Source organism: Rubrivivax gelatinosus (assembly GCF_004340905.1).
GTDB lineage: Bacteria > Pseudomonadota > Gammaproteobacteria > Burkholderiales > Burkholderiaceae_C > Rubrivivax > Rubrivivax gelatinosus.
In genome coordinates this window covers 1-54,553 of sequence record NZ_SLXD01000003.1, presented here as the reverse complement: position 1 = coordinate 54,553, position 54,553 = coordinate 1, and the positions used below count along the sequence as shown (strand labels likewise).

Sequence of the window (54,553 nt, the reverse complement as noted above, 5' to 3'; positions counted from 1 at the left end):
CAGGGTCACCAGCGGGATCGCGAGCAGGTTGGCGACGAAGCCGACCCCCGAGACCTGCTGGAAGAACAGCATCGACAGCGGCGCCAGGCCGACGCTGGCCACCGCCTGGGTGCGCAGCCCGCCACGCGCGGCCTCGCGCAGCGCGGTCCAGCGGCGCCTCCACGGACGCGGTTCGTCGGCCAGCGCCGGCCGCGCGGCCGGCGCTGGCCCGGACATCGCCAGCAGCGCCACGGCGACGAAAGACAGCCAGAAACCCGGCTGCAGCAGCGCCCAGGGGTCGATCAGCACGACGGCCAGCGCCGCAGCCAGCAGCACCGCCGGCAGCGGCCAGCGCCGGCCGACGCTGCGCAGCACGACGACGGTGGCCAGCATGCCGACCGTGCGCTGCGCCGGCACGCCCCAGCCGGCGGCCAGCGCGTAGGCCGTCGCGCAGGCCAGCCCGCCCCAGCGCGCGGCCTGCGGCGCCGGCAGCCACAGCAGCCCGCGCCCGCTGCGCCGCCACAGCCGGCCGATCGCGGCGCCGGCCAGCCAGGCGAACATCGTCACGTGCAGGCCGGAAATGCTCATCAGGTGGGCGACGCCGGTGAGGCGGAAGACCTCCCAGTCCTCGCGGTCGATCGCCGCCTGGTCGCCGATGGCCAGCGCCGCCAGCACGCCGGCGGCAGCCGGGTCGCCGACCTGCCGGAAGACCGCATCACGCACCCGCTGGCGCCAGCGCTCCAGCGGCGCTGCGGTGTCGACCGCCAGACGCAGCGGCGCAGGGGCGCTGCGCACGCTGCCCGTGGCGCCGATGCCCTGGACGAACCAGGCCAGCTCGGCATCCCAACCATGAGGGTTGAACGCGCCGTGCGGCGGCTTCAGCCTGACGCCCCAGCGCCAGCGTTCACCGACCGCCGGCACCGGCGGGCGCGCGTCGCCGTCGGCATACCAGCCGAGCACGATGCGCGGGGGCAGCGTCACCGGGCGGCCGTCGGGGGTCGTCGCACGCTCGGTCTCGACGACGAAACGCACGCCGCCGGCGTGCACCGCCGGCAGGCGCACGACGACTGCGGTGAGCACCAGCTCGGCGCCGGCCAGCTCGGGAGCAAGCCCTTGGTCGAGCCGCCGTGCGGCACGCCAGTCGCTCGCGGCGAAGGCCAGCGCCGCGGCGGCGACCGCCAGGCCGGCGTGGCGCCAGGCCGGCGGCCGGCAGCACCAGGCCAGCGCCAGGATGGCCAGCGCCGCGGCGGCCAAGAGCGCCTGCTCGGCCGGGGAACGCAGCGCCGGCTGCTGCAACTGCAGCAGCGTGCCGGCCAGCCAGCCGGCCGCCGGCGCCCACCACCCTCGTGTCGCAGGCTCGTTCCGGCCCCTCATCGGCCCAGTGTAGGATGCCCCGTTCCCCTGAACGGCACCCCCGAAGGCGTGCCCTCCCGAGCCGACCATGAGCATTCAAGACCGCCTGAACCAGCTGGGCATCACGCTGCCCGCCGTCGCCGTGCCCGCCGCTGCCTACGTGCCGTTCGTGCAGACCGGCAAGCTCGTCTTCATCTCCGGGCACATCGCCAAGCGCGACGGCAAGCCCTGGGTCGGCCAGCTCGGCCTGACGATGACGACCGCCGAAGGCCAGGCCGCGGCACGGGCGATCGCCGTCGACCTGCTGGGCACGCTGGCCGCTGCCGCCGGCGGCCTGGAGAACGTGGCCCGCATCGTCAAGGTGATGAGCCTGGTGAACAGCACGCCGACCTTCACCGAGCAGCACCTCGTGACCAACGGCGCCAGCGAGCTCTTCGCCGAGGTCTTCGGCGCCGAGATCGGCGCCCATGCACGCAGCGCCTTCGGCGTGGCGCAGATCCCGCTGGGCGCCTGCGTCGAGATCGAGCTCATCGCCGAGCTGAAGTGAAGCGCGCCGACCTGGTGCTGGGTGCGATCGCGCTCGGCGGCCCCGCGGCCGTCGGTGCGGCCTACTACACCCAGCACGCCTGGAACATGCAGCCCTGCCCCTGGTGCGTGCTGCAGCGCCTGATCTTCCTGGCGCTGGCGGCCGCGGCCGCGCTGGCGCTGGTCTGGCGTTCGCCGCTGGGCCGGCGCATCGGGGCGCTGCTGGCGCTGGGATTCGCCGGCTGCGGCATCGGCGCTGCGCTGTGGCAGCACTTCGTCGCTGCCAGCGAGGCCTCGTGCGACCTGTCCTGGGCCGAACGTTTCATCGGCGCGCTCGGGCTGGACGCGCGCTACCCCGACCTCTTCATGGCGATGACCAGCTGCGCCGACGCCGCGGCCCACCTCTTCGGCCTGCCTTACGAGTTCTGGAGCCTGGCGTTGTTCGTGCTGTCGGCGCTGGGCGCCATCACGGTGATGGCGCAGCCGCGGCGCTAGAGCCGCGGCCCGCCGCCGTCAGGCCTTGCGGCGGCGCAGCCCGGCGCCGGCGGCACCCAGGGCCAGCAGCGCCAGCGCGGCCGTGCCGGGTTCGGGCACGCTGCCACCGCCGCCACCGGAGTCCTTCAGCGAGACCAGCAGCAGGTCCTGCACTCCGGACTTTTTCAGCGCGTAGACGTCGTAGTCGGAGTCGGTGAGCGCGGCCGCGGCGGCCAGCAGCTGGTCGGCGCCGACGCTCAGCCAGTAGTTGGCGGACTCGAAGTCGCCCGAGAACAGCGTCAGGTCGGTGTCGTAGACCACGTTCCAGATCGCCAGTTGCAGGGCGCCGACCTTCTTCCAGCTCTCGTCGGTGTAGTCCAGCGAGGAGGCGACGGTCATCAGCTTGCCCAGCAGGCTGGCCTTGTCGGAGCCGAAGTAGTCGACACCATCGGCGATCTGGTAGCCGGAGATCGTCTGGCCGAAGGAGACGCCTTCGCCCAGCTCGATGCAATAGGTGACGAAGTCCTCGCTCGAGAACGCCCCGGCATCGCTCAGCGTGCCGCCGAACGCGCCGGCCTTGCCGCTGTAACCCGTCACCGAGACGTTGGAGAAACGGTCGTAGGCCCAGCCGTCGAGCGTCACGGTGGCCGCCTGGGCGCCTGCGCAGGCGGCGGTGAGTGCGATGGCGCCGATGACGGCACGCAGCGGACGTTGGAGCATCGTCGTTCCTTGGGTTTCCTGGGGGTTGACGATACTTTTGCTTACGGACGGCTGCATCCCCGCGGTCCGGGGACGCAGCGTCCCGATCGCTGTCGCGGCGTGACGCAGATCACGCCGGACGAGGCCCCCGCCCCCTCAGGTCGCGGGGGTGCGCAGCGCCGCGACCTTCTGGAAGCCTTCCAGCTTGCGCCCCTTGCGCGCGCGTTTGCCGATGCAGCTGGTGAAGGCGCTGTTGCGGATCTCCTCCTCGCGCGCCTTGCCGCCGCGGCCGCTGCCGACCACCTGCACCGACTGCGCGCAGGCGGCCACCGCGACCAGCGGTGTTGCCGCGTCGACGTCCATCAGCGTCAGGCCGCGGCCGCCGTTGGGCTGGTGCTTGAGTTCGTCGAGCGGATAGACCAGCAGCCGGCCGTCGGCCGCCAGGCAGGCGGCGTTGCTCTGGCCGGCGGCCACCGCCCAGGGCTCCAGCGGCCGTTCGCCCGCTTCCAGCGTCAGGAAGCTCTTGCCGGCACGCTGGCGGCCGTGCAGGTCGGCGGCCTTGGCCAGCAGGCCGAAGCCGCCGCTGTTGGCCAGCAGCAGCGTCGTGTCGGCGGCGCCGGCCCAGTAGTGGGCGATCGTGGTGCCGGCCTCCAGCTCGATCAGCGTCGTGATCGGCACGCCGTCGCCGCGGCCGCCGGGCAGCGACGAGACGGCGACGCTGTAGACCCGGCCGCGCTCGCCGAAGACCAGCAGCGTGTCCACGCTGCGGCTGGCGAAGGTGGCGTAGAGCGCGTCGCCGGCCTTGAAGCCCAGCGTCGAACGCTCGACCTCGTGGCCCTTCAACGCCCGCACCCAGCCCTTCTGGCTGACGACCACCGTCACCGGCTCGTCGACGACACGGATCTCGGCGACCGCGCGGCGCTCCTCCTGGATCAGCGTGCGGCGCTCGTCGCCGAAGGCCTTGGCGTCGGCCTCGATCTCGCGGATCAGCGTGCGCTTGAGCACCGCCGGGCTGCCCAGGATCTCTTCCAGCCTGGCCTGCTGCTCGCGCAGCTCCTTCAGCTCCTGCTCGATCTTGATCGCCTCCAGCCGCGCCAGCTGGCGCAGCCGCAGGTCGAGGATGTCGTCGGCCTGGCGCTCGCTCAAGTTGAAGCGCGCGATCAGCGCGGCGCGCGGCTCGTCGCTCTCGCGGATGATGCGGATCACCTCGTCGATGTTCAGCAGCACCAGCTGCCGGCCTTCGAGCACGTGGATGCGCTCCAGCACCTTGTCCAGGCGGTGCCGGGTGCGCCGCTGCACCGTGTCCTGGCGAAAGCCGATCCACTCCTCGAGCATGCGGCGCAGGCTCTTCTGCGTCGGCCGGCCGTCGGCGCCGACCACCGTCAGGTTGACCGGCGCGTTGCACTCCAGGCTGGTGTTGGCCAGCAGCGTCGTGATCAGGTCGGGCTGCGAGACGGTGCGGCTCTTGGGCTCGAAGACCAGGCGCACCGGCGCGTCCTTGCTGGACTCGTCGCGCACCGCGTCGAGCACCGCCAGCACGGTCTGCCTGAGCTGCTGCTGCTCCTGCGTCAGCGCCTTCTTGCCGGGGCGCAGCTTGGGGTTGGTCAGCTCCTCGATCTCCTCGAGCACACGCTGGGCGCTGGTGCCCGGCGGCAGCTCGTTGACGACCAGCTGCCACTGGCCGCGCGCCAGGTCCTCGATCGTCCAGCGCGCGCGCAGCTTCAGGCTGCCGCGGCCGCTGGCGTAGGCGGCGCGGATCTCGGCGGCGCTGCTGATGATCTGTCCGCCGCCGGGGAAGTCGGGGCCGGGCAGGAGCGTGAACAGCGCGTCGTCGGCCAGCTCGGGCTCGCGGATCAGCGCCACCGCGGCGGCCGCGACCTCGCGCAGGTTGTGGCTGGGGATCTCGGTGGCCAGGCCGACGGCGATGCCCGAGGCGCCGTTGAGCAGCACGAAGGGCAGGCGCGCCGGCAGCTGGCGCGGCTCCTGGGTCGAGCCGTCGTAGTTGGGCTGGAACTCGACCGTGCCTTCGTCGATCTCGTCGAGCAGCAGGCGCGCGATCGGCGCCAGCCGGGCTTCGGTGTAGCGCATCGCCGCCGCGCCGTCGCCGTCGCGGCTGCCGAAGTTGCCCTGGCCGTCGACCAGCGGATAGCGCTGGCTGAAGTCCTGCGCCATGCGCACCATCGCGTCGTAGGCCGCGGTGTCGCCGTGCGGGTGGTAGCGGCCGAGCACGTCGCCGACGACCCGCGCGCTCTTCACCGGCTTGGCGCCGACGTTGCCGCTGAAGCCCAGCCCCATGCGGTGCATCGCGTAGAGGATGCGGCGCTGCACCGGCTTCTGGCCGTCGCAGACGTCGGGCAGCGCGCGGCCCTTGACGACCGACAGCGCGTACTCGAGGTAGGCGCGTTCGGCGTAGTCGGCCAGCGTGAGGGCGTCGGCGGGTTCGGCCGCCGCGAAGTCGAAGAGGTCTCGCATGCAGGGCGGGCGGCCGGGGCCGCTCGGCTTGGAAAGGCGGCGATTCTCGCAAACGCCGCCGGGCGGCGCCGGCGCGGCGCCGATCAGCCCAGCGCCAGCCGCGTCGCGCGCGCCGCCTGGCTGCGCTGCAGCAGCGCCCAGTACAGCTCCAGCACGAGGTGCACGTGGGCGCGGGTCTCGGCCAGCCGTGGCAGGCCGCCATGGCGGCGCACCGTGCCTTCGCCGGCGTTCCAGGCCGCCAGCGCGAGCTCGATGTGGCCGTAGCGGCGCGTCAGGTCGGCGAGCATGCGCGCGCCGGTGTGGATGTTGGTGCGTGCGTCGAACAGGCGTTCGGCCGCGGGCTGGCGGCGTTCGGCCGGGGTGGCGTAGCGGTCGCCGGTGACGGCGGTGATCTGCATCAGCCCGATGGCGCCACGCGGCGACACCGCGTCGCGCCGGAAACCGGATTCGACGGCGATGACGGCGGTCAGCAGTTCGGCGTCGACGCCGTGCGCACGCGCGGCCTCGCGCACCCAGGGCACGAGGGCCTTGGCCTCGGGCGCGATCTCCATCCAGGTCAGCAGCGCGTCGGCGCCGTCGCGTTTGCCGGGCACGCGCGGGCCGGTGCTGGCGGTGTCGGCGTGCACCAGGCGGTAGCGGGAGTCGACCGCGCGCGAGGCGAAGTGCGCCACGCCCTGGGCGTCGACATAACCCCAGAGTTCGGCGTGCGCGCCGGAGCCGGCGGCCAGCAGCAGCGACAGCGCGACCGGGCGCAGGCGGGAGAGACGGGAGCGGGACACGATCGCCGCATCGTAGGCGGCGCACCGCGCGGCGATCGTTCGAACACCGCCGTGCACGCGGTGCAGTTCGGCGCGGCCCAAAAGAAAACCGCCGGGCGCAGCCGGCGGTTTCGGGAGATCGTGCACGGCCTTGCGGCCATGCGGATCAGGCTTTAGTTGCCGCAGCCCATCGTGTTGATGCGGTCGATCGCGGCCTTGGCCTGCACCAGGCCGGCGCCGGTCTTGTCGTCGCGGCCGGTGTCGCCGATGTCCAGCGCGCTGTTGATCAGCGACGCGCGGATCTGCGACGCCGTGCAGCTCGGGAAGTAGCTCCACACCAGCGCGGCGACGGCCGAGGTGTGCGGCGTGGCCATCGAGGTGCCGTTGAACGCGGAGTACTTGGCCGGATCCGGCTCGATCGCGACGTAGGTCGAGGTGCCGAGCTTGCCCATCAGCGTCGCGCCGTCGGCCTGGGTGATGCCGACCGACGGGATCGTGGTCACGACCTCGCCCATCGTGCCGGCGAGCTCGCCCGCGGTGTTGTTGTAGATGACCGCGCCGATGCCGCCGCTGGTCTGGCAGTTCACGACCTTGTCGGCGAAGGAGATGTTGCCGCGCGAGATCAGGCAGACCTTGCCGGTCATCGAGCCGGCCGCCGCGGTGTCGCCGAAGCCGAAGTCAGCCAGCGGGCCGGTGGCGCCGGTGACCGGCGAGCCTTCCATCGACAGCGAAGGCACGGTGACGCCGCCGACCTTCAGCACACCCATCGTCAGCACATTGGGCGGCACGGTCGAGACGACGGCCACGCCCGGAGCGGCGATGTCGACGGTCGAGTTGTATTGCGAGAACGTGGCCCAGGCCTTGTTCTCGTCGACGGCAGCCACCGACATCACGTTGTCGAAGCCGGCCGGATAGGACACGGCGGTCGTGCCGTCGTTGCCCGCGGCGGCGATGAACAGGATGCCCTTCTTCGCCAGGCGGTCGATGACGCGCTTCTCGGTCTTGCTGGCGCCGTTGCTGCCCAGGGACATCGAGACGATGTTCGCCTTGGCGCGGCCGCAGGCGTTGATGGCCTTGGTGATCGTCGAGGCGCTGGCGCTGCCGCTGGCGTCGAACACCTTGGCGATGTACAGCGAGACCTGCTTCTTGCCGTTGACGCCGACAACGCCCAGGTCGTTGTCCAGCGCCGCGATGGTGCCGGCGACGTGCGTGCCGTGCGCGCTCTCGTCGGTGTTCCAGCTGCCCGAGCCGGAGAAGTTCTGGCCCGCCAGCTTGTTGCCGACCAGGTCTTCATGGGTGCCGTCGATGCCGGAGTCGACGATGCAGACCTTGGGCGTCCAGGCCGGCGTGCCGCTGACCTGGTCGGCCTGAACCAGCGTGATGCCGTAAGGCACGGTCTGGGTCGAGGCGGCGGCGGCGGCGACCTTGCGGCTCTTCACCGAGGTGCTGCGCTTGCCAAGGATCTTGTGGACGTAGTCCTCTTCGACGTAGTCGACACCCGCCAGCTTCTTCAGCTTGGCGAGCTTGGCCTTGGGCACGGTGATCGCGATCGCGCTGTCGTCAGCGAGATCGGCGCGCACCTTGCCACCCAGCGCCGCGAGGCCGCTGCGGATCTTGGCGGCGGCACCGGCCTTGTACGCGACGATGACGCGCACACTGCCAGCGTCGGCGCTGGCCGCGGCCATCGCCCCACTGCACACGAACGCCGAGACTGCCAGCACGACGGCGGTGCGCAGCGGCTTGAAAACCTGGGTCATGGATTCACTCCGGCAAAGAAAAGCCACAAACAAACGAAGTATTTGACTTTTCCGGCCGCCGCCCGGAGCGTCAACCCCCGATCCCGGCGTCAGGACAACGCGGATGGCGCCGCCTCAGACGTCGATCTCGACCGCGTCGGCGCGCAGTTCCATCAGGTCGCGCCGCGCCTGCGCCTCGCCCTTGCCCATCAGCCGAGTGAACAGGTCGACCGTGTTGTCGAAGCCCGGCGCGCCGAAGGCCACCGGCAGCAGCCGCCGCGTCTCGGGGTTCAGCGTCGTGTCCCAGAGCTGCTCGGCGTTCATCTCGCCCAGGCCCTTGAAGCGGCTGATGGTCCACGAGCCTTCGCGCGCGCCTTCCTTGCGCAGCTTGTCCAGCGCCGCTTCAAGCTCGCCGTCGTCCAGCGCGTAGAGCTTGGCCGCCGGACGCTTGCCGCGTGCCGGCGCGTCGATGCGGTACAGCGGCGGCCGCGCGACGTAGACGTGGCCGCGTTCGATCAGCTTCGGGAAGTGGCGGAAGAAAAGCGTCAGCAGCAGCACCTGGATGTGCGAGCCGTCGACGTCGGCGTCCGACAGGATGCAGACCTTGCCGTAGCGCAGCCCCGACAGGTCGGGTTCGTCGGCCGGGCCGTGCGGGTCCACGCCCATCGCCACCGAGATGTCGTGGATCTCGTTGTTCTTGAACAGCAGGTCGCGCTCGACCTCCCAGGAGTTCAGCACCTTGCCGCGCAGCGGCAGGATGGCCTGGGTCTCCTTGTCGCGGCCCATCTTGGCGCTGCCGCCGGCGGAGTCGCCCTCGACGAGGAAGACCTCGTTCAAGCTCAGGTCGCGGCTCTCGCAGTCGGTCAGCTTGCCGGGCAGCACGGCGACGCCCGAGCCCTTCTTCTTCTCGACCTTCTGGCCGGCGCGCTGGCGCGTCTGCGCCTGGCGGATCACGAGTTCGGCCAGCTTCTTGCCGAACTCGACGTGCTGGTTGAGCCAGATCTCCAGCGCCGGGCGCACGAAGCTGGCGACGAGTTTCAGCGCGTCGCGGCTGTTCAGCCGCTCCTTGATCTGGCCCTGGAACTGCGGGTCCAGCACCTTGGCCGAGAGCACGAAGCTGGCGCGCGAGAACACGTCCTCGGGCATCAGCTTGACGCCCTTGGGCATCAGCGCGTGCAGCTCGATGAAACCCTTGACCGCCTGGAACAGGCCGTCCTTCAGGCCCGACTCGTGGGTGCCGCCGGCCACCGTCGGGATCAGGTTGACGTAGCTCTCGCGCAGCGTCGTGCCTTCGTCGGTGAAGGCCACGCACCAGGCCGCGCCCTCGCCTTCGGCGAAGCTCTCGGTCTCGTTGGCGGCGGCGTACTGGGCGCCTTCGAACAGCGGGATCAGCGGCTCGGCGGCCAGGCTCTGCATCAGGTAGTCGCGCAGGCCGGACTGGTAGCACCAGGTCTGCGTGTCGCCGCTCTTCTCGGTGGCCAGCGTGACGGTGACGCCGGGCATCAGCACGGCCTTGCTGCGCAGCAGGTGCAGCAGCTCGGCGCGCGGCAGTTCGGGGCTCTCGAAGTACTTCGGATCGGGCCAGACCCGCACCCGCGTGCCATGACGGCGTTCGCTCGAACTCGCCTTGCGCACCACCAGCGGCTCGACGACCTCGCCGCCGTTGCCGAAGGCGAGCGTCGCGCACTGGCCTTCGCGCCAGACCGTCACCTCCAGCCGCGTCGCCAGCGCATTGGTCACGCTGACGCCGACGCCGTGCAGGCCGCCGGAAAAGCTGTAGGCGCCGCCCGATCCCTTGTCGAACTTGCCGCCGGCGTGCAGCCGCGTGTAGACGATCTCCAGCACCGGCACCTGCTCCTCGGGGTGCAGGCCGAAGGGGATGCCGCGGCCGTCGTCCTCGACGGCGACCGAGCCGTCGGCGTGCAGCGTCACCGCGATGCGTTTGCCGAACCCCGCCAGCGCCTCGTCGGCGGCGTTGTCGATCACTTCCTGGACCACGTGCAGCGGGTTGTCCGTGCGCGTGTACATGCCCGGCCGCTGCTTGACGGGCTCCAGGCCCTTCAAGACGCGGATCGAGGCTTCGCCGTAACTGCCTTGCTTCATCACCATGGCGCGGATTCTAGGAAGCCGCGCGCCGGGCGGCCGGCAAAGGGGCTGCGGGTCAGCGGTAGCGTGCGATGTTCAGCGGCGTAACGTCGATCTCGGGCGGGCGGCCCGAGACGATGTCGGCGATGACACGCCCGGTGCCGGCGGCCATCGTCCAGCCCAGCGTGCCGTGGCCGGTGGCCAGCAGCAGGTCGCGCACCGGGGTCTCGCCGACGATCGGCGTGCCGTCGGGCGTCATCGGGCGCAGGCCACACCAGAACTCGGCGCGCGAGACGTCGCCGCCGCGCGGGAACAGGTCGGTGACGACGTGCTCCAGCGTCTGCCGGCGGCCGCCGCGCAGCGTCAGGTCGAAGCCGCCGAGCTCGGCCGTGCCGCCGACGCGGATGCGCTCGCCCAGGCGCGTGACGGCCACCTTGTGCGTCTCGTCCATGATCGTCGACTCGGGTGCGCCCGCCGCGTCGGTGATCGGAACGGTGATCGAATAACCCTTGACCGGGTAGACCGGCAGGTCCAGGCCCAGCGGCTTCATCCACTGCGGCGAGAAGCTGCCCAGCGCGACGACGACACGGTCGGCCGTCAGCGTGCCGGCCGTCGTGCGCACCGCCGAGACGCGGCCGCCGCTGACCTCGACACCCTGCACCGTCGTGTCGAAACGAAAGCGCACGCCCAGCGCACGCGCCATCTCGGCCAGGCGGTTGGTGAACTTGAAACAGTCGCCGGTCTCGTCGTTGGGCAGGCGCAGCGCACCGACGAACTTGTCCTTCGTCAGCGCCAGCGCCGGCTCGACCTTGACGAAACCCTCGCGGTCCAGCACCTCGAAGGGCACGCCGTACTGGCGCAGCACCTCGACGTCGCCGGCGATGCCGTCGAGCTGCTTCTGGGTGCGAAACAGCTGCAGCGTGCCCTGGGCGCGGTCGTCGTACTCGATGCCGGTCTCGGCACGCAGCGCCTTCAGGCAGTCGCGGCTGTACTCGGCGATCGGCACCATGCGGCTCTTGTTGAGCGCATAGGCGCGGGCGTTGCAGTTGGCCAGCATCGCCAGGCCCCAGCGCCACATCTTCGGGTCGAGCAGCGCGCTGACGACCAGCGGCGAGTGCTGCATCAGCATCCACTTGATGGCCTTCACCGGCACGCCCGGGCCGGCCCAGGGCGACGAATAACCCGGCGAGATCTCGCCGGCGTTGCCGAAGCTCGTTTCCAGCGCCGGGCCGCTCTGGCGGTCGACGACCTCGACCTCGTGCCCCGACTTCGCGAGGTAGTAAGCCACCGAGGTGCCGATGACACCGCTGCCCAGGACCAGGACCTTCATGCGCCGCTGCCGTTGCCGTTGAAGAGGCGCACTCTACCGACCGTCACGCAGACGCTTTCACCATAGTTTCCCGAGATCCTCCTAACGATTCACCATTCAATCACGTATGCACCGAATCGCCTGCAACTGAACCTTCAAAGTGCACGAAGGAACCACGGTGGAGCACGATCACCGTCAGCGCGCCGCCACCCCGACCGCGCCGCCGACGCGACCACGGCGCATTGGATACATTGCGCCCCCATGACCACCGCCACGACCGCCCCGCGCCTGTCGATGACGCAGGTGCTGCTGTGCGGCGCCGCGATCGTCACGCTCAGCATGGGCATCCGCCACGGTTTCGGCCTGTGGCTGCAGCCGATCACGATGGACCGCGGCTGGACGCGCGAGACCTTCGCCTTCGCGCTGGCGGTGCAGAACCTCGCCTGGGGCCTGGCCGGGCCGGTGGCCGGCATGCTGGCCGACCGCTGGGGCGCCTTCCGCGTGCTGATCGTCGGCGCGGTGCTGTACGCGCTGGGCCTCGTGTCGATGGCGCTGGCGACCTCGGGCCTGGCCTTCACCGGCGGCGCCGGGCTGCTGATCGGCATCGCCCAGTCGGGCACGACCTACGCGGTGATCTACGGCGTCATCGCACGCAACGTCGCGCCCGAGAAACGCTCCTGGGCGATGGGCGTGGCCGCCGCCGCGGGTTCGTTCGGCCAGTTCCTGATGGTGCCGGTGGAAAACTGGCTGATCGTCGGGCTGGGCTGGCAGAACGCGCTGTTCCTGCTCGGCTGCGCGGCGCTGGCCATCGTGCCGCTGGCCTTCGGCCTGAAGGAGCCCGAAGGCGCCGGCGTGCACACCGGCCCGGCGCAGAGCGTGGGCGCGGCGCTGCGCGAGGCGCTGGGCTACCGCAGCTTCCTGCTGCTGACCGCCGGCTACTTCGTCTGCGGCTTCCAGGTCGTGTTCATCGGCGTGCACATGCCGGCCTACCTGAAGGACCAGGGCCTGGGCCCCGAGGTCGCGACCACCGCGCTGGCGCTGATCGGCCTGTTCAACGTCTTCGGCACCTACGCCGCCGGGGTGCTGGGCCAGAAGCTCGCCAAGCGCCACATCCTGGCGGTGATCTACCTGCTGCGTGCGGTCGTGATCACGGTCTTCGTGCTGTCGCCGATCACCCCCTGGGGCGTCTACCTCTTCGCCGCGACGATGGGCGTGCTGTGGCTGTCGACGGTGCCGCCGACGAACGCCATCGTCGCCCAGATCTTCGGCGTGCGTTACATGTCGATGCTCGGCGGCATCGTCTTCCTCAGCCACCAGGTCGGCTCCTTCCTCGGCGTCTGGCTGGGCGGCCGGCTCTACGACGCGACCGGCAGCTACCAGGTCGTCTGGTGGATCGCGGTTGCACTGGGCGTGTTCGCGGCGCTGGTCAACCTGCCGGTGCGCGAGACGGCGATCGAACGCGCCGAGGCGCGCCCGGTGGCGGCATGAAGCTCGGCCGTGTGCTGGCCTGGCTGGTGGCGGCGGCGGTGCTCGCCGCGGTATTCGCCGCCTACCGCGACCCGGACACCGTCGTCGACCTGGCGACACGTGTCTGGTCCTGCTTCTGATGCCGGGCCTCGCCCCGCCCTCGGACTGGCTGCAACGCTGGGCGCACCTGCTGCCCGCCGGCGGCAGCGTGCTCGACGTCGCCTGCGGCAGCGGCCGCCACGTGCGCTGGCTGGCCGCGCGCGGCCTGCGCGTCACCGGCATCGACCGCGACGCCCAGGCGCTGGCGCCGCTGTCGGCCGTGGCCGAGACCGTCGTCGCCGACCTGGAGGCCGGCCCCTGGCCGCTGCCCGGCCGCCGCTTCGACGCGGTGCTGGTGACGAACTACCTCTGGCGGCCGCTGTTGCCGGCGCTGCGCGCGGCGCTGGCCGACGGCGGCGTGCTGGTCTACGAGACCTTCGCGCGCGGCCAGGAAGCCTATGGCCGGCCGTCGCGGCCGGAGTTCCTGCTGGCGCCCGGCGAACTGCTGTCAGCCGCCGCGGGCCTGCACGTGCTGGCCTACGAAGACGGGCTGCTCGACGGGCCGCCACGGCGCGTGCAGCGCATCGTCGCCGTCGCGCCGCCGGGCGGCGCCCTCGTGCTCGCCGGAGCGTCGCAGTCTGGCAGCTAAAATCGCCGATTTACCGCGGCTACGGCTTTAAGCGCATGAAGGCAATTGTTGGCAGCATCGTCGCGCTCGTCACGCCGATGCACCCGGACGGCAGCGTCGACTACGACGCCCTGGGCCGGCTCATCGACTGGCACATCGCCGAGGGCACCGACTGCATCGGCGTCGTCGGCACCACCGGCGAATCGGCCACGCTCACGGTGCCCGAGCACTGCGAGGTGATCCGCTTCTCGGTCCAGCGCGCCCAGGGCCGCGTGCCCATCATGGCCGGCGCCGGCGGCAACTCCACCGCCGAGGCGATCGAGCTCACGCGCTTCGCCAAGGAAGTCGGCGCCGACTGCACGCTGCAGGTCGTGCCCTACTACAACAAGCCGTCGCAGGAAGGCATCTACCGCCACTTCCGCGCGATCGCCGAGGCGGTCGACCTGCCGCTGATGCTCTACAACGTGCCCGGCCGCACGGTCGCGGACATGCTGCCCGAGACCGCGCTGCGCGTGGCCCAGGTGCCCGGCGTCTTCGGCATCAAGGAAGCCACCGGCAACATCGAACGTGCCGCCTGGCTGATCAAGCACGCGCCCGAGGGCTTCTCGGTCTACTCCGGCGACGACGGCACCGCCGTCGCGCTGATGCTGCTGGGCGGCAAGGGCAACGTCAGCGTCACCGCCAACGTCGCCCCGAAGCTGATGCACGAGCTGTGCATGGCCGCCGTCGACGGCGACGCACGCCGCGCGACGGCGATCCACCTCCAGCTGCTGGCACTGCATCGCGCGCTGTTCTGCGAGTCCAACCCGGCGCCCGCGAAGTGGGCGCTGCATCGTCTCGGCCGCTGCGCCAACGTGCTGCGCCTGCCCCTGCTGCCCGTCACCGAAGCCGGCCAGGCCGCGGTGGACGCCGCGCTCGCCGACGCCGGCGTGCTCCTCTGAAGCCCCTCACCTTGCACCCGCGGCCAAGACCGGCCGCGCCGGAGACCGTCACCGTGAATCGTTTTCCCGTCGTTCCCGCAGCCCGGACCACCGCGCTCGCCGTTGCCGTCGTGCTGGCCGGCTGCTCCTCGCTCGGCGACATGCTGTCGGGCGACAAGGTGGACTACCGCAGCACCAAGGTGCGCGAGCAGCCGCTGGACGTGCCGCCCGACCTGAGCCAGCTCTCGCGCGACAGCCGCTACCAGAGCCAGGGTGGCGTGATCAGCGCCGCCAACTCGACCGCCGTGCCCTCGGCCACCGGCGCGCCCGTGTCCGGCGCGGCGGCGGTGGCGCCGGTGGCGCGCGGCGAGACCCGCATCGAGCGCCTGGGCAACGAGCGCTGGCTGGTCGTTCCGATGGCCCCTGAACAGCTGTGGCCGCAGATCAAGGCCTTCTGGCAGGAGCGCGGCTTCATCGTCGAGACCGAGGATCCGCAGACCGGCATCCTCGAGACCGACTGGGCCGAGAACAAGGCCAAGCTGCCGCACGATTTCATCCGCAGCACGATCGGCCGCGTCTTCGGCAACCTGTACGACACCGGCGAGCGCGACCGCTTCCGCATGCGCATCGAGCGCACCGCCACCGGCAGCGAGGTCTACATCGCGCACCGCGGGCTGCAGGAGGTCTACGTCGGCGAGCGGCAGGAGGCGACCGAATGGCGGCCGCGCGCCAGCGATCCCGAACTCGAGGCCGAGATGCTGGCGCGGCTGATGGTCAAGCTGGGCACACCCGAGGCTCAGGCACGCGAGGCCGTCGCCACCCCGGCGACCGCGCCGCAGCGAGCGCGCCTGGTCACCGGCACGCCGGCGACGGTGGAGATCGCCGAAGGCTTCGACCGCGCATGGCGCCGAGTCGGCCTGGTGCTCGACCGCACCGGCTTCACCGTCGAGGACCGCGACCGCGCCGCCGGCCTGTACTTCGTGCGCTACATCGACCCGAAGGACATCGGCAAGGACGAGCCGGGCTTCTTCTCGAAGCTCTTCGGCGCCAAGGACACCCCGCAGGGGCCGCAGCGTTACCGCGTGCTGGTCAAGGCCGACGGCGACAAGACGACGGTCACCGTGCAGCCGGCCAGCGGCACCGGTTCGGCCGGTGAAGCCGGCGAGCGCATCGCCGGCATCCTGGCCGCCGAACTGCACTGAGGACATCCACATGCACGAAGGCCGCCTGCGGGCGGCCTTTTTCTTGGCCCTGCGGGTTTGTCGCAGGCATGAAAAAAGCCGCCCGAAGGCGGCTTCAGAGCGTACGAGTCGCTCGGTCTCGCGATTATTGCGAGGCGGCTTCCGAAGCCGGGGCAGCGACTTCCGACGCGGCTTCCATCGGAGCCGAAGCGGCTTCCGAAGCGGCCGGGGCCGGTTCAGCGGCCGGCGGCGGCGGCGGGGGGGTTTCTTCCTTCTTGCCGCAGGCGGCCAGCGCCATCGCGGCGACCAGCGAAGCCAGAACGATCGACTTGTTCATGCGTGTGTCCTCAGGGAATTGTGGGTCGACGGAACCTCAAGGGATGGCGGGTGACCCGACCCGGATCTCGAAACCCTCCACCCCCAAAGGCAAGGACGGCGTTTATGCCTCTCCCATGCCTAGCCTAAAAGTATAGCGCCGAATAGGTGCATTCCCCTACAGGCCCAAAGGACGCACGAAAAAAGCGGCTTGCGCACGCTCAATGCGCCCGTCGATCGTGTCGCGCCAGCGCTGCGCTTCGGCCGTGTCGCGGCCGGCGCGGCCACGCCAGTGCTCGGCGTCGCGCAGGTGCAGGAAGACGTCGCCGTCGTCGACCAGCACCCGCGGCAGCTCGGCATCGTCGCCTTCGGCCGGCGTCCAGCCCTCGACCGCGTGCACCCAGGGCGCACGCCAGGTGACAAACCGCGGATGCCGGCGGGGCAGCACGCTCCAGTCGGCGGCCAGCAGCAGGAGGCGGCGCTGCGGCAGCTTCAGCCAGGGCACGAGGCGGGCATGCAGCGTGGTGTCGTCCAGCGGCCAGTCGGCGAAGTCGGGATCGCAGCAGACGATGCGCCGCGCGCCGCGTTCGATCGCGGCGACGAAGGCCTGGCGCACGGCATCCTGAAACGCGCCGCGCGAGTCGAACAGCGCCGCGCCCGTGCTCATCGCATGCTGCGGCGCACCCAGCCGCTCTCCATCCAGCCGGCCACCGTCTCGCGTGCGCCCTCGCTGAGGCCGGCACAGTCGCGTGGCGACAAGGCACGTTCGTCGGCCAGCCGGCGCATCAGGCGCGCGTCGCGGCCGCCGGCGACGAAGGACTCGCCGTTCAGGAAGACGTGGCGCTCGTCGTAGAGCATGCGGCTCTTCGGATCGAGCGCGACGCCGGCGGCGAAGGCCTCGTCGCCCTGGACCTCCTCGCCTTCGAACCACACACGCGGCTTGGGTTCGCTGAGGATCTCGCCGAGCGCGCGGTCGAGCGCTCCGCGGCGCGCGAGCAGGCGCTCGACGGCCCGGCCGGCGAACTCGCGCAGCCCCGCCGGGATCTGGCCCGGCGTCGCGGTGGCGGGCTGGCGCGGGTCGCGGTAGAGCGCGCCGTCGCCGAGTTCGTCGTCCTCGGCCAGGCGCTGCAGCAGCTCGCGCGCCAGGCCGGTCTGCAGCGGCACGCGAAAACCCGCCGAGGCCGTCATGCACTCGCCCTCGGCGATGCCGTCGTGGCCCCAGCGCGGCGGCAGGTAGAGCATGTCGCCGGGTTCGAGCACCCACTCCTCGGCGGGCTCGAAGTGCTGCAGCAGCCGCACCGGCATGTCGGGCAGCAGCGTCTCGTCGGCCACCGGGCCGATGCGCCAGCGGCGGCGGCCGTGGACCTGGATCAGGAACACGTCGTACGAGTCCAGGTGCGGGCCGACGCCGCCGCCGTCGCTGGCCCAGGACAGCATCAGGTCGTCCAGGCGCGCCTCGGGGATGAAGGCAAAGCGGCGCAGCAGCTCGTGCGCCGCCGGCAGGTGCAGGTCCAGGCCCTGCACCAGCAGCGTCCAGCCCGGGCGTGAGGCCGGCGGCAGCGTGCGGCGCGCGAACGGCCCCTGGCGCAGCGACCAGCGGCCGCCGTCGCGCTGCACCAGGCGCGACTCGACGTCTTCGCTGCCGGCGAGGTCGAACAGCGCGGCGCGGGCCAGCGGCGGGGTCACGCCCGGCAGCGCCTGGCGCACGAGCAAGGGCTTTTTCTGCCAGTGGCGCCGCATGAAGGCCTGCGGCGAGAGCCCGCCCAGCAGGGCGGTCGGTGCGTTGAGATCCATGCCCCATTGTCCCGCGGACGCTGTGCGATCATCGCCCGATGAACATCGCAGCTCCCTGCGTCGTCAGCCTCACCTGGCTGCTGACCGACGCACAGAACCACCCGATCGACGAACTGAAGGAACCGGTCGAGTTCTTCTTCGGCGGCGACGACCTGCTCGCCCCGGTCGAGGAAGCGCTCGCCGGCCACGTCGAAGGCGACGAGGTCCGCGTGCAGCTCGAGCCCGAGCAGGCCTTCGGCGACTACAAGAGCGAACTCGTCTGCTTCGAGGACCGTAAGCTCTTCCCCGAGGCGCTGGAGACCGGCATGGCCTTCGAAGGCCTGCCGCCCGGCGCGGCGACGCCGGACATGCCGGCCGACACGATCTACGTCGTCAGCGAGGTCTACCCGTCGCACGTCGTGCTCGACGGCAACCACCCGCTGGCCGGCATGGCGCTGCGGCTGACGATCCGCGTGCGCGGCGTGCGCGAGGCCGACGAGGCCGAGACCGAGGCGCGCAGCGTCGGCAACAACGCCTTCACGGTGCTGGACGGCGCGACGCCCGACGAACCGCTGCACTGAGCCGGGGCGCGCGGGTGCACGACGGCGGCCTGCGGGCCGCCGTCGGCGTTTCAGCGGGCGCCGGTCGAGCCGAAGCCGCCCGCGCCGCGTTCGGACGCACCGAACTCGTCGACGATGCGGAAGGTCGCCTGCACCACCGGCACGACGACGAGCTGGGCGATGCGCTCGAACGGGTTCAGCACGTAGGCCGTGCTGCCGCGGTTCCAGACGCTGACCATCAACGGCCCCTGGTAGTCGCTGTCGATCAGGCCGACGAGGTTGCCGAGCACGATGCCGTGTTTGTGGCCGAGGCCCGAGCGCGGCAGGATCACCGCCGCCAGCGAGGGGTCGGCGACGTGGATCGCGATGCCGGTGGACACCAGCGCGCTGGCGCCGGGCGCCAGCTCCAGCGGCGCGTCCAGGCAGGCGCGCAGGTCCAGGCCGGCGCTGCCGGGCGTCGCGTAGCGGGGCAGCTGATCCGCCATGCGCGGGTCCAGCACCTTCAGGTCGATGGTCGTCATCAGGTCGGGAATCGGGTGATGCGGGAGGCGATCTCGCGCACGAGATCGCGCGCCAGGCTCAGCTTGTCGCCGTGGGGCAGCTCGCGTTCGCCGGCGGCGTCGACGAGCAGCAGCGTGTTGTCGTCGCGGCCGAAGGTCGCGGGGCCGAGGTTGCCGACGATCAGCGGCACGCCCTTGCGCTCGAGCTTCTCGCGCGCGTGGCGCACGAGGTCGTGGCTCTCGGCGGCGAAGCCGACGCACCAGGGGCGCGCTTGCGCCGGCAGGCGGGCGACGGCGGCCAGGATGTCGGGGTTCTCGGCGAGCTCGAAGCTCGGCGCGACCTTCTTGCCGTCCTTCTTGATCTTCTGCTCGTTGAACTGCGAGGGCCGCCAGTCGGCCACCGCGGCGGTGGCGACGAAGACGTCGTGCGTGGGCGCCAGCGGCAGCACCGCGTCGTGCATCTGCTGGGCGCTGCAGACGTCGAGGCGGCGCACGCCCAGCGGCGTCGGCAGGTGCACCGGGCCGGCGACCAGCGTCACCTCGGCGCCGGCCTCGGCGGCGGCGCGCGCGACGGCAAAACCCATCTTGCCGCTGGAGTGGTTGGTGATGCCGCGCACCGGGTCGATGGCTTCGAAGGTCGGCCCGGCGGTGATCAGCACGCGGCGGCCGGCCAGCACCTTGGGCTGGAAGTGCGCGACCAGCGCGTCACGCAGCTCGACGGCCTCCAGCATGCGGCCGTCGCCGGTCTCGCCGCAGGCCTGGGCGCCGCTGGCGGGCCCGAGCACGACGGCGCCGTCGGCGGCCACCTGGGCGACGTTGCGCTGCGTCGCCGGGTGGGCCCACATCTCGCGGTTCATCGCCGGGGCGACGAACAGCGGCACACGTTCGGCCGGCCGCGCCAGGCAGGCCAGCGCCAGCAGCTCACCGGCGCGGCCCTGCGCCAGCTGGGCGATGAAGTCGGCGCTCGCCGGCGCGACGACGATGGCGTCGGCCTCGCGCGACAGCTCGATGTGGGCCATCGAGTTGGCCGGGCGCGCGTCCCACTGGCTGGTGAACACCGGGCGGCCCGAGAGCGCCTGCATCGTCACCGGGGTGATGAACTGCAGCGCGGCCTCGGTCATCACCACCTGCACGGTGGCGCCGGCGCGCGTGAGCTCGCGCGTCAGCTCGGCGGCCTTGTAGCAGGCGACGCCGCCGGTCAGGCCGAGCAGGACGTGGCGGCCGAGGAGGTCTTGGCGATCGGACATGGGGCGGGACTGTAAGCGCGGGCCGGCTTCAGGCCGAGGCTCCGTGGCATTTCTTGTACTTGAGACCGCTGCCGCAGGGGCAGGGGTCGTTGCGGCCCGGCGTCTTCTCGACGCGCCGGGTCTCGGGCTTGGGCGCATGGTCGACCCACCACAGACGCAGGTCCTGCACGGCATAGCAGGCCTCGTCGATCAGGCGGTCGCGGTCGGCGCCTTCGTCGCCGTAGACGGCCTTGACGTGCGCGGCCAGCTCCTCGCTGCCTTCGGCCAGGCGCAGCGCGTGCACCTGGGCCAGCAGCTCCTCGAACGCGGCCATCGAGTCCTCGCCGGCGTCGGCGCGCCAGTCGGCGCTGAAGGCCTGAAGCGCCGCGAAGAAGCCGTCGGCCCACTCGGCGCCGGTGACGAGGCCCGCGGCCTCCTCGGACGTCAGGCCGTCGACCTCGATCGCCTCCTGGCGGCCGGCTTCGTCCCAGACGTACATCAGCGGCGCCAGGCGCAGCGCGTCGGGGTCCTCGTCGATGGACTCGGCGTCCAACTGCACCGCCAGCGCCGCGGCGCGCGTGGCCAGCGCCTGCTCGGCGGCGGCCTGGTCCTCGGGGTCGGCGAAGGCGCGTTCGTAGGCCTCTCCGGCCATCGCCGGCAGCCACTGCGCGATCGGCAGCGGCTTCGGGCCGGCGGCAAGCGCGGCGAGGAAGCCGTCGCACCATTCGGCGGACAGGCGGCCGTCGAAGCCGCCCAGGCGCTGGCAGACGGTGCTGAAGGCCTCGATCTCGGCCTCGGTGTTCTGGCGTGCGGGTTTCATCGTGTGCTGCCGGCTGCGGCCGGCGGTTTGCCGGCCGCAGCCGGCGGGTTCAGCCGGCGGCCGGCGGCAGCCGTGGCGGGTTCGGGTGAAAGCGGGCCATCGCCAGCACGTCCACGTACTGGCCGTCGCGCAGGCCGTAGGCGCGCAGCCGGCCTTCGACCTCGAAGCCGAAGCGGCGGTACAGCGCGATCGCGCGTTCGTTGTCGACGAAGACCGTGAGCTCGATGCGCAGCAGCTGCGCCCAGCGGTCGGCCCAGTCGCACATCGCGCCCATCAGCGCGTGGCCGACGCCCTGCCCCTGGGCTTCGGTCGCCACCGAGATGCCGAGCAACGCGACGTGGCGGCGGCGCAGCTGGGGCTGCGGATGCAGGCCGGCCGTGCCGACGACGACGCCGTCGCGTTCGGCCACCAGCAGCAGGTCGGGCTTGCCCGGCGCGAGGCTGTCGGCGAGGCGGTTGCGCCACAGGTCCTCGCTCGGATACGGCATCTGCAGCGTTCCGGGCAGGACCTGCGGATCGCCCAGGATGCGCGCGTAGGCGGCCGCGTCGTGCACGGTCGCCCGGCGCAGCAGCAGCGTCGGGGAAGCGTCCATCGCCACCTCGCGCTGCCCGGCGCCTCAGGCGCGCTCGCCCACCCAGCCGGCCACCGAGGCCAGCGCCTGGGGCAGCGCGGCGGCGTCGGTGCCGCCGGCCATCGCCAGGTCGGGCTTGCCGCCGCCCTTGCCGCCGACCTGGGCGGCGACGAAGTTGACCAGCTCGCCGGCCTTGAGCTTGCCGCCGGCCACGAGGTCGGCGGTGACGCCCGCGGCGAGCTGCACCTTGGCGCCGTCGACGGCGGCCAGCACGATGGCCGCGCTCTTCAGCTTGTCCTTGAGCTTGTCCATCGTCTCGCGCAGCGCCTTGGCGTCGGCACCGGCCAGCGTGGCGGCCAGCACCTTGACGCCCTTGACGTCGACGGCCGACGCCAGCAGCTCGTCACCCTGGGCCGAGGCCAGCCGGCCCTTCAGCGCGGTGATCTCCCGCTCCAGCGCACGCAGCTGCTCGAGCACCGCGTCGACACGCGCCGGCACCTCGGCCGGCGTGACCTTCAGCGTCGCGGCGACACCGCCCAGCGAGCCTTCGATCTGCTGCAGATAGGCCAGCGCGTTGTCGCCGGTGACCGCCTCGACGCGGCGGATGCCGGCGGCGACGCCGCCTTCGGCGACGATCTTGAACAGGCCGATGTCGCCGGTGCGCTGCACGTGCGTGCCGCCGCAGAGCTCGCGGCTGCCGCCGATGTCGAGCACGCGCACGGTCTCGCCGTACTTCTCGCCGAACAGCATCATCGCGCCCAGCTTCTGCGCCTCGTCGATGGCCATCGTGCGTGCCTGCGTGGCGGCGTTGGCCAGGATCTCGGCGTTGACCAGCGCCTCGACCTCGGCGATCTGGGCCTCGGTCACCGGCGCGTTGTGGGCGAAGTCGAAGCGCGTGCGCTCCGGCGTCACCAGCGAGCCCTTCTGCTGCACGTGACCGCCCAGCACCTCGCGCAGCGCCTTGTGCATCAGGTGCGTGGCGCTGTGGTTGCGGATCGTCCTGGCGCGCAGCTCGGCGTCGACCCGCGCGACCAGCTCGTCACCGATCTCGATCTCGCCTTCGACGATGCGCGCCTGGTGGCCGTGCACCTGGGCCTGGATCTTCACCGTGTCCTCGACGACCAGACGGGCGCGGCCGTTGCGCAGCTCGCCGCGGTCGCCGACCTGGCCGCCGCTCTCGGCGTAGAACGGCGTGTGGTCGAGCACGACGACGACGTCGTCGCCGGCCTTGGCCTTCGTCACCGGCGTGCCGTCGACGTAGATCGCGCTCACCTTGGCGTGTTCGCAGACCAGGTGCTCGTAGCCGTGGAAGGTGGTCGCCTCGCCGTCGTAGGCCAGGCCCTGGGCCATCTTGAACTTGGCCTTGCTGCGCGCCTGCTCGCGCTGGCGCTGCATCGCCGTGTCGAAGCCGGCGGCGTCGACGCTGACGCCGCGCTCGCGGCAGACGTCGGCCGTCAGGTCCAGCGGGAAGCCGAAGGTGTCGTGCAGCTTGAAGGCGGTCTCGCCGTCGATGACGGTGGCGCCGCTGGCCAGCGCGCCTTCGAGGATCTCCATGCCGTGGGCGATGGTCTGGAAGAAACGCTCTTCCTCGGCCTTCAGCACCTCGGTGATGCGCAGCTTGTCGCGGCGCAGCTCGGGGTAGGCCTCGCCCATCTCGGTGGCCAGCGCCTCGACCAGCGTGTGGAAGAAGGGCTTGCGCGCGCCGAGCTTGTAGCCGTGGCGGATCGCGCGGCGGGCGATGCGGCGCAGCACGTAGCCGCGGCCTTCGTTGCCGGGGATGATGCCGTCGGCCACCGTGAAGGCGCAGGCGCGGATGTGGTCGGCGATGACCTTCAGGCTGGGGCTCTCGGCGTCGACCTCGCTGCCGCCGGCGGCCTCGACGGCCGACCTGGCCGCCGCCAGCAGGTTCACGAACAGGTCGATCTCGTAGTTGCTGTGCACGTGCTGCAGCACCGCGGCCAGGCGCTCCAGCCCCATGCCGGTGTCGACGCTGGGCTTGGGCAGCCGGTGCATCACGCCGTCTTCAGTGCGGTTGAACTGCATGAAGACGTTGTTCCAGATCTCGATGTAGCGGTCGCCGTCCTGCTCGGGGCTGCCCGGGGGGCCGCCGGCGACGTCGGGGCCGTGGTCGTAGAAGATCTCCGAGCACGGGCCGCAGGGGCCGGTGTCGCCCATCATCCAGAAGTTGTCGCTGGCGTAGCGCGCGCCCTTGTTGTCGCCGATGCGCACGATGCGCTCGGCCGGCAGGCCGATGACGTTGAGCCAGATGTCGTAGGCCTCGTCGTCCTCGGCGTAGACGGTCGCCCAGAGCTTGTCCTTCGGGAGCTTGAAGTGCTCGGTCAGCAGCTCCCAGGCGAAGCTGATCGCGTCCTTCTTGAAGTAGTCGCCGAAGCTGAAGTTGCCCAGCATCTCGAAGAAGGTGTGATGCCGCGCGGTGTAGCCGACGTTCTCCAGGTCGTTGTGCTTGCCGCCGGCGCGGATGCACTTCTGGCTGGTCGTCGCACGCGTGTACGGCCGCTTGTCGAAGCCGAGGAACACGTCCTTGAACTGGTTCATCCCGGCGTTGGTGAACAGCAGCGTCGGGTCGTCGCCCGGCACGACCGGCGAACTCGGAACGATCGTGTGTCCCTTCGATTCGAAGAACTTCAGGAACGTGGAGCGGATCTCGGAGGCTTTCATGCCGCGGATTCTAAGGTTGGGCCATCGTCCAGAATGGGGGCCAGGAGGTCCGTGATGGCAGACAACACGCGTTCCGTGGGGCTGGTGGCCGCGCTCGTGCTGGCGGTGGGGCTGGCCGCGGGGGGTTACGGCGTCGGCAAGGGGCTGGAGCGTTTCCGCGCCGCCGACCGTTCGGTGACCGTCAAGGGGCTGGCCGAGAAGGACGTGGAAAGCGACTACGCCGTCTGGCCGCTGGCATTCCGGCGCGCCGGCAACGACTTCGGCGCCGTGCAGCGCCAGCTCGCCGAGGACCGCGACCGCGTCGTCGCCTTCCTGAAGACCCAGGGCTTCGGCGAGCCCGAGATCGAGATCCGCCCGCTGCAGGTCCAGGACCTGTGGGCGCGCGAGTACGGCGGCAACAACCAGCCGCTGCGTTTCCAGGGCACGGCCCAGGTGCTGGTGAAATCGGCACGGCCCCAGGCCGTGGAAGCCGCGGCGCTGGCCGTGGACCCGCTGATCCAGGCCGGCGTGCAGCTCGGCGGCGACGGCCCCGCCGGGCCGCGTTACCAGCTGCGCGCCTTCAACGAGGCCAAGGCGCCGCTGCTGGCCGAGGCCACGCGCAACGCGCGCGAGCAGGCCGAGAAGTTCGCCGCCGAGGCCGGCGCCACGCTGGGCCGGCTGCGCAACGCCAACCAGGGCGTGATCCAGATCGGCGCCGCCGGCGGCGAGGGTTTCGACGACTCCAGCGCCCGCGTCAAGCGGCTGCGTGTCGTCAGCACCTTCGAGTACACGCTGGACTGACGCCGCCCCGACAGAACCCGAATCCGAGGACGAACGATGGACGACACGGTTTCCCCGCTGGCCGCGCTGGCCGACCCCTCTCTGCTGAAGACCGCCGGCCTGATCGACGGCGAATGGATCGAGGGCGCCGGCCGTTTCGCCGTGCACGACCCGGCCACCGGCCGCGAACTGGCCCAGGTGGCCAACCTGGGCGCCATCGACTGCGCCGCGGCCATCGCCGCTGCCGGGCGCGCCTGGGCTCCCTGGCGCGCCAAGACCGCCAAGGAGCGCGGCGCGGTGCTGATGCGCTGGTTCGCGCTGCTGCACCAGCACGCCGACGACCTGGCGCGGCTGATGACCGCCGAGCAGGGCAAACCGCTGGCCGAGGCGCGCGGCGAGGTCGTCTACGGCGCCAGCTTCATCGAGTGGTTCGCCGAGGAGGCGCGCCGCGTCTACGGCGAGACCATCCCGACGACCGACGGCAACAAGCGCTACCTGGTGATCCGCCAGCCGGTCGGCGTCTGCGCCGCGATCACGCCGTGGAACTTCCCCATCGCGATGATCACGCGCAAGGTCGCGCCGGCGCTGGCCGCGGGCTGCCCGGTGGTCGTCAAGCCGGCCGAACAGACGCCGCTGTCGGCACTGGCGGTGGCCGAGCTGGCGCAGCGCGCCGGCATGCCGGCCGGCGTGTTCAACGTGCTGCCGGCCGACGCCGCGAACTCCGTCGAGATCGGCAAGGTGCTGTGCTCCAGCGACGTCGTGCGCCACCTGTCCTTCACCGGCAGCACCGAGGTCGGCCGCATCCTGATGAAGCAGTGCGCGTCGACGGTCAAGAAGCTCTCGCTGGAGCTCGGCGGCAACGCGCCGTTCATCGTCTTCGACGACGCCGACCTCGACAGCGCCGTCGAAGGCGCGCTGGTCAGCAAGTACCGCAACGCCGGCCAGACCTGCGTCTGCGCCAACCGGCTGTACGCCCAGGCCGGCATCCACGACGCCTTCGTCGAGAAGCTGGCGGCGCGTGCGCGCCAGATCGCCGTCGGCAACGGCTTCGAGCCCGGCGTGCAGTTGGGCCCGCTGATCGACGAGCCCGCGATGGCCAAGGTCGAGGCCCACGTCGCCGACGCGCTGGCGCAGGGTGCGCGCCTGGTGACCGGCGGCGAGCGCATCGGCGAACGTTTCTTCGCGCCGACGGTGCTCGCCGGCGTGACGCCGGAGATGCGCTGCTCGAAGGAGGAGACCTTCGGCCCGATCGCGCCGGTGATCCGCTTCGAGACCGAGGCCGAGGCCGTCGAACTCGCCAACGCCACCGAGTTCGGGCTGGCGAGCTACTTCTACAGCCGCGACATCGGCCGCATCTGGCGCGTCTCGGAGGCGCTGGAGTACGGCATGGTGGGCGTCAACACCGGCCTGATCTCGACCGCCGAGGTGCCGTTCGGCGGCGTCAAGCAGTCGGGCCTGGGGCGCGAAGGCGCGCGCCAGGGCATCGACGACTACCTCGAGGCCAAGTACCTCTGCCTGGGCGACATCCTGAGGTAGGGCCTCAGGCTTCCTCGTCGTTGGCCGCCGCGGCCGGGCCGCGGTCGGCGGGCAGCATCACGTCGCGGCCCATCGGCGTGAACTGCAGCGCCGCACCCAGCGCCCGACGCATCAGCGCCTCGGCGTTCTTGCCATGCTCCGGGTACGAAGCGAGCCCGGCATGCGGCAGCAGGCGCTGCGCGCGCCCGGCAACGCTGTAGGGCTGCGACAGGATCGCGGCCAGCTTGTCCATCACGCGCTCGCCGTCGGCCGGCGAGTCGATCCAGGCCAGCAGCACCGCGAAGGCGTCGTGCCCGATGGAGGCGACGACGTCGCTGGCGCGCAGCGCCGCGCGCAGCCGCACCGCGGCCTTGCGCCGCAGCACGTCGGCCGCTTCCTGGCCCAGCGTCTGGGCCACCGCGGCCAGGCCGTCGACCCGCAGCACGATCAGCGCCATCGGCGCCGGCTCGCGCTCGCGCAGCGCCAGCAGGTGGGTCATGTGCTCGAGCAGCTGGGCGTGATTGGGCAGGCCGGTCGGCAGGTCGGTCGAATAGCCCCTGCCCGCGGCGGCCTGAAGCCGCCGGCGCTCGATCGCCAGGCGCAGCGCGCGCGGCGCATCGCCGGCATCGGCGAGCACGTCCTGGACACCGAACTGCAGCAGTTCCACCGCCTCGGCGGGCGCAGGCGCTCCCAGCACCACGATGACCGCGGTGTCCAGCACCGCCTGCGCCAGCGCGGGCCACTGCGCCAGCGCCGCCGGGGCGTCGGAATACAGCAGCAGCGCGTCATGGGCCTCTTCGCGCAGGCGCACGGCCACCTCATCCAGCGAGCCGCAGCCCTGGACCACGAAGGGGCCGTAGGACGACGCCACCAGATCGGGGGCGTCGGCGCCCAGGCACAGCACACGGAAGACTGGATCCATCGCGCAAATCGTCGTCTGAAGGGCCTGATGTCGCCTGCGCGACCCCTTGGCCCGAGCCCCCGGGAACACGGGGCAGCTTCGCCCGGGAACAGGTCCGCCCCACTGTACCCGCGGCCGCAGGGCGGCCCACCCGCTTTCGTGCGCGAGCCCGCGGCGTCCAGGAGAACCCTTGTGGCGACGGTGCGACGTTGGTGTTAGCCGGTATGTCGGCCCCCCTTCCGTTTACGTAACGTGCCGGCGTTGTCCCCGTGTCCCTCGGCTGTCCCGTCCCAGGGTGGCCGGCTCGCATCGAAGTACAAACAGGAGACCTCACTTGATCTCGAAACTCAACGGCCTGTCGGCCGTCGCCCTGGCCGCCGCGGCGGTGTTCGCCGGCGCCGCGCAGGCGCAGGACGGCAGCGTGCAGATCTACGGCACGCTGGACCTGAGCGTCGACCGGATCGACAAGTCCGAAGGCAACGTCACCGGCGCGATCCAGGGGCTGGCCGGCCCCAACTCGCTCGTCTCGCCGGCGCAGAAGCAGACCCGTCTGGCGCCGAGCATGACGCGCCAGTCGCACATCGGCGTGCGCGGCACCGAGCCGCTGGGCGGTGGCTGGGAAGCCAAGTTCACGCTCGAGGGCTCGGTCATCGCCGACACCGGCACGATGGGCAACGACGGCCGCATGTGGGGCCGCCAGGCCTGGGTCGCGCTGACGACGCCGGGCGGCGAGATCCGCCTCGGCCGCCAGGTCTCGCCGATGCTGGCCGCCTACTTCCTCGGCACGCTCGACGGCATCGGCGGCACCGACCTGTTCGCCACCGGCGTCGCGCTGAACAACCTGCAGACCTACCAGGACAACGTCATCAGCTACGGCCTGCGCCAGGGCGCCTGGGCCGGCCGGGTGTCGTACTCGCCGAACGCCGGTGCCGCGGCGCGCATCAGCCCGGTGCGCTCGACGGCGACCACCACGCCGACCGGCACCATCCCCCCGTCGGGCTCGGCGCCCCAGCTGGGCCAGATCCTCGGCGGCCTGACCGCCGGCGGCGAGAACGGCGACGGCCGCGGCAAGACCTGGGGCGCGATGCTGGCCTACCTGGGCGACGACCTGAAGGCCGTGGCCGCGTACAACCGCAACGACCTGTCGAAGGCGCAACTGGGCCTGCCGTTCAGCGCGACCCCGCTGTCGCCGGACGGCTTCCTGCCGCTGTTCGAAACCGAGAGCTTCACGAGCTACATGCTCGCGGCGAAGTACAAGTTCGCTTTCGGCACCGAGCTCGGCGGCAGCTTCTACCAGGGCCAGCTCGACGAGACCGGCGACACCGACCCGAAGATGCGCGTGCTGGCGATCGCAGCCAAGCACACGATCGGGTCGCTGGACCTGATCGGCCAGGTCATGCAGGCGAAGTTCACCAACTTCACCAAGGGCAAGGACACCGGTTTCATGCTCGGCGCCGACTACAACTTCTCCAAGCGCACCTCGATCTTCGCGCGCGCCGGCCGGGTGAAGGACGACCGCGGCAACATCTCCAACGGCATCCCGGCCTTCGGCGGCGCCGGCCTGGCAGGCGGCCCGGTCGCGCTGCTGGTGCCGCTGGGTTCGACCGAGGTGCCGCTGTTCTCCGGCGCCGGCATGAACATCGACGCGGACACGAAGATGTTCGGCTTCGGCATCCGCCACACGTTCTGATCAGGCCCCCTGCGGTGATCGACGCCCCGGCACGCCGGGGCGTTTTTCATCGTGCGGCAGACAAACAAAAAGCGCCTGTCCGGGGGACAGGCGCTTCATGGCGTCTTGGAGCGGGTGAAGGGAATCGAACCCTCGTATGAAGCTTGGGAAGCTGCCGTTCTACCATTGAACTACACCCGCGCTGGGGCGGCATTCTAGCGCTGCCGCGCGCGCCTCGTGTCGATGGCCCCGGCCCGGCGCGGCCGGCGCTCGCTACACTGCGCGCCCTCATGGACGACACACCTTCTCCGCAACGCCCGATCCGCAGCTACGTGCTGCGCGCCGGCCGCATGGGCACCGGGCAGCAACGCGCGCTGGCCGAACTCGGCCCCCGCTACGTGCTGCCCTACGCGGCGCAGCCGATGGACTACGCCGCCGTCTTCGGCCGCAGCGCACCGGTGGTGCTGGAGATCGGTTTCGGCATGGGCGACGCGACGGCCCAGGTCGCCGCCGCCGCACCCGAGCGTGATCTGCTCGGCGTCGAGGTGCACGAGCCCGGCGTCGGCGCGCTGCTGCGCCACATCGGCGAACGCGGCCTGGAGAACGTGCGCATCGTGCGCCACGACGCCGTCGAGGTGCTGCGCGAGATGATCCCGCCGGCCTCGTTGGCCGGCGTTCACGTCTGGTTCCCGGACCCCTGGCACAAGAAGCGCCACCACAAGCGCCGCCTGATCCAGCCGGCCCTCGTCGAGCTGGTGGCCAGCCGGCTCGCGCCGGGCGGCTATCTGCACTGCGCCACCGACTGGCAGCCCTACGCCGAGCAGATGCTCGAGGTGCTGTCGGCCAGCACGCTGGCCAACACCGCCGCCGGCTACGCCGAACGCCCGGCCTGGCGGCCGCTGACCAAGTTCGAGGCCCGCGGCCTGCGCCTGGGCCACGGCGTCTGGGATCTGGTCTTCACTCGGACCAGCTGACCACGCCCGTCGACGCGGTCAGCAGCACCAGGCCGCCGAAGACGATGCGGTACCAGGCGAAGACCGTGAAGTCGTGCGTCGAGACGTAGCGGATCAGCCAGCGGATGCACAGCAGCGCGCTGACGAAGGCGAAGGCCGAACCGACGAGGAACATCGGCGCGTCGCCCCAGTGCAGCGCGTCGCGCTGCCGGAGCACCGAGTAGGCGCCGGCGCCGACCAGCGTCGGGATGCCGAGGTAGAAGCTGAACTCGGTGGCGCAGCGGCGCGAGAAGCCGAACAGCATCGAGCCGATGATCGTCGAGCCCGAACGGCTGGTGCCCGGGATCAGCGCCAGGCACTGCACCAGCCCGACCTTCAGCGCGTCCATCGGCGTCATGTCGTCGACGCTCTCGACCCGCGCCCGGCGGCCGCCTTCGAGGTCACGCTCGCCGTAAGCGCGCCGGTGGCGGCGTTCGACGAGCAGGATGACGATGCCGCCGACGATGAAGGCCGTCGCCACCGGCACCGGGTGGAACAGGTGCTCCTTGACCATCCTGCCGAAGAGCAGCCCGAGCAGCACGGCCGGGACGAAGGCGATCAGCACGTTGAGGGCGAAACGCCGCGCCACCGGGTCATGGCCGATGCCGCTGACGGTGCGCCCGAGTCGCTGGCGGTACTCCCAGACCACCGCCAGCATCGCGCCGGTCTGGATCGCGATCTCGAAGACCTTGGCCGTCTCGCCGGTGAAGTCCAGCAGCGAGCCGGCGAGGATCAGGTGTCCGGTGGAGGAGATCGGCAGGAACTCGGTGAAGCCTTCGACGAGGCCCATGACCGCGGCCTTGGCCAGCAGCAGCAGATCCAAACGTTTCCCCCCATGACACGAAGCCGGGGATCATAGAGGCGGCGGTTGCGGCTGCCGATGTCACTTCGGCGCGTCGGTGAAGTGCACGAGCAGCGCGTCGGCTTCGATCTCGACACGTTCGGGCACCAGCCCCGCACGGCGCAGGCGCTCGGCACGCTCGGGCGCCAGGCGCCAGACCACCAGGCCCTCGAGCGCGCGTTCGGCCGCCAGGCCGGCCAGACGCTCGGCTGGCAGCGGCGCGCGCTCGCCCCGGGTGTCGAGCTCCAGGCGCTCGACACGCACGTCGGCCAGGCGCAGCGTCTGGTCGGCGGCGGCCCAGCGCAGCGCCGCGTCGAAGTCCAGGCGCCCGTCGGCACGGACATCGAAGACACGCTCGCGCGCGCTCAGATCGACGCTGGCCGCGACGCGCTGGCGCTCGGGCCGCAGCTGCAGGCGCAGCGCCGACACGTCGAGATCGACGAGCTCGAGCACCCGCTGGCGCCGCGGGAACTCGCGCGCCGCCAGGCGCTGAAGCTCCGCTGCCTCGACACGCAGCGTGCGCCCCGGCCCCAGGCCGGCACAGCCGGGCAGCACGACGGCCGCCGCGAGTGCGAGAACGAGCCTGCGCCGCAAGGCAGCCATCCGGCGGTCCATGGGGCGATTCTAGAAAGGCCGGCTTGCGCTCCCGAGGTCCCCGTGGGTAAAGTGGATTAATGACCAGCAAGTCATTAGAACCCGACTCCCGGCCGCGTCGCCAGCGGCGCAAGCAGGCCCGGCCGCAGGAGCTGCTGGACGCCGCGCTCGAGCTTTTCGTGCAGAACGGCTATGCGGCGACGCACTCCGACGAGGTGGCCCGCCGCGCGGGCGTCTCCAAGGGCACGCTCTATCTCTATTTCCCGAGCAAGGAGGAGCTGTTCAAGGCCGTGGTGCGCGCGACGCTGTCCAACCTGATCGCCGAGGGCGCCGAACTCGCCGAGCGCCATGAAGGGTCGACGCGCGAACTGCTGCTGGCCATCGGCCGCATCTGGTGGGAGCGCATCGGCAGCCGTCCGGCCGCCGGCCTGCACCGCGTGCTGCTGGCCGAGCTGAGCCACTTCCCAGAACTGCAGCGTTTCTACGCCGACGAGGTGGTGGCACCGGCCGACCGGCTGTTCGCGCGTGCACTGCAGCGCGGCATCGAACGCGGCGAGTTCCGCGACATCCCGGTCGAGGAGGCGTGTTACGCCCTCATCGCGCCGCTGCTGATGCGTGCGCTGGACGGCGGCACGCTGTGGGCACCGCCGGTGCGGCCCGTCGAGCAACTGCTGGCGCTGCAGATCGACATCCTGCTGCGCGGCATCGAACGCCGCGACGGGCCGGCGACGGCAATTCCTGCCGCGGCGCACGCGACGAACGCCGCCTAGAATCCGGACAGCCCGGACTCTGATACCCTCCACGGTATATAGCGATGAACACCGAACTCGCCCGCTTCAACATGATCGAGCAGCAGATCCGCCCCTGGGAGGTGCTCGACCAGAATGTCCTGACCCTGATGGCGACGGTGCGGCGCGAGGACTTCGTGCCCCCGGCGCTGAAGTCGCTGGCCTTCGCCGACCTGCAGCTGCCGCTGATCGCCGACGAGCCCCACGGCCCGGTGATGCTGGAGCCCAAGATCCAGGCCAAGCTGCTGCAGGAGCTTCAGGTGCAGCGCCACGAGAAGGTGCTGGAGATCGGCACCGGCTCGGGTTTCATGGCCGCGCTGCTGGCGCACCGCGGCCAGCAGGTGCACACGCTGGAATGCCGCGCCGCGCTCGTCGCCCAGGCGCGCGAGAACCTGCGCCGTGCCGGCGTCACGACCGTGCGGGTGGTCGAGGTCACGCCCGAGGACGGCGCACGCGGCCTGCCGGCCGAGGCGCCGTTCGACGCCATCGTGCTGTCGGGTTCGGTCGCCGAGGTGCCGCGTGCGCTGCTCGAACAGCTCAAGGTCGGCGGCCGCCTGGCCGCCATCGTCGGCGAGCTGCCGATCATGCGCGCCCGGATCTACACCCGTGTCGGCCCCGAGGCCTGGTCCGAGGTCGACCTGTTCGACACCGTCGCCCCGCGGCTGCAGGGCTTCGCCGAGCGCCCGCGCTTCGCGTTCTGAGCCCGGCAATGGACTGCGTCCGGCCTGCCGTCCATCGCCGCTGGCGGCACGTCGGCCCCCTGTCCGCCGCCGCCCGTCGCATGACGGCGGCGCCGGGCACACGACGGCGCTAGAACCGCGGCTCGTCCCGCCGACACACGAAGAACCGAGGGAACCGTTTCATGCGTCCGTTGCGTCCGTCATTCACCCGCCTCGCCCTGGCCAGCGCCGCCGCGTTCGCGCTCGCGCTGCCGGCGGCCGTCCAGGCCCAGAGCCTGTCCGAGCTTTACCAGGCCGCACGCGCCTACGACGCGACCTACCTCGCGGTGCGGGCCCAGGCCGAGTCGGCCGAGTACCAGGTGGCGCAGACGCGCGCGCTCAACCGCCCGGCCGCGGCACTGAACGCCAGCGCCACCGGCAGCGACTACCGCCCCGAGCGCGTCGAGCGCGGCACCTACAACACCGCGACGGCCTCGATCGACGCCAGCATGCCGATCTTCAACCGCGCCAACTCGGTCGCCATCGCGCAGGCCGAACGTTCGCTGGCGTCGTCGCAGGCAGCGCTGGAGGCCGCCGAGCAGGACCTGATCGTGCGTGTCGCGCAGGCCTACTTCGACGTGCTCGCGGCGCAGGACGCGCTGGGCACGACGCGGGCGAGCAAGACCGCGATCACCGAGCAGCTGGCCTCGGCCAAACGCAACTTCGAGGTCGGCACCGCGACGATCACCGACACGCGCGAAGCCCAGGCGCGCTACGACCTCGTGCTCGCCGAGGAGATCGCCGCCGAGAACCTGCTGCGCACGCGCCGCACCGCGCTGGACACGCTGGTCGGCCGCCTGGGCACCGACCCGAAGCCGCTGGCCGCGCCGGTACTGCTGCCCGAGCCCAGGCCGGCCGACCCCGAGCAGCTGGTGCGCGGCGCCGAAGGCAGCCACCCGACGGTGCGCCGGGCCCAGGTCGCGTTCGACATCGCGCGGCTCGAAACCGAACGTGCGCGCGCCGGCCACCTGCCGACGCTGGACCTCGTGGCCTCGGCCGAACGCCAGCGCATCGGCGGCAGTTCGATCGCGATCTCCTCGTCCAGCGGCTCCACCAACACCTACAGCATGGGCGTGCAGTTCAAGCTGCCGCTGTACACCGGCAACTCGGTGCAGAACCGCGTGCGCGAGACCCTGCTGCTGGAGGAAAGCGCGCGCAACGACCTCGAGTCGGCGCGCCGCAACGTCGCGCTGAACGCGCGCACCGCGCTGTTCGCGGTGCAGTCGGGCATCGCCCAGGTCAAGGCCTACGAGGCCGCCGAGGCGTCGAGCAAGCTGTCGCTGGAAGCCACGCAGCTGGGCTACCGCGTCGGCGTGCGCGTGAACCTCGACGTGCTCGACGCCCAGACCCAGCTCTACGCCACCCAGCGCGACCTGGCGCGCGCGCGTTACGACGTGCTCGTCAACACGCTGAAGCTGCGCCAGGCGGCCGGCGAACTGGGCCCGACCGACGTCGAGTCGGTCAACGCGCTGCTGGCGCGCTAAAGGCCGGCCGGCAGCAGCTCGACGATCGCACGCGCCATGCGCTCGGCGGCGCCGCGGTGCTGGGCCGAGAAGGCCAGCGCCGAGCGCACGCGTTCGCCGCGGGCCTCGTCGCGCGCCAGCGCCACCGCCCGCACGACGCCGTCGGCCATGTCGGTGGCGCGCAGCGCGGCGCCGGCGGCCAGCGACATCTCGGCGGCCTGCTCGAAATTGAAGGTGTGCGGCCCCATCACCAGCGGGCAGCCGCAGGCCGCGGCCTCGATCAGGTTCTGCCCGCCCAGCGGCGCGAAGCTGCCGCCCAGCAGCGCGGCGTCGGCCGCGGCGTAGTACAGCGGCATCTCGCCGATCGAGTCGCCGAGCCAGACGTCGGCGCCGGCGGCGTCGGCCGGCGGCGCCTCGCCCCAGCCGCTGCGGCGGGCCAGCGTCAGCCCGTGCGCGGCGACCATCTGCGCCACGGCATCGAACCGCTGCGGATGGCGCGGCACCAGCAGCAGCAGCGGCCGCGGCGCGTCCAGGCGCTTCCAGGCCGCCAGCAGCAGCTCCTCCTCGCTTTCGCGCGTCGACGCGGCCAGCACCACCGGGCGGTCCAGCGCGGCGCGCCAGGCGCGGCCACGTTCGACCAGCGCCGGGTTCGGCGAGACGTCGAACTTCAGGTTGCCCATCACCTGCGGCGAAGGCGCCCCGCCGGCCTGCAGCCGGCGCGCGTCGTCGGCGGTCTGCGCCAGCACCCGCGCGAAGCTCGCGACCGCCGGGCGCAGCAGCGCGCGCAGCCGCTTGCCCTTGGCGAAGCTGCGTTCGGACAGGCGCGCGTTGGCCAGCACCATCGGCACGCCGGCTTCCTGCGCGGCATCCAGCAGGTTGGGCCAGATCTCGGTTTCCATCAGCACGCCGACCGCCGGCCGGTGGCGGCGCAGGAAACGCCGCACCGCGCCCGGGGTGTCGTAGGGCAGCCAGGCCTGGGCGTCGCCGGGCTGCAGCAGCGCCGCGCCCGCTTCGCGGCCGGTGGCGGTGCCGTGCGTCAGCAGCAGGCCGCGCCCGGGCGCCAGGCGGCGCAAGGCCTGCAGCAGCGGCTCGCTGGCACGGGTCTCGCCCAGCGAGACGGCGTGCACCCAGATGCGCCCGCTGCGGCCGTCACCGCCGCCGGTGGCGAAACGTTCGTTCCAGGCGCTGCGGTACGGCGGCTCGTCGCGCCCGCGCCACCACAGCTTGCCCAGGTACAGCGGCACGGCCAGGCGCAGCCCGGTCGAGTAGACCCAGCGGGCGAAAGCGCCGTCGGCAGCCATGGTGGGTTCCGCGGCGGGCGGGCGCCCGCCTTGCGCTTCAGTGCGCGGCGGCCTCCACGCGGGCGTCGGCCTTCACCGCCCGCAGCGCGGCCATGAAGTCGCCCTGGATGCGCTCCAGCGCTTCGGGCGTGTGGCCCTCGAAACGCAGCACCAGCACCGGCGTCGTGTTCGACGCGCGGATCAGGCCGAAGCCGTCGGCGAAGTCGATGCGCAGCCCGTCCACGGTGCCGAGCTCGCCGCCGGCCAGCGCCAGGCGGCCGTCGGCGGCGCGTGTCAGCAGCTCGGCAACGACGCGGTGGTTCTCGCCTTCGGCGCAGGGCACGTTGAGCTCCGGCGTGCTGAAGCTGGTGGGCAGCGCGTCGAGGAAGGCGCTGGGGTCGGCCTCGCGCGAGAGGATCTCCAGCAGCCGCGCCGCGGTGTACATCGCGTCGTCGAAGCCGTACCAGCGTTCGCTGAAGAACAGGTGGCCGCTCATCTCGCCGGCGAACGGCGCGCCGGTCTCCTTGAGCTTGGCCTTGATCAGCGAATGCCCGGTCTTCCACAGCAGCGGCACGCCGCCGGCGGCGCGGATCGCCTCGGGCAGGCGCTGCGAGCACTTGACGTCGAAGATGATCTCGGCGCCCGGGTGGCGCGACAGGATGTCGCGCGCGAACAGCATCACCTGGCGGTCGGGGTAGATGACGTTGCCGCCGGCGGTGACCACGCCCAGGCGGTCGCCGTCGCCGTCGAAGGCCAGGCCGAGCTCGGCGCCGGTGGCGTGCACGACCTTGATCAGGTCGGCCAGGTTCTCGGGCTTGGACGGGTCCGGGTGGTGGTTGGGGAAGTCGCCGTCGACCTTGCTGTACAGGTCGATGACCTCGCAGCCCAGGGCCTTCAGGATGCCCGGCGCGCTGGCGCCCGGGATGCCGTTGCCGGAGTCGACGACGATCTTCATCGGCCGCGCGAGCTTGCAGTCGGAGACGATGCGCTGCGTGTACTCGGCCAGGATGTCCATCGCCGCGCTGCGGCCGGGCGCCTGCGCGTAGTCCTCGGCCTCGATGCGGCGCTTCAGGCGCTGGATGTCCTCGCCGTAGATCGCGCGGCCGCCGAGCACCATCTTGAAGCCGTTGTAGTCCTTCGGGTTGTGGCTGCCGGTGACCTGGATGCCGGATTTGCAGCCGTGTTCGCCGCGGGTGGCGGCGACGTAGTAGAGCATCGGCGTCGTCACGGCGCCGAGGTCGACGACGTCCAGGCCGGTGGACACCAGGCCGCGCACCAGCGCCGCCGCCAGGCCGGGGCCCGAAAGACGGCCGTCGCGGCCGACGGCCACGGCGCGCTCGCCGGCGGCCAGCGCCTCGGTGCCGAAGGCTCGTCCCAGGTGCTCCGCAAAGGTTTCGTCGATCGTCTGGCCGACGATGCCGCGGATGTCGTAGGCCTTGAACACCGAGGAATGCACTTGCATGGAAGGCGGGCCGGAGGCCGGGTTGAAGTCGCGGGCGATTGTAGGCAGCCGCCGCCCGGGCCGGCTTGCGCCCGGGCGAGGCCGCGTCAGAACGGGAACAGGACCGGCAGCAGCAGCACGCAGACCACGCCGACGACGGCGGTGAACGGCACGCCGATCTTGACGAAGTCGACGAAGCGGTAGCGCCCGGGGCCGAGCACCAGCGTGTTCACCGGCGAGGACACCGGCGTCATGAAGGCCGCCGACGCCGCCAGCGCGACCATCATCGCGAAAGGCTCCGGCGCGCAGCCCAGGCGATCGGCCAGGCCCAGGCCGATCGGCGCCATCAGCACCGCGGTGGCGGTGTTGGACACGAAGAGCCCGACGAGCGCCGTGAGCACGAACAGCCCGGCCAGCGCCGCGCGCGGCGAGGCCTCGCCGGTGGCCGCGAGCATCACGTCGACGAGCCAGGTGATGCCGCCGGTCTTCTGCAGCGCGACGGCGAACGGCAGCATGCCGACGATCAGCATCAGGCTCTGCCAGTGGATCGCGCGGTAGGCCGACTCGGCGTCGATGCAGCGCACCGCCCCCATCGCCAGGCAGCCCAGCAGCGCCGCGACGACGTTGGGCACCAGCCCCGAGACCATCAGCGCGACGGTGGCCGCCAGCACCGCCAGCGCCAGCGGCGCACGCGATGCGGCCGGCGCGACGTCGTCCAGTTCGGCCGGCAGCGTCAGCACGACGAAGTCGCGCGCCGCGCCGGCCAGGCCACGGATGTCCTTCCAGGCGCCGGCGACGAGCAGCGTGTCGCCCATCTTCAGCTTCGTGTGCAGCGGATCCTCGTCGACGAGGCGGCCGCCGCGGCGCAGGCCGATGACGTTGATGCCGCGCTGCGAGCGCATGCGCAGTTCGAGGATGGACTGGCCGATCACCGCGGCGCCGGGCGGCACCAGCAGCTCGGCCAGGCCGATCTCGCGCGACAGGCGCGAGAAGTAGTCGCGCCGGAACGGCAGCTCGGTGAAGCCCATCGCCTCGACCACACGCTGCGCCTGCAACGCGCCGTCGGGCGCGGCGAAGTCGGCGAGCAGCACGTCGCCGGGCAGGATCTGCTGGTGCGCCGAGGTGTCGACCACCGCCGGCCCGAGCCCGCGCTCGCGTTCGATGGCGATGACGTTGGCGCCGTGGCGCGCGCGCAGCTCCAGCTCGCCCAGCGTGCGCCCGACGGCCGGCGACGCGGCCGGGACACGCAGGCGCCGCGTGCGGTCGAGCAGGCCGTAGTCGGCGGCCAGTTCGCGCAGCCGCCGGCGCCGGCCCTCGCCGCCACCGCCGCGCGGCGCCTCGCGCGCGGCCAGCCAGCGCCGCGCCACCAGCATGTAGCCGATGCCCAGCACCAGCAGCACCGCGCCCATCGGCGTGAAGTCGAAGAAGCCGAAGCCCTCGTGGCCGCGGCGCTGCAGCTCGGCCTGCACGACGAGGTTGGGCGGCGTGCCGACCAGCGTCAGCATGCCGCTGAGCAGCCCGGCGAAGGCCAGCGGCATCATCAGCCGCCCCGGCGCGCTACCGGCACGCTGGGCCACCCGCAGCGCCACCGGCACGAAGATCGCCACCACCGCGGTCGAGCTCATCACCGAACCCAGCGCCGCGGTGGCGGCCATCAGCAGCGCCAGCAACCGGGCCTCGCGGCCGCCGGCGCGCGCCACCAGCCAGTCCCCGACGCGGTACGCGATGCCGGTGCGCGCCAGCGCCTCGCCGATGACGAAGAACAGCGCGATCAGGATCACACCCGGCTCGCTGAAGCCGGCCAGCGCCTCGGGCAGCGTCAGCGTGCCGCCCAGCACCAGCAGCGTCAGCGCCGCCAGCGCGACGACGTCCATGCGCGGGCGGTTCAGCACGAAGCAGACGACGCAGACGGCCAGCAGCGCCAGCACCCAGGCGGTTTCGGGAGTCATCGAAGGCGCAGCCCGGCGGCGGGTGCGTGAGCGGTTGGCAAAGGGCGCGATCTTCGCCCGGGCGCCCGGCGCACCGCGCGTTTCCCCAGGCCGCCCTCGGACATCGGCGGCCCGATGGACATGTCCGGAAACGGCGAGTCCGCCTCCGGCGCGCCACCTATCATGGCCCCCGCATGTTCCCCGACCCCGACGCCGCCTACCTCGCGCTCGCCGCCCGCGACGCGCGTTTCGACGGCCGCTTCTTCGTCGGGGTCACCAGCACCGGCATCTACTGCCGCCCGGTGTGCCGCGTGCGCACGCCGCGGCGCGAGAACTGCCGCTTCTTCGCCAGCCCGGCGCAGGCCGAGGCCGCGGCCTTCCGCCCCTGCCTGAAGTGCCGCCCGGAGATCGCGCCCGGGCTGTCGGAGATGGACTCCTCCGACGCGCTGGCCACCAGCGCCGCGCGGGCGATCGAAGCCGCGGTGCAGGCCGGCGACCCGGTCGTGCTGCCGGCGCTGGCCGCACGCCTGGGCATCGGCGAGCGCCACCTGCGCCGCATCTTCGCCGCCGCGCACGGCGTCGCGCCGCGTGAATACCTCGCCACCCAGCGCCTGCTGCTGGCCAAGCAGCTGCTCACCGACACCACGCTGCCGGTGGCCCAGGTGGCGCTGGCCAGCGGCTTCGAGAGCCTGCGCCGTTTCAACGCCGCCTTCCTGGAACGCTACCGTCTGGCGCCGACGGCGCTGCGGCGCGCCCGCGGCGAGACCCCGGCCGATCCGGTGCTGCGCCTGGCCTGGCGGCCGCCCTACGACATCCAGACGATGCTGGGCTTTGCCGCGCGCCGCGCGCTCGCCGGCGTCGAGCAGGTCGAAGGCCTGGCCTGGCGGCGCACGCTGGCCTGGCCGCATCGCGGCGCCGTGCTCGACGGCTGGATCGAGGCGCGTTTCGTGCCCGAGCGCCACGAGCTGCACCTGCGCACCGCCCCGGCGCTGGCGCCGGTGCTGGGCGCCGTGCTGCGCCGCGTGCGCGAGGCGCTGGACCTGGACGCCGACCCGGCACCGATCGCCGCGGCGCTGGCCGCCGGCGGCCTGGCCGCCGAGGGCCAGCGCCTGCCCGGCGCCTTCGACGGTTTCGAGACCGCGGTGCGCATCGTGCTCGGCCAGCAGGTCACGGTGGCCGCCGCCGGCACGCTCGCCGCGCGCCTGGTGCGGCGCTACGGCCGCCCGGTCCAGACGCCGTTCGCCGCGCTGACGCACACCTTCCCCGACGCCAAGACGCTGGGCGCCGCCGACCCCGAGGAGCTCGGCCGCCTGGGCATCGTGCGCCAGCGCGTGCGCGCGCTGCAGGCGCTGGCCGCCGCAGTGGCCGGCGGCTCGCTGACGCTCGAACGCGGCGCAGCACTGGCGCCGACGCTGGCCACGCTGGCCGCCCTGCCCGGCTTCGGCCCCTGGACCGTGCAGCTCGTCGCGCTGCGTGTGCTCGGCTGGCCCGACGCCTGGCCCGCCGGCGACGCCGGCCTCGCCGTCGCGCTGGGCACCCGTGACGCGCGTGAACACGAACGTGCCGCCGAGGCCTGGCGGCCCTGGCGCGCCTATGCCGCGATGGCGCTCTGGCGCCCTGGAGACACCCGATGAGACACCCCCGACTCCAGGCGCAATCGCGCCTGGACACGCCGCTGGGCCCGGTGACGCTGGCCGCCAGCGCCGCCGGCCTGGCCGGCCTGTGGTTCGACGCCCAGCGCCACCACCCCGGCGCGCTGGACCTGCCGCTCGACCCGGCGCATCCGCTGATCGCCCGGGCGGCGGCCGAGCTGAGCGCCTACTTCCGCGGCGAGGCCGACGGCTTCACGGTGCCGCTGGACGCCGAAGGCACGCCGTTCCAGCGCGCGGTGTGGGACCAGCTGCGCGCCATCGCCGCCGGCACGACGACGAGCTACGGCGAGATCGCGCGCCGCATCGGCCGGCCCAGCGCGGTGCGGGCCGTCGGCGCGGCCGTCGGCCGCAACCCGCTGTCCATCGTCGTGCCCTGCCACCGCGTCATCGGCGGCGGCGGCGCGCTGACCGGCTACGCCGGCGGGCTGGACCGCAAACAGGCGCTGCTCGCGCTGGAGCGCGGGGCCGCGCGGTGACGCGGCGCGACCTCGCCGAGCTGTTCCTGCTCGCGTCGCTGTGGGGCGGCTCCTTCCTCTTCATGCGCCTGGGCGCGGCCGACTTCGGCCCGGCGGCGCTGGTCTTCGTGCGTGTCGCCGGGGCGGCGCTGATGCTGCTGCCGCTGGTGCTGCTGCGTGGCGAAGGCGCGGCGCTGCGCCGCCACTGGCGGCCGATCGCCGTGGTCGGACTGCTGAACTCGGCGCTGCCTTTCGCCTGCTACATGGTCGCGGCGCTGGTGCTCAGCGCCGGGCTGTCGTCGATCTTCAACGCGACGACGCCGCTGTGGGCGGCGCTGATCGCCTGGGCCTGGCTCGGCGACCGGCCGACGCGGCCGCGGCTAGCGGGGCTGGCGATCGGTTTCGCCGGCGTGCTGGCGGTGGGCCTGCACAACGCCAGTTTCAAACCCGGCGAACACGGCGTCAGCCCGGCCCTGGGCATCGTGCTGTGCCTGGTGGCGACGCTGTGTTACGGCATCGCCGCCAGCTACACCAAGAAGCGCCTGGCCGGCGTGCCGCCGATGGCGGTGGCCGGTGGCAGCCAGCTCGCCGCGGCGGCGTTCACGCTCGGCCCGGCGCTGTGGTGGTGGCCGGCGCAGATGCCGGGTGCCGCGGCCTGGGGCGGCGCGGCGGTGCTGGCCTTCGCCTGCACCGGCTTCGCCTACTGGCTGTTCTTCCGCCTCGTCGCCCACGCCGGGCCGGCGAACGCGGTTTCGGTGACCTTCCTCGTCCCGGCTTTCGCGGTGCTGTGGGGCTGGCTGTTCCTGGCCGAAAGCCTGTCGGTGGCGACGGTGGCCGGCTGCGCCGTCGTGCTGCTGGGCACCGCGCTGGCCACCGGCGTGCTGCCGCGGCGGCGGGCTTGATTTCGGCGCCGGGCGCCCCAGCTTCAGGACATGCCCACCGAAACCGTCCGCCTCCCCGCCCGGCTGCACGCGCTGGCCACGATGGCTGCCCTGCTCGAACGCCTGGAGCGCCAGCCGCGCTCGGCCAGTGCCGGGCAGTACCGCGGTGTCGTGCAGCAGATCCGCGAACTGCTCGCCGAAGCCGAAGGCGACGAGTCGCTGCCGGCGCTGCTGGCCATCGCCCCGGCGACCGCCGAGCTCTACGAGAACCTGCACTACGAACACGCGGGGCTGTGCCGCTCGCCGCTCGAGGAGGCCCTGAACGCCGAGCTGGCGGCCTCGACCGTGATCAAGGCCGCCCGCAGCCGCTGAAAGCCGCCCCGGCGGCACCAAGGCCGGGCCGTCGCGCCGACAATGCCGGGTTGCCCCGACATCGCCCGCATGGCCGACCTGCACCTCGACGACCTCGAAGCCGCCATCAACTGGTGGCGTGAACGTTCCCCCTCGCCCGACGGCGTGAGCGCCTGCGCCGAGGTGCGTGCGCTGGCCGAGGTCTACGCGCCGCTGGTGCGCGCGCGCCTGAGCGGCATCGACGAGCACACGCTGCCGCCGGCGGCCCGCGCCGCCTGGCTCGCCTGGTACGCCAGCACGCCCGACGCGCCCTGCATCGCGATCTGCTCGACGACCCAGGGCGACGCGGTCTGCAAAGGCTGCGGCCGGAGCTTCGACGAGGTCCAGCACTGGACCGTGATGACCCCGGCCGAAAAACGCGCCGTCTGGCGCCGCATCACCACCGACGGCACGGCCTGGCGCTTCAACCGTTATGCCGAACGTGCCGCGCGGGGGGCCGCTTGAGCGCAATCGGGCCGGCGACAGGGCGCGACGAGCCGGTTCCCGAACCCTTCCCCGCACCGCCGCCGGGCCGCGCGGCACGCCTGGCCGACAGCGGCCGGCGCATCGCCAAGCTGGCCTGGCCGGTGTTCGTCGGCCAGCTCTCGGTGCTGGCCTTCAGCACGGTGGACACGCTGCTGGTGGCGCGCCACTCGGCCGCCGACCTGGCGGCACTGGCCGTGGGCAGCGCCGCCTACGTCACGACCTTCGTCGGCTTCATGGGCGTGGTGATGGCGCTGGCGCCCATCGTCGGCCAGCTCTTCGGCGCCGGCCGCCCGGCCGACGCCGGGCGCCAGCTGCACCAGGCGGTGTGGATCGCGCTCTTCTTCTCGGCCATCGGCTGCGCGCTGCTGCTGTTTCCGACGCCCTTCCTGGCGCTGGCCCAGGCGACACCCGAGCAGGCCGGCAAGGTGCGCGGCTACCTCGCGGCGCTGGCGGTGGCGCTGCCGGCCTCGCTGCTGTTCACCGCCTACCGGGCGTTCAACGTCGCGGTGTCCAGGCCCAAGGCAGTGATGGCGCTGCAGCTCGGTGCGCTGGCGTTCAAGGTCCCGCTGTCGGTGGCGCTGGTGTTCGGCGTGCCGGCGCTCGGGCTGCCGTCGCTGGGCGTGCTGGGCTGCGGCATCGCCACCGCGGTGGCGATGTGGGCCCAGACCCTCGGCGCCTTCGTGCTGCTGCGCCGCGACCCGTTCTATGCCGGCTTCCGCCTGCGCGGCCGCGGGCTGGACGCGCCCGACCGGCCGGCGATCGGCGCCCAGCTCCGCCTGGGCCTGCCCTCGGGCGCGGCGGTGCTGGTCGAGGTCTCGGGCTTCACCTTCATGGCGATCTTCATCGCCCGGCTGGGCGAGACGCCGGTGGCCGGGCACCAGATCGCGGCCAACCTGGTGTCGCTGCTGTTCATGCTGCCGCTGGCCATCGCCAACGGCGCCTCGACGCTGGTGGCGCAGCGCATCGGCGCCCGCGACCTGGCCGCGGCGCGCCGGCTGGGCTGGCACGGCGTGATCCTCGGCGCCGGGCTGGCGGTGGTCAACGGCGGCACGCTGTACCTGCTGCGCGAGCCGGTGATCGGCCTGTACACGCGTGACCTGGCGGTGGCCGCCGCGGCGCTGCCGCTGCTGGCCTTCGTCGCCCTGTTCCACGTCGCCGACGCGACGCAGACCGTGGCCGCCTTCGTGCTGCGTGCCTGGCGCATCGCCACCGTGCCGCTGGTCATCAACGCCACCGCGCTGTGGGGCGTGGGGCTGGGCGGCGGCTACCTGCTCGCCTTCGACCCGCTGGGTCTGGTGCCGCCGGCGCTGCACGGCGCCCGCGGCTTCTGGATCGCGTCGACCGCCGGGCTGGTGCTGACGGCCGTGGCGCTGGCCACCTTCCTGGCCTGGATATTGCGCCGGCAGCGCCGCGTGGCGGCCTGAATCAGGCCGACAGCGGCAGCGACAGCGTGAAGCAGCTGCCGCCGCCGTCGCGCGGCGTGCAGCGCACGCTGCCGCCGTGGCGCTCGGCGATCTGGCGCACCAGCGCCAGCCCGAGGCCGACGCCGCCCTCGCGCTCGGCGTGGCCGGGCAGGCGGAAGAAGGGCTCGAAGATGCGCTCGCGGTAGGCCTCGGGCACGCCCGGGCCGCGGTCGGAGACACGCAGCTCGGCCTGCGTGCCCACGGACACGACCTGGGCCTCGACGTCTTCGCCACCATAGCGGCGGGCGTTCTCCAGCAGGTTGCGCACCGCACGACGGATCAGGCGCTCGTCGCCGGCCACACGCAGGTCCTCGCCCAGCGCCGCGGCCTGCACGCGTGCGGCCTCCTCGGCGGCCACGGCCAGCAGGTCCACCGGGTCGCGGCGGTCGACGGTCATCGCGGCATCCAGGCGGCTGGCCAGCAGCACCTCCTCGACCAGCGCGTCGAGCTCGGCGATGTTGGTGTCGATCTCGCGGCGCAGCGCCTCGCGCTGCTCGGGCGTGGCCTCGTCGGCCATCGACACCGCCATCTTCAGCCGCGCCAGCGGCGAGCGCAGCTCGTGGCTGGCGTTGGCCAGCAGGCTCTGATGCGAACGCAGCAGGGCCTCGATGCGCGCCGCGGCGAGGTTGAAGCTGGCGCCCAGCGCGGCGACCTCGTCGCGTCCGTCCTCGGCCACGCGCTGCTGCAGGTGGCCGGCGCCGAAGGCCTCGACACCGCGCTTGAGCGCCTCCAGCCGCCGCGTCAGCCGCCGCACCACCGGATAGGCGCCGGCGGCCACCGCGGCAAAGAGCACGACCAGCAGCGCCGCCAGCCCCAGGCCGTCGAAAGCCGGCCCCGGCGGCAGCCAGGGGCTGCGCGGCGGCAGGCCGGCGAAACGCTGCTCGTCGCCGCCCGGGCCGGCGTCGACCGGGCCACCGGGCCCGGCGGGATCGCCGGGCCCGCCCGGGTCACCGTCGGGACGCGCCAGCCCGCCGCGCATCAGCGTCGGGCGCAGCACCCACAGCGTGCGCCCGTCGTCCAGGCGGATCGGATAGGCACGCCCGGCCCCCGGCCCGCCGCCCTGGCGGCGCGCGAAGGTGTCCGAGGCGCCGAGGCGCCGGCCGTGCTCGTCGTCCAGCGCCATCGGCAGGCGCAGGCGCTCGGACCACTCGCGCAGCGCCTCGGCCTGCACCTCGGCGGGCGCGTCGGCGCGCGGCAGCGAGCGCTGCAGCAGTTCGGCCCAGGCGGCCACACGCTCCTGCAGCGTGCTCTGGACACGCGCACGCTCCTGTTCGAGGTGGCTCTGCAGCAGCCAGACCGACACCAGTGCGAACAGCGCCAGCGCCGCCACCACCGTCAGATAGATGCGGATGTACAGCGAGCGCATCTCAGCGCCGCCCGGCCGAAGCGGCGCTCATTCGGCGTCCTGCTTCTTCGCGAACACGTAGCCCGCGCCACGCACCGTCAGCACGCGCTTGGGGTTCTTCGGGTCCTCTTCGATGACCGCGCGGATGCGCGAGACGTGCACGTCGATGCTGCGGTCGAAGGCCTCCAGCGGGTGGCCCTTGAGCGCGTCCATGATCTGGTCGCGCGAGAGCACCCGGCCCGGGCTCTGCGCCAGCACGACGAGCAGGTCGAACTGGTGGCTGGTCAGGTCGCAGGGCTGGCCGTCCAGGCGGGCCTGGCGGGCGCCCAGGTCGACCTCGAGGCGGCCGAAGCGCAGCACCTCGTCGCCGGCGGGCTCGGGCGCGGCGCGGCGCAGCAGCGCCTTGACGCGCGCCAGCAGCTCGCGGGGCTCGAAAGGCTTGGGCAGATAGTCGTCGGCGCCGAGCTCCAGGCCGACGATGCGGTCCATCGGTTCGCCGCGGGCGGTCAGCATCAGCAGCGGCAGGCGGCGCGTGCGCGTGTCCGAGCGCAGCTCGCGCGTGAGGTCCAGGCCGTCGCCGTCGGGCAGCATCAGGTCCAGCAGCAGCGCGTCGTAGCCGCGCAGGCGCAGCTGCTCGCGCCCCGCCGCCAGCGACCCGGCGGTGTCGACCTCGAAGCCGTTTCGGCGCAGGTAGTCGCCGACCATCGTGGTCAGGCGGGAATCGTCGTCGATCAGCAGCAGTCGGCTCGTCACGGTCGCTCTCGAACGAAAAGAGCCCCGGGGCCGGAGCCACGGGGCGAAGGCTTCATGTCAAAGCCACAGGAGGAAAAGGATAACGATGACGGGGCGGGGTGTCAGCGCCGGGGGCGCTCTACCGGTCCGCGCCGGGCGTCCATGGCCTCGCGGCGCGTCTTCATCGTCTCGGCGATCTGCTGGCGCTGCTCGGCGGTGAGCACGCGGCTGACCTCCAGCATCGCCTGGGTCATGCGCCGGCTGGACTGGTCGTGCTGGGCCAGCATCTTCTGGCGCAGCGCCTCGACGGCCTTGGCGTCGACGCTGGGCTGGGCAAACAGTTCGGCCATCTGCTCGGCGAGCCGGCGGCGCTCGTCGCGCTGTTCGCGGGACTCGTCCTGGGCGTTGCCGACGATCTCGCGGATCTGCTTGCGCTGCGCCGGGGTCGCGTCGACGTCGTCGAGCAGGCGCTGCAGCATGAAGGGGTGCCCCAGCCAGGGCATCGCGTCGGGGCCGGCCATCGAAGGCCCGCCCATCGGCATGCCGTGTGCGGCCATCGGGCGATCGGGCGGTGGCGGACCGTCGGGCCGGTCGGCACTGGCCGCGGCGACGGCGGCGGCGCTGGCCGCGACGAGCGCGGCTGCAGCGAGGATTCGGGAGGCGAGCGGGCGGTTGGTGAGTGTCATCGCGGCACCAGGAAGGTCATGGGTGACGGTATGACGCTCACTGTGCCGGCCGCGGGTGTCGCGGCCGTGCCCGGCGGGTAAAGAAGCTTGTCGGCCGCGGCCTTCGCGCGCCGGGCTCAGGGCTGGCCGGGCTGCACGCGCACCAGGCGACGCTCGAGGCGAAAGCCCGGCGTCGCGCTGCGGATGTCCAGGCGGATCAGCAGGCCGCTGGCGCGGTCGACGACGATCGCGCCGTCCAGCCGCGAGCTGACCTCGCCGTTCTGCGCGTCGCCGAACAGCTCGACGACGGCAACGTCGAAGCTGCGCCCGGCGATCGTCTGCCGGCCGGTGGCTACGACCTGGCCGCGCACCAGCGCACGCGCGTAACCGTCGCCGGCGATGCGCAGCTCGCCGCTGAGCACGTCGCCGAGCGCGATGTCGCGCCGGAACAGCCGCTGCCACTCGAGCTGGCCGGCCGGCGCGGCGACGACGTTGCCCTGCCGGTCCTGGCGCCAGGGCCGCGGCGGGCCGGCCTGGCTGACGCGGAACTCGAAGACGTCGCGCCGCAGCGAGACGACCTGCAGCGTCCACTCGCCCGCCACGCCGCGGGCGGCACTGCGTTCCTCGTAGACCAGCAGGTCGCCGGGCGCGATCGGCAGCGCCGCCAGGTGCTCCGGCGACAGCTCCATCGGCCGCGGGCAGCCGCGATCGAGCGACGCCGTCTTCAAGGCCTCGTAGCGGCCCTTGAACTCGGCGAGCTCGCGCGCCTCCACGCCGTTGGGCCGCAGCGCGAACAGCGCCGGCCAGAAGATGCTGACGCCGACACCGAGCGCGACGATGTTGCGCCCGGCGATGTCGTCGACGGTGTAGGCCAGATCGGCGGCGCGCTGCTGCACGGCGTCGGTCTCGTCGGCCAGGCGCTCGCAGTCCCAGAGGGCGAACTCGGCGGGGTCGGCCTGCTGCGGGCGCACGTCGACCGAGCGCGTGGCGCAACCGGCGACGGCAAGCCCGACGAGGCAGGTGGCGAGGCGGGTCGTCAGGCGCATCATCAAGCCGGGCATTGTGCCTGCGCGCGAAGGCACGGCAAACCCGGCCCGGCGTGCGCCCGCGCTCAGGACCCGGACGCCGCCGGCGCCGCGGCCGGCGCCGCGTCCGCCTTGGCGCCGCGGCGCCCCGCGAGGCGCTTCTTCGCCGCCTCGCGCTCCTCGGGCGTCATCTGCTGCCAGCGCTGGCGCAGCTTGTCGCGCGCCTGCGCCTGCTGTTCGGGCGTCATCGACTCCCACTTCTCTTTCATGGCCTCGCGGCGCTCGCTGCCCGCGGACTGGGCGAACGCGCCGGTGGACAGCGAGGCGGCAACGGCCAGCAGCAGGGCCGGCAAGAGCTTGGTCATCGGGGTTCCTTTCGAGCCGAGGCATCGGGGTTGACGGCTTCTCAATGCGGCGCGAGGCCGCGCCGTTGACGACAGCATGCACCCGCGACGCAAAGAAACGTGTCCGCGGCGCTAGCATGGGCAGTGCCTGCCTGCTGCCTGCCGCCCGTGATACGACCGCTGCTCCTGGTGCTCGCCTGCGCCGCGGCGCCTGGTGCTGCCGCCGACGACTGCACGCTGGTGTTCGGCCAGGGGCGCGGTGTCGCGCCCGGCGACGCCGAGGCGGCGCGCCAGTGGGACGGCGTCAACCTGGCGTTCAACCAGCGTGTCGCGCAGGCCCTGGGCGAACGCGGCGAGACGGTCCTGCCGCTGGTCGCACGCGCCAGCGACGAGCCGGCCACGGCGGTGCGGGCGGTGCTCGAACGCGCCGCGGCAGCGAACTGCGGGCGCATCCTGGAGACCACGGTCTTCGCCGACCCCGCGGCCGGCACGCTGGTCGCCCGGCTGCGCGAGTACCCGCTGGCGCCCGACGCCACCGGGGCACTGCGCATCGGCGCGCCGCGGCTCACCGTGGAACGCCAGTTCGAGCTCGCGCCCTCGACGCTGGAGCGGGTGCGGCCGGCCGTGCTGGGCGCCGTGATGGCCGCCGAACTGAGCGAGCGGCGCGCCGCCGCGGCCGGGCGATGAGCGCCGCCGAACTCGACGACGCGGCGCAGGCCGCGCTGGTGGCGCGGCTGGCCCGCACGCTGGAGGCCGAGGGCCCCGTCCAGGCCTTCGAGACCCACGTTTCGCGCGTGCTGGTGACGCCGACGCAGGCCTGGAAGTTCAAGAAGCCGATCGCGCCCGGCTTCCTCGACTACACGACCCGCGCACTGCGGCGGCACTTCTGCGAGGCCGAGCTGCGCCTGAATCGCCGGCTCGCACCGGCGCTGTACGAGTGCGTGCTGCCGGTCACCGGCACGCCCGAGGCGCCGCGCCTGGGCGGCCCCGGCGAGGCGCTGGACTGGACGCTGCAGATGCGCGCCTTCGCCCAGGACGGGCTCTGGGACCGGCTGGCCGCGCGCGGCGCCCTGGGCGCGGCCGAGGTCGACGCGCTGGTCGGCGTCGTCGCGCCCTTTCACGCCACGGCGGACGTCGCGCCGGCCGACGGCGAGTTCGGCACGCCCGGGCAGGTCCGCGCGCCGATGCTGGAAAACCTGGACGTGCTGCAGCCGCTGCTGGCCGGGACGCCGGCGGCCGCGATGCTCGAACGCCTGCGCGCCTGGGAGGCACGGCGCTTCGCGGCGCTGGCGCCGGTGTTCGCCGCGCGGCTGGCCGCCGGGCGCGTGCGCGAGTGCCACGGCGACCTGCACCTGGGCAACGTCGTCGAGATCGAAGGCCGCACGACGGTCTTCGACTGCATCGAGTTCAACGAGGGCTTCCGCTGGATCGACGTGGCCAGCGAGGTGGCGTTCATGGCGATGGACCTGCAGGCCCACGGACTGTCGGCGCTCGCGCACCGGTTCGTCGACGGCTGGATGGCCGCCTGCGGCGACTACGACGCGGCACGCGTGCTGCGCTACTACCGCGTGCACCGGGCGCTGGTGCGCGCCAAGGTCGCCGCGCTGCGGGCGGCGCAGCCGGGCGCGCCCGCGGGCGCGCAGGCCGAGGCGCTGCGCTACGTCGCGCTGGCCGAGCACGCGACACGCGGCATGCCGCCGACGCTGTTCGTCACGCACGGCGTCAGCGGCAGCGGCAAGACGACGCTCACGCAGGCGCTCGTCGAGCGCGGCGCGCTGCGCGTGCGCGCCGACCTGGAGCGCAAGCGCCTGTTCGGGCTGTCGCCGCTGGAGCGTCCGGACGCGGCGCTCGTGCCCCGCCTCTATGGCGCCGAGGCCGGCACGGCGACCTACGCCCGGCTGCTCGACGCCGCCGCGGCCGTGCTCGACGGCGGGTTCCCGGTGGTGCTGGACGCGACCTTCCTGCACCGCCCGGCACGCGAGGCCGCACGCCGCTTCGCCGCCGCGCGCGGCGCCCGCTTCGTGCTGCTGGACTTCGCCGCCGACGAGGCCACGCTGCGCAGCCGTGTCGCCGCCCGCACGCGTCGCGGCGACGACGCCTCCGACGCCGACCTCGCGGTGCTCGAAGCCCAGCTGCGCTCGGGCGACCCGCTGGACGCCGCCGAAGCCGCGCAGGCGCTGCGCGTGAGCCCCGATCACACGCCGGACTGGGACACGCTGCTGGCCGCTCCGTGACCGATTCGGCGCCGATGCCGGGCGCAAGCGGGCGAGCGCACGCGCCCTTGCCGACGGTCAACCCGCCGGCGGGCCCGGTTCGCGAGGATCGCGCCCGACCCGGCAGCGCCTGCACGCGCCGCCGGGCCACCACGATGTGCGCCCTGCGAGTCACCGACCCCTTCGACCCCGAGCCCGCCGCTGCAGCCGTGCCGCAGCCGCCGTGGCCGCAGCGTGCCCAGGCCTTGCCGCCGGCCGACGCCGGACTCCGGCCGGCCGAGCCCTCGGCCGTTGCCGGGCGTTGCTGGCGCCGCTACGCCCGCCCCGCCGCGCTGCACGGCTGAGCCCGTCGGCCGCTTGAGGCGGCGCATTGACACCGCCGCGCCCCGGGCGGAGCATGGTTCGAACCCCCACCCGTCACCCGGGGCGGGCGTGACGCCACCCCGGGCAGGAGCGCACGATGAAAAGCATGCTCGTCCACCTCGACGCCTCCCCGCGTTCGGCCCGCCGCCTGGCGCTCGCCCACCGCCTGGCGCGTGAACACGGTGCCGAACTGACCGTCGTCTTCGCCGTGCTGCCGGCGATGGTCGCGGCGCCCTTCGCCGCGGCCGAAGGCGCCTACGCCGCCGCCTCGCTGCTCGAGGAGACCGACCGCCAGCTGCGCGCCCGGGCGCGCGAGATGTTCGAGCGCGAGGCGGTCGGCGGCGCACCGATGCACTGGGTCGAGATCCGCCACGACACGCTGGAAGTGGCCATGGCCGAACACGCGCTGTTCGCCGACCTGCTGGTGCTGGGCCAGCACGACGCCGACGATCGCGAGACCGGGCCGGTGCCGCGCGGCCTGGTGGCCTCGCTGGTGCACGACAGCGGCAAGCCGGCGCTCGTCGTGCCGACCACCGGCGAGCTGGCGGCGCCCGGGCGGCAGGTGCTGATCGCCTGGAAACCCACACGCGAGGCGGCCCGTGCGGTGGCCGCCGCGCGTCCCTGGCTGCTGGCGGCCGAGTCGGTGCACGTCGGCTGCACGCTCGCGCGCCGCGACGACGAACGCACCGGCACCTCGGCACTGGAGCGCTGGCTGCGCCGCAGCGGCGTCACGGCGCCGATCCACATCCACGGCCTGGCGGGAACCGGCATCGGCGAGGCGCTGCTCTCGCTGGCCACCGACACCGACGCCGACCTGCTCGTGATGGGCTGCTACGGCCACAGCCGGGCGCGCGAGCTGGTGCTCGGCGGCGTCACGCGCACGGTGCTGCGGACGATGACGCTGCCGGTGCTGATGGCGCACTGAGCGCCGGGCGCTCTGGAGAGCACTCTCTAGAAATCCCGGCCGTCCTGAGGTGCCCTCTCTAGGCCCGGCGCCGAGACTCGGTGGTGTCAGGAATTCCACCCACCATCCACGGAGGCAGCCATGTCGACCCAAGACCTTGCCAGCGTCACGCTGAAGACGATCGAGAACTACCGCAACGCTGCCGAGAAGACGGTCGCGGCCTACCGTTTCGGCAGTCACCGCCTGGTCGGCCTGGTCGACGTCGCGATCGAGAAAGGCGTCTACGCGCGCACCGCGCGCTTCGCGCCGCGCACCACCGACCGCATGAACGCGCTGCGCGGCACGGTGGCCGGCACCGTGGACAAGAGCATCGACGAGGTCGCCGACCGCGCCGTCAAGCTCGTGGACCTGAGCGGTGACACCGCCGCGGCCCAGGTGGCCAAGATGGCCGACATCGCCGCCGGTGTCGACAACACGATGCTCGCCAACGGCCTGCACACCGCCGCCAAGGTCACGCTGCCCGGCGCGAAGTTCGCGCTGAAGCTGTCGACGACGGTCGTGCGCGGCGCCGAGCGTCTCGTCGACGTCGCGGGCGCCCCGAAGGCCCGCAAGCCGACGCGTGCGGCGGTCGGCAAGAAGCGCACGAAGGCCGTGGCCGAAGCGGTCAAGCCGGCGCCGCGCCGCGTGCGCAAGGCGGCCGCCGAGGTCGTGCAGGCCGTCGAGGCCACGCCGGTGAAGAAGACGCGCCGTGCACGTCCGGCCAAGCCGGCGGCCGAAGCGGCGGCCACCGCCTGAGCACCGGCAGGCGTCAGCGGCAAGGGGCCTTCGGGCCCCTTTTTCTTTGCTAGGGATGCAAAAACGTCACTCTTGTCGGCAAAAGTGATACCATTGCCATCAATCCGGGTTCGCAAATGCCGAATCCAGACGAACGGTTTCTGACGGCGCCGCGCGACCGCGCGGCGGACTTGGCCGGTCGGGGCGCCTCCGATGCCCCGATCGGCCTTCTTTTTTCCGCCTTCAGGTACACGACTTGCCGATGCCGGCGCGTGTGGGACCGCATCGCCGCCACCGTCAGCGAGGAATTCTCCGACGCGCCCGACCTCGAACAGGTCACGCGCATCCTGGTGCGCCTGCTGCTCGCGGCGCTCGTCGGCGGGGTGCTGGGTTACGAACGCGAGCACCACGGCCATGCCGCGGGCCTGCGCACCCACATGCTGGTGGCGATGGGCGCGGCGCTGTTCGTGATGGTGCCCGACCTCGCCGGCATGGAGGTCGCGGACCTCAGCCGCGTGATCCAGGGCGTGGTCGCCGGCATCGGCTTCCTGTGTGCCGGCGCGATCGTCAAGACCTCGTCGGCGCAGCGTGTGCACGGGCTGACCACGGCCGCGGGCATCTGGATGACCGCGGCGATCGGCGTCGCCTGCGGCCTCGGGCGCGAGGCGACCGCGGTGCTGGCTGCCGCGCTCGCGCTCGTCGTGCTGGGGCTGCTGCCCCGGGTGGTCGACCCGCGCCCGCGCTGACGGGCCCGGGCAGGCTTCAGGGCATGACCTCGACGTACTGGTAGACCTCGCAGTCCAGCAGCACGCGCCGCTGCGGCAGCGGCAGCTGCTCGAACCAGGCGTTGGCATCGTGGCGGTCGATCTCGCGGCCCAGGTGGCGCACGAGTTCGCAGATCGGGTCGGTGACCTTCTCGCGCCAGTCGCCGTCCTCGCGCACGTAGCCGAGGTACAGGTTCTTCATGCAGTTGCCGCGGCACCAGCTCTGCGCCTCGCAGCTCGTGCACGGCATCTTCGGGTCGGGCTGCAGCGGGCTGCGGCGCAGCCAGTTGCCGACGACGTCGCCGGTCTGCATCTCCGGCAGGTGCATCAGGTCGGGGCAGGCGAAGATGCGGCCGTCGGGCATCACGTTGAGGATGTGCGTCGACACGCGGCAGGCCGTGCCGCCGCCGCACTGCTCCACGGCGCGCGACGGGAAGAGCTTGTTGCGCACCGCGCCCATCAGCGGGATGAAGGGGTAGACGCGGTCGGTGTCGGCGAAGAAACGTTCGACCAGCTGCGTCAGCACCGCCTTGCGACGCTCGACCGACTGGCCCGCGTAGGCGTCACCGGCGACGAACTGGAAGTAGACGTAGTCGAAGGCCTTCGTCAGCTGGTCCAGCTCCTCGAAGCTGATGGTCTCGTCGGACCAGGTCACGCGCGCGGTCAGCGTGCCGCCCAGGCTGTCGCGCACGACCCCGACGTTGCGCAGGATCTGCCGGTAGATGCCCTTGCCGCGGTAGCCGTCGGTCACCTCCTGGCCGCCGTCGATCGACACGAGCACGTTGGACAGGCGCTGCAGCACGTGGTGGCTGAGGTCGTCGAGCAGCGTGCCGTTGGTCTGCAGCTGGAAGCGGAACAGCGGGTGGCGCTGCATCACGGCCTCGATGAAGGGCCGGTTCAGCGTCGGCTCGCCGCCGTAGAACGTGACGTAGACCTCCTTGCCGGCGAGCTGCCGGGCGATGAACGCGTCGAGCTGGTCCATCGTGTAGGCCACGTGGCCCTGCGACTCGCGCACGTCGCCTTCGGCGATCGAGCAGTAGCTGCACTTCAGGTTGCAGCGCAGCGTGGTCAGCAGCTGCAGCTCGACACGCTGGCCGACGATGGCCGGCTGGGAGTCGGTGGCGGCGCTGCCGGCTCG

At 72.6% G+C, this 54,553-nt stretch carries 54 protein-coding genes and 1 tRNA gene (1 of these 55 cut by a window edge); 27 read left to right on the top strand and 28 right to left on the bottom strand.

Going from position 1 to position 54,553, the window contains the following annotated elements:
• Positions 1–1,353, bottom strand: partial view of a DNA internalization-related competence protein ComEC/Rec2 gene (locus EV684_RS05815; RefSeq protein WP_132645272.1) — the 5' portion only. The gene continues 1,056 nt to the left of window position 1, outside the view; 1,353 of the gene's 2,409 nt are visible here — the first part of the coding sequence; it begins with the start codon at positions 1,351–1,353; its stop codon lies off the left edge, out of view.
• A gap of 67 nt (positions 1,354–1,420) precedes the next feature.
• On the opposite strand from EV684_RS05815, the gene EV684_RS05810 reads away from it, so the two are divergent.
• Both EV684_RS05810 and EV684_RS05805 read left to right on the top strand, forming a co-directional pair.
• Positions 1,421–1,879: a RidA family protein gene (locus tag EV684_RS05810; protein ID WP_132645271.1), complete on the top strand. Its 459-nt coding sequence runs from the start codon at positions 1,421–1,423 to the stop codon at positions 1,877–1,879.
• On the top strand, positions 1,876–2,352 hold the full coding sequence (locus EV684_RS05805; RefSeq protein ID WP_132645270.1) for a disulfide bond formation protein B: 477 nt from the start codon (positions 1,876–1,878) through the stop codon (positions 2,350–2,352). The genes EV684_RS05810 and EV684_RS05805 overlap by 4 nt, the downstream gene beginning before the upstream one ends.
• Positions 2,353–2,370: 18 nt before the next feature.
• Here EV684_RS05805 and EV684_RS05800 read toward each other — a convergent pair whose 3' ends face one another.
• From EV684_RS05800 to EV684_RS05775, 6 genes are all read right to left on the bottom strand, one after another.
• A complete protein-coding gene (locus tag EV684_RS05800; RefSeq protein WP_242478545.1) occupies positions 2,371–3,051 on the bottom strand; it encodes a PEP-CTERM sorting domain-containing protein in 681 nt (226 codons plus the stop codon).
• A 135-nt stretch (positions 3,052–3,186) separates the two neighbouring features.
• On the bottom strand, positions 3,187–5,502 hold the full coding sequence (parC, locus tag EV684_RS05795) for a DNA topoisomerase IV subunit A (protein WP_132645268.1): 2,316 nt from the start codon (positions 5,500–5,502) through the stop codon (positions 3,187–3,189).
• A gap of 83 nt (positions 5,503–5,585) precedes the next feature.
• Complete coding sequence (locus EV684_RS05790; RefSeq protein WP_243651064.1) at positions 5,586–6,281, bottom strand: lytic transglycosylase domain-containing protein; 696 nt, start codon at positions 6,279–6,281, stop codon at positions 5,586–5,588.
• A gap of 152 nt (positions 6,282–6,433) precedes the next feature.
• A complete protein-coding gene (locus EV684_RS05785; RefSeq protein ID WP_132645267.1) occupies positions 6,434–8,017 on the bottom strand; it encodes a S8 family serine peptidase in 1,584 nt (527 codons plus the stop codon).
• Between the two features lie 114 nt (positions 8,018–8,131).
• Positions 8,132–10,105, bottom strand: coding sequence for a DNA topoisomerase IV subunit B (locus tag EV684_RS05780; protein ID WP_132645266.1), 1,974 nt, complete (start codon positions 10,103–10,105; stop codon positions 8,132–8,134).
• 52 nt (positions 10,106–10,157) lie between these two features.
• On the bottom strand, positions 10,158–11,411 hold the full coding sequence (locus tag EV684_RS05775; RefSeq protein ID WP_132645265.1) for a D-amino acid dehydrogenase: 1,254 nt from the start codon (positions 11,409–11,411) through the stop codon (positions 10,158–10,160).
• 240 nt (positions 11,412–11,651) lie between these two features.
• On the opposite strand from EV684_RS05775, the gene EV684_RS05770 reads away from it, so the two are divergent.
• Genes EV684_RS05770 through bamC form a run of 5 tightly spaced genes read left to right on the top strand, consistent with a single transcriptional unit; the run spans position 11,652 to position 15,646 of the window.
• Positions 11,652–12,878 carry an MFS transporter gene (locus EV684_RS05770; RefSeq protein ID WP_132645264.1) on the top strand — a complete coding sequence of 409 codons (1,227 nt, stop codon included), beginning with the start codon at positions 11,652–11,654 and terminating at the stop codon, positions 12,876–12,878.
• Complete coding sequence (locus tag EV684_RS24520) at positions 12,875–12,997, top strand: hypothetical protein (RefSeq protein ID WP_259375524.1); 123 nt, start codon at positions 12,875–12,877, stop codon at positions 12,995–12,997. Before EV684_RS05770 ends, EV684_RS24520 begins: the two co-directional genes overlap by 4 nt.
• A complete protein-coding gene (locus tag EV684_RS05765) occupies positions 12,997–13,545 on the top strand; it encodes a class I SAM-dependent methyltransferase (RefSeq protein WP_132645263.1) in 549 nt (182 codons plus the stop codon). The genes EV684_RS24520 and EV684_RS05765 overlap by 1 nt, the downstream gene beginning before the upstream one ends.
• 35 nt (positions 13,546–13,580) lie before the next feature.
• Positions 13,581–14,465 (top strand): 4-hydroxy-tetrahydrodipicolinate synthase, encoded by an 885-nt coding sequence (gene dapA / locus EV684_RS05760; protein WP_132645262.1) that lies wholly within the window; start codon positions 13,581–13,583, stop codon positions 14,463–14,465.
• A gap of 53 nt (positions 14,466–14,518) precedes the next feature.
• Positions 14,519–15,646: an outer membrane protein assembly factor BamC gene (gene bamC / locus EV684_RS05755; RefSeq protein WP_132645261.1), complete on the top strand. Its 1,128-nt coding sequence runs from the start codon at positions 14,519–14,521 to the stop codon at positions 15,644–15,646.
• A 124-nt stretch (positions 15,647–15,770) separates the two neighbouring features.
• Here the strand turns inward: bamC and EV684_RS05750 are convergent, their stop codons facing one another.
• The 3 genes from EV684_RS05750 to EV684_RS05740 all read right to left on the bottom strand — a co-directional run bounded on the left by EV684_RS05750 (position 15,771) and on the right by EV684_RS05740 (position 17,734).
• Positions 15,771–15,962 carry a hypothetical protein gene (locus EV684_RS05750; protein WP_132645260.1) on the bottom strand — a complete coding sequence of 64 codons (192 nt, stop codon included), beginning with the start codon at positions 15,960–15,962 and terminating at the stop codon, positions 15,771–15,773.
• Positions 15,963–16,118: 156 nt separating this feature from the next.
• Positions 16,119–16,607, bottom strand: coding sequence for a hypothetical protein (locus EV684_RS05745; protein ID WP_132645259.1), 489 nt, complete (start codon positions 16,605–16,607; stop codon positions 16,119–16,121).
• Complete coding sequence (locus EV684_RS05740; protein ID WP_132645258.1) at positions 16,604–17,734, bottom strand: cupin domain-containing protein; 1,131 nt, start codon at positions 17,732–17,734, stop codon at positions 16,604–16,606. Before EV684_RS05740 ends, EV684_RS05745 begins: the two co-directional genes overlap by 4 nt.
• Positions 17,735–17,772: 38 nt before the next feature.
• On the opposite strand from EV684_RS05740, the gene EV684_RS05735 reads away from it, so the two are divergent.
• Positions 17,773–18,294, top strand: a complete 522-nt coding sequence (locus EV684_RS05735; protein ID WP_132645257.1) for an FKBP-type peptidyl-prolyl cis-trans isomerase — start codon at positions 17,773–17,775, stop codon at positions 18,292–18,294.
• A 50-nt stretch (positions 18,295–18,344) separates the two neighbouring features.
• Here EV684_RS05735 and dut read toward each other — a convergent pair whose 3' ends face one another.
• The 5 genes from dut to alaS are packed head-to-tail and all read right to left on the bottom strand — an operon-like array spanning position 18,345 to position 24,069.
• Positions 18,345–18,794 carry a dUTP diphosphatase gene (dut, locus tag EV684_RS05730; RefSeq protein WP_132645256.1) on the bottom strand — a complete coding sequence of 150 codons (450 nt, stop codon included), beginning with the start codon at positions 18,792–18,794 and terminating at the stop codon, positions 18,345–18,347.
• Positions 18,794–20,020: a bifunctional phosphopantothenoylcysteine decarboxylase/phosphopantothenate--cysteine ligase CoaBC gene (gene coaBC, locus EV684_RS05725; RefSeq protein WP_132645255.1), complete on the bottom strand. Its 1,227-nt coding sequence runs from the start codon at positions 20,018–20,020 to the stop codon at positions 18,794–18,796. The genes dut and coaBC overlap by 1 nt, the downstream gene beginning before the upstream one ends.
• A gap of 28 nt (positions 20,021–20,048) precedes the next feature.
• Entirely contained in the window at positions 20,049–20,819 is a 771-nt protein-coding gene (locus EV684_RS05720; protein WP_132645254.1) for a UPF0149 family protein, read from the bottom strand.
• A 49-nt stretch (positions 20,820–20,868) separates the two neighbouring features.
• Entirely contained in the window at positions 20,869–21,411 is a 543-nt protein-coding gene (locus EV684_RS05715) for a GNAT family N-acetyltransferase (protein WP_132645253.1), read from the bottom strand.
• Between the two features lie 24 nt (positions 21,412–21,435).
• Positions 21,436–24,069, bottom strand: coding sequence for an alanine--tRNA ligase (gene alaS, locus EV684_RS05710; RefSeq protein ID WP_132645252.1), 2,634 nt, complete (start codon positions 24,067–24,069; stop codon positions 21,436–21,438).
• A 54-nt stretch (positions 24,070–24,123) separates the two neighbouring features.
• Here alaS and EV684_RS05705 point away from each other — a divergent pair, with 54 nt between their 5' ends.
• Both EV684_RS05705 and EV684_RS05700 read left to right on the top strand, forming a co-directional pair.
• On the top strand, positions 24,124–24,849 hold the full coding sequence (locus EV684_RS05705; protein ID WP_132645251.1) for an SIMPL domain-containing protein: 726 nt from the start codon (positions 24,124–24,126) through the stop codon (positions 24,847–24,849).
• 36 nt (positions 24,850–24,885) lie between these two features.
• Positions 24,886–26,364: an NAD-dependent succinate-semialdehyde dehydrogenase gene (locus EV684_RS05700; RefSeq protein WP_132645250.1), complete on the top strand. Its 1,479-nt coding sequence runs from the start codon at positions 24,886–24,888 to the stop codon at positions 26,362–26,364.
• 4 nt (positions 26,365–26,368) lie between these two features.
• Here the strand turns inward: EV684_RS05700 and EV684_RS05695 are convergent, their stop codons facing one another.
• Positions 26,369–27,265, bottom strand: a complete 897-nt coding sequence (locus EV684_RS05695) for a GGDEF domain-containing protein (protein WP_207184470.1) — start codon at positions 27,263–27,265, stop codon at positions 26,369–26,371.
• Between the two features lie 313 nt (positions 27,266–27,578).
• Here EV684_RS05695 and EV684_RS05690 point away from each other — a divergent pair, with 313 nt between their 5' ends.
• Complete coding sequence (locus tag EV684_RS05690; RefSeq protein ID WP_132645249.1) at positions 27,579–28,934, top strand: porin; 1,356 nt, start codon at positions 27,579–27,581, stop codon at positions 28,932–28,934.
• 106 nt (positions 28,935–29,040) lie between these two features.
• On the opposite strand, the gene EV684_RS05685 is transcribed toward EV684_RS05690, so the two are convergent.
• Positions 29,041–29,114 (bottom strand) — tRNA-Gly (locus EV684_RS05685).
• Between the two features lie 89 nt (positions 29,115–29,203).
• Here EV684_RS05685 and trmB point away from each other — a divergent pair.
• On the top strand, positions 29,204–29,887 hold the full coding sequence (gene trmB, locus EV684_RS05680) for a tRNA (guanosine(46)-N7)-methyltransferase TrmB (RefSeq protein ID WP_132645248.1): 684 nt from the start codon (positions 29,204–29,206) through the stop codon (positions 29,885–29,887).
• On the opposite strand, the gene EV684_RS05675 is transcribed toward trmB, so the two are convergent.
• Positions 29,871–30,728, bottom strand: coding sequence for an undecaprenyl-diphosphate phosphatase (locus EV684_RS05675; RefSeq protein WP_132645247.1), 858 nt, complete (start codon positions 30,726–30,728; stop codon positions 29,871–29,873). The genes trmB and EV684_RS05675 overlap by 17 nt on opposite strands.
• Before the next feature lie 60 nt (positions 30,729–30,788).
• Positions 30,789–31,361 (bottom strand): hypothetical protein, encoded by a 573-nt coding sequence (locus EV684_RS05670; RefSeq protein ID WP_132645246.1) that lies wholly within the window; start codon positions 31,359–31,361, stop codon positions 30,789–30,791.
• Between the two features lie 59 nt (positions 31,362–31,420).
• Between EV684_RS05670 and EV684_RS05665 the strand changes: the two genes are divergently transcribed.
• The 3 genes from EV684_RS05665 (at position 31,421) to EV684_RS05655 (ending at position 34,331) form a co-directional block, all read left to right on the top strand.
• A complete protein-coding gene (locus EV684_RS05665) occupies positions 31,421–32,110 on the top strand; it encodes a TetR/AcrR family transcriptional regulator (RefSeq protein ID WP_132645245.1) in 690 nt (229 codons plus the stop codon).
• A 44-nt stretch (positions 32,111–32,154) separates the two neighbouring features.
• Positions 32,155–32,829 (top strand): protein-L-isoaspartate O-methyltransferase family protein, encoded by a 675-nt coding sequence (locus tag EV684_RS05660; RefSeq protein WP_132645244.1) that lies wholly within the window; start codon positions 32,155–32,157, stop codon positions 32,827–32,829.
• A 161-nt stretch (positions 32,830–32,990) separates the two neighbouring features.
• Positions 32,991–34,331 (top strand): TolC family outer membrane protein, encoded by a 1,341-nt coding sequence (locus EV684_RS05655; protein ID WP_132645243.1) that lies wholly within the window; start codon positions 32,991–32,993, stop codon positions 34,329–34,331.
• Here the strand turns inward: EV684_RS05655 and EV684_RS05650 are convergent.
• The 3 genes from EV684_RS05650 to EV684_RS05640 form a co-directional block, all read right to left on the bottom strand.
• Positions 34,328–35,611, bottom strand: a complete 1,284-nt coding sequence (locus tag EV684_RS05650; RefSeq protein WP_132645242.1) for a 3-deoxy-D-manno-octulosonic acid transferase — start codon at positions 35,609–35,611, stop codon at positions 34,328–34,330. The genes EV684_RS05655 and EV684_RS05650 overlap by 4 nt on opposite strands.
• A gap of 37 nt (positions 35,612–35,648) precedes the next feature.
• Positions 35,649–37,052 carry a phosphomannomutase/phosphoglucomutase gene (locus tag EV684_RS05645; RefSeq protein WP_132645241.1) on the bottom strand — a complete coding sequence of 468 codons (1,404 nt, stop codon included), beginning with the start codon at positions 37,050–37,052 and terminating at the stop codon, positions 35,649–35,651.
• A gap of 86 nt (positions 37,053–37,138) precedes the next feature.
• Complete coding sequence (locus EV684_RS05640; RefSeq protein ID WP_338100669.1) at positions 37,139–39,031, bottom strand: SLC13 family permease; 1,893 nt, start codon at positions 39,029–39,031, stop codon at positions 37,139–37,141.
• A 122-nt stretch (positions 39,032–39,153) separates the two neighbouring features.
• Between EV684_RS05640 and EV684_RS05635 the strand changes: the two genes are divergently transcribed.
• The 6 genes from EV684_RS05635 (at position 39,154) to EV684_RS05610 (ending at position 44,247) form a co-directional block, all read left to right on the top strand.
• Positions 39,154–40,593, top strand: a complete 1,440-nt coding sequence (locus EV684_RS05635; RefSeq protein WP_132645239.1) for a DNA-3-methyladenine glycosylase 2 family protein — start codon at positions 39,154–39,156, stop codon at positions 40,591–40,593.
• Positions 40,590–41,087: a methylated-DNA--[protein]-cysteine S-methyltransferase gene (locus tag EV684_RS05630; RefSeq protein WP_132645238.1), complete on the top strand. Its 498-nt coding sequence runs from the start codon at positions 40,590–40,592 to the stop codon at positions 41,085–41,087. Before EV684_RS05635 ends, EV684_RS05630 begins: the two co-directional genes overlap by 4 nt.
• Complete coding sequence (locus EV684_RS05625; protein ID WP_132645237.1) at positions 41,084–41,968, top strand: DMT family transporter; 885 nt, start codon at positions 41,084–41,086, stop codon at positions 41,966–41,968. Before EV684_RS05630 ends, EV684_RS05625 begins: the two co-directional genes overlap by 4 nt.
• 81 nt (positions 41,969–42,049) lie before the next feature.
• Entirely contained in the window at positions 42,050–42,319 is a 270-nt protein-coding gene (locus tag EV684_RS05620; RefSeq protein WP_242478543.1) for a hypothetical protein, read from the top strand.
• Between the two features lie 69 nt (positions 42,320–42,388).
• On the top strand, positions 42,389–42,802 hold the full coding sequence (locus EV684_RS05615) for a DUF3717 domain-containing protein (protein WP_132645235.1): 414 nt from the start codon (positions 42,389–42,391) through the stop codon (positions 42,800–42,802).
• Positions 42,799–44,247, top strand: a complete 1,449-nt coding sequence (locus tag EV684_RS05610) for an MATE family efflux transporter (RefSeq protein WP_132645234.1) — start codon at positions 42,799–42,801, stop codon at positions 44,245–44,247. Before EV684_RS05615 ends, EV684_RS05610 begins: the two co-directional genes overlap by 4 nt.
• Position 44,248: 1 nt before the next feature.
• Here EV684_RS05610 and EV684_RS05605 read toward each other — a convergent pair whose 3' ends face one another.
• From EV684_RS05605 to EV684_RS05585, 5 genes are all read right to left on the bottom strand, one after another.
• Positions 44,249–45,652, bottom strand: a complete 1,404-nt coding sequence (locus EV684_RS05605) for a sensor histidine kinase (protein WP_132645233.1) — start codon at positions 45,650–45,652, stop codon at positions 44,249–44,251.
• A gap of 27 nt (positions 45,653–45,679) precedes the next feature.
• Positions 45,680–46,384 carry a response regulator gene (locus EV684_RS05600; protein ID WP_132645232.1) on the bottom strand — a complete coding sequence of 235 codons (705 nt, stop codon included), beginning with the start codon at positions 46,382–46,384 and terminating at the stop codon, positions 45,680–45,682.
• A 101-nt stretch (positions 46,385–46,485) separates the two neighbouring features.
• A complete protein-coding gene (locus EV684_RS05595; protein WP_132645231.1) occupies positions 46,486–47,049 on the bottom strand; it encodes a Spy/CpxP family protein refolding chaperone in 564 nt (187 codons plus the stop codon).
• Between the two features lie 116 nt (positions 47,050–47,165).
• Positions 47,166–48,074 (bottom strand): hypothetical protein, encoded by a 909-nt coding sequence (locus EV684_RS05590; protein WP_242478542.1) that lies wholly within the window; start codon positions 48,072–48,074, stop codon positions 47,166–47,168.
• A 65-nt stretch (positions 48,075–48,139) separates the two neighbouring features.
• Positions 48,140–48,418 carry a DUF3106 domain-containing protein gene (locus EV684_RS05585; RefSeq protein ID WP_132645230.1) on the bottom strand — a complete coding sequence of 93 codons (279 nt, stop codon included), beginning with the start codon at positions 48,416–48,418 and terminating at the stop codon, positions 48,140–48,142.
• A 147-nt stretch (positions 48,419–48,565) separates the two neighbouring features.
• Between EV684_RS05585 and EV684_RS05580 the strand changes: the two genes are divergently transcribed.
• The 6 genes from EV684_RS05580 (at position 48,566) to EV684_RS05555 (ending at position 53,397) form a co-directional block, all read left to right on the top strand.
• On the top strand, positions 48,566–49,084 hold the full coding sequence (locus EV684_RS05580; protein ID WP_243651062.1) for a hypothetical protein: 519 nt from the start codon (positions 48,566–48,568) through the stop codon (positions 49,082–49,084).
• A complete protein-coding gene (locus tag EV684_RS05575) occupies positions 49,081–50,631 on the top strand; it encodes a bifunctional aminoglycoside phosphotransferase/ATP-binding protein (protein WP_132645229.1) in 1,551 nt (516 codons plus the stop codon). Before EV684_RS05580 ends, EV684_RS05575 begins: the two co-directional genes overlap by 4 nt.
• Before the next feature lie 134 nt (positions 50,632–50,765).
• Complete coding sequence (locus tag EV684_RS05570; protein ID WP_132645228.1) at positions 50,766–50,954, top strand: hypothetical protein; 189 nt, start codon at positions 50,766–50,768, stop codon at positions 50,952–50,954.
• A 116-nt stretch (positions 50,955–51,070) separates the two neighbouring features.
• A complete protein-coding gene (locus EV684_RS05565; RefSeq protein ID WP_132645227.1) occupies positions 51,071–51,898 on the top strand; it encodes a universal stress protein in 828 nt (275 codons plus the stop codon).
• A gap of 120 nt (positions 51,899–52,018) precedes the next feature.
• On the top strand, positions 52,019–52,672 hold the full coding sequence (locus tag EV684_RS05560) for a hypothetical protein (protein WP_132645226.1): 654 nt from the start codon (positions 52,019–52,021) through the stop codon (positions 52,670–52,672).
• Positions 52,673–52,923: 251 nt separating this feature from the next.
• Positions 52,924–53,397: an MgtC/SapB family protein gene (locus EV684_RS05555; RefSeq protein ID WP_132645225.1), complete on the top strand. Its 474-nt coding sequence runs from the start codon at positions 52,924–52,926 to the stop codon at positions 53,395–53,397.
• 16 nt (positions 53,398–53,413) lie between these two features.
• On the opposite strand, the gene EV684_RS05550 is transcribed toward EV684_RS05555, so the two are convergent.
• Positions 53,414–54,553, bottom strand: a 1,140-nt coding sequence (locus EV684_RS05550) for a radical SAM/SPASM domain-containing protein (protein WP_207896844.1), incomplete at its 5' end; no start/stop codon positions are given.

What these genes read in the sequence shown, in the direction of transcription:
- EV684_RS05810 (WP_132645271.1), top strand. Translation starts at nt 1,421, where the DNA reads ATGAGCATTCAAGACCGCCTGAACCAGCTGGGCATCACGCTGCCCGCC.
- EV684_RS05800 (WP_242478545.1), bottom strand. Translation starts at nt 3,051, where the DNA reads ATGCTCCAACGTCCGCTGCGTGCCGTCATCGGCGCCATCGCACTCACC.
- parC (WP_132645268.1), bottom strand. Translation starts at nt 5,502, where the DNA reads ATGCGAGACCTCTTCGACTTCGCGGCGGCCGAACCCGCCGACGCCCTC.
- EV684_RS05785 (WP_132645267.1), bottom strand. Translation starts at nt 8,017, where the DNA reads ATGACCCAGGTTTTCAAGCCGCTGCGCACCGCCGTCGTGCTGGCAGTC.
- EV684_RS05780 (WP_132645266.1), bottom strand. Translation starts at nt 10,105, where the DNA reads ATGGTGATGAAGCAAGGCAGTTACGGCGAAGCCTCGATCCGCGTCTTG.
- EV684_RS05775 (WP_132645265.1), bottom strand. Translation starts at nt 11,411, where the DNA reads ATGAAGGTCCTGGTCCTGGGCAGCGGTGTCATCGGCACCTCGGTGGCT.
- EV684_RS05770 (WP_132645264.1), top strand. Translation starts at nt 11,652, where the DNA reads ATGACCACCGCCACGACCGCCCCGCGCCTGTCGATGACGCAGGTGCTG.
- EV684_RS24520 (WP_259375524.1), top strand. Translation starts at nt 12,875, where the DNA reads ATGAAGCTCGGCCGTGTGCTGGCCTGGCTGGTGGCGGCGGCGGTGCTC.
- EV684_RS05765 (WP_132645263.1), top strand. Translation starts at nt 12,997, where the DNA reads ATGCCGGGCCTCGCCCCGCCCTCGGACTGGCTGCAACGCTGGGCGCAC.
- dapA (WP_132645262.1), top strand. Translation starts at nt 13,581, where the DNA reads ATGAAGGCAATTGTTGGCAGCATCGTCGCGCTCGTCACGCCGATGCAC.
- EV684_RS05750 (WP_132645260.1), bottom strand. Translation starts at nt 15,962, where the DNA reads ATGAACAAGTCGATCGTTCTGGCTTCGCTGGTCGCCGCGATGGCGCTG.
- EV684_RS05745 (WP_132645259.1), bottom strand. Translation starts at nt 16,607, where the DNA reads ATGAGCACGGGCGCGGCGCTGTTCGACTCGCGCGGCGCGTTTCAGGAT.
- EV684_RS05740 (WP_132645258.1), bottom strand. Translation starts at nt 17,734, where the DNA reads ATGGATCTCAACGCACCGACCGCCCTGCTGGGCGGGCTCTCGCCGCAG.
- EV684_RS05735 (WP_132645257.1), top strand. Translation starts at nt 17,773, where the DNA reads ATGAACATCGCAGCTCCCTGCGTCGTCAGCCTCACCTGGCTGCTGACC.
- dut (WP_132645256.1), bottom strand. Translation starts at nt 18,794, where the DNA reads ATGACGACCATCGACCTGAAGGTGCTGGACCCGCGCATGGCGGATCAG.
- coaBC (WP_132645255.1), bottom strand. Translation starts at nt 20,020, where the DNA reads ATGTCCGATCGCCAAGACCTCCTCGGCCGCCACGTCCTGCTCGGCCTG.
- EV684_RS05720 (WP_132645254.1), bottom strand. Translation starts at nt 20,819, where the DNA reads ATGAAACCCGCACGCCAGAACACCGAGGCCGAGATCGAGGCCTTCAGC.
- EV684_RS05715 (WP_132645253.1), bottom strand. Translation starts at nt 21,411, where the DNA reads ATGGACGCTTCCCCGACGCTGCTGCTGCGCCGGGCGACCGTGCACGAC.
- alaS (WP_132645252.1), bottom strand. Translation starts at nt 24,069, where the DNA reads ATGAAAGCCTCCGAGATCCGCTCCACGTTCCTGAAGTTCTTCGAATCG.
- EV684_RS05705 (WP_132645251.1), top strand. Translation starts at nt 24,124, where the DNA reads ATGGCAGACAACACGCGTTCCGTGGGGCTGGTGGCCGCGCTCGTGCTG.
- EV684_RS05700 (WP_132645250.1), top strand. Translation starts at nt 24,886, where the DNA reads ATGGACGACACGGTTTCCCCGCTGGCCGCGCTGGCCGACCCCTCTCTG.
- EV684_RS05695 (WP_207184470.1), bottom strand. Translation starts at nt 27,265, where the DNA reads ATGGATCCAGTCTTCCGTGTGCTGTGCCTGGGCGCCGACGCCCCCGAT.
- trmB (WP_132645248.1), top strand. Translation starts at nt 29,204, where the DNA reads ATGGACGACACACCTTCTCCGCAACGCCCGATCCGCAGCTACGTGCTG.
- EV684_RS05670 (WP_132645246.1), bottom strand. Translation starts at nt 31,361, where the DNA reads ATGGACCGCCGGATGGCTGCCTTGCGGCGCAGGCTCGTTCTCGCACTC.
- EV684_RS05665 (WP_132645245.1), top strand. Translation starts at nt 31,421, where the DNA reads ATGACCAGCAAGTCATTAGAACCCGACTCCCGGCCGCGTCGCCAGCGG.
- EV684_RS05660 (WP_132645244.1), top strand. Translation starts at nt 32,155, where the DNA reads ATGAACACCGAACTCGCCCGCTTCAACATGATCGAGCAGCAGATCCGC.
- EV684_RS05655 (WP_132645243.1), top strand. Translation starts at nt 32,991, where the DNA reads ATGCGTCCGTTGCGTCCGTCATTCACCCGCCTCGCCCTGGCCAGCGCC.
- EV684_RS05650 (WP_132645242.1), bottom strand. Translation starts at nt 35,611, where the DNA reads ATGGCTGCCGACGGCGCTTTCGCCCGCTGGGTCTACTCGACCGGGCTG.
- EV684_RS05645 (WP_132645241.1), bottom strand. Translation starts at nt 37,052, where the DNA reads ATGCAAGTGCATTCCTCGGTGTTCAAGGCCTACGACATCCGCGGCATC.
- EV684_RS05635 (WP_132645239.1), top strand. Translation starts at nt 39,154, where the DNA reads ATGTTCCCCGACCCCGACGCCGCCTACCTCGCGCTCGCCGCCCGCGAC.
- EV684_RS05630 (WP_132645238.1), top strand. Translation starts at nt 40,590, where the DNA reads ATGAGACACCCCCGACTCCAGGCGCAATCGCGCCTGGACACGCCGCTG.
- EV684_RS05620 (WP_242478543.1), top strand. Translation starts at nt 42,050, where the DNA reads ATGGCTGCCCTGCTCGAACGCCTGGAGCGCCAGCCGCGCTCGGCCAGT.
- EV684_RS05615 (WP_132645235.1), top strand. Translation starts at nt 42,389, where the DNA reads ATGGCCGACCTGCACCTCGACGACCTCGAAGCCGCCATCAACTGGTGG.
- EV684_RS05605 (WP_132645233.1), bottom strand. Translation starts at nt 45,652, where the DNA reads ATGCGCTCGCTGTACATCCGCATCTATCTGACGGTGGTGGCGGCGCTG.
- EV684_RS05595 (WP_132645231.1), bottom strand. Translation starts at nt 47,049, where the DNA reads ATGACACTCACCAACCGCCCGCTCGCCTCCCGAATCCTCGCTGCAGCC.
- EV684_RS05590 (WP_242478542.1), bottom strand. Translation starts at nt 48,074, where the DNA reads ATGCGCCTGACGACCCGCCTCGCCACCTGCCTCGTCGGGCTTGCCGTC.
- EV684_RS05585 (WP_132645230.1), bottom strand. Translation starts at nt 48,418, where the DNA reads ATGACCAAGCTCTTGCCGGCCCTGCTGCTGGCCGTTGCCGCCTCGCTG.
- EV684_RS05575 (WP_132645229.1), top strand. Translation starts at nt 49,081, where the DNA reads ATGAGCGCCGCCGAACTCGACGACGCGGCGCAGGCCGCGCTGGTGGCG.
- EV684_RS05570 (WP_132645228.1), top strand. Translation starts at nt 50,766, where the DNA reads ATGTGCGCCCTGCGAGTCACCGACCCCTTCGACCCCGAGCCCGCCGCT.
- EV684_RS05565 (WP_132645227.1), top strand. Translation starts at nt 51,071, where the DNA reads ATGAAAAGCATGCTCGTCCACCTCGACGCCTCCCCGCGTTCGGCCCGC.
- EV684_RS05560 (WP_132645226.1), top strand. Translation starts at nt 52,019, where the DNA reads ATGTCGACCCAAGACCTTGCCAGCGTCACGCTGAAGACGATCGAGAAC.